Origin of the sequence: Salmonella sp. SAL03688, from assembly GCF_046551895.1 — a bacterium.
Taxonomy (GTDB): Bacteria; Pseudomonadota; Gammaproteobacteria; order Enterobacterales; family Enterobacteriaceae; genus Salmonella; species Salmonella enterica.
In genome coordinates, this window is record NZ_JBGDVI010000028.1 from 1 (window position 1) to 44,821 (window position 44,821).

The 44,821-nt window shown below is 53.4% G+C and carries 39 protein-coding genes, 1 rRNA gene and 1 pseudogene; 14 read left to right on the forward strand and 27 right to left on the reverse strand.

Annotated features, from left to right (window positions below; genetic code table 11):
- Window positions 1-120: 120 nt before the first annotated feature.
- From ACLJR2_RS21115 to ACLJR2_RS21135, 5 genes are all read right to left on the reverse strand, one after another.
- Entirely contained in the window at window positions 121-330 is a 210-nt protein-coding gene (locus tag ACLJR2_RS21115; protein WP_001030592.1) for a CsbD family protein, read from the reverse strand.
- Between the two features lie 21 nt (window positions 331-351).
- On the reverse strand, window positions 352-465 hold the full coding sequence (locus ACLJR2_RS21120) for a hypothetical protein (protein WP_001575282.1): 114 nt from the start codon (window positions 463-465) through the stop codon (window positions 352-354).
- Window positions 462-1,787, reverse strand: a complete 1,326-nt coding sequence (gene dinF, locus ACLJR2_RS21125; protein WP_001128113.1) for an MATE family efflux transporter DinF — start codon at window positions 1,785-1,787, stop codon at window positions 462-464. The genes ACLJR2_RS21120 and dinF overlap by 4 nt, the downstream gene beginning before the upstream one ends.
- Window positions 1,788-1,964: 177 nt before the next feature.
- Entirely contained in the window at window positions 1,965-2,573 is a 609-nt protein-coding gene (lexA, locus tag ACLJR2_RS21130) for a transcriptional repressor LexA (protein ID WP_000646080.1), read from the reverse strand.
- 108 nt (window positions 2,574-2,681) lie between these two features.
- Complete coding sequence (locus ACLJR2_RS21135; protein WP_000002900.1) at window positions 2,682-3,050, reverse strand: diacylglycerol kinase; 369 nt, start codon at window positions 3,048-3,050, stop codon at window positions 2,682-2,684.
- Between the two features lie 170 nt (window positions 3,051-3,220).
- Here ACLJR2_RS21135 and plsB point away from each other — a divergent pair, with 170 nt between their 5' ends.
- The gene (gene plsB, locus ACLJR2_RS21140; protein ID WP_000017360.1) at window positions 3,221-5,641 is read left to right on the forward strand and encodes a glycerol-3-phosphate 1-O-acyltransferase PlsB; all 2,421 of its coding nucleotides are present in this window, start codon (window positions 3,221-3,223) and stop codon (window positions 5,639-5,641) included.
- A gap of 98 nt (window positions 5,642-5,739) precedes the next feature.
- On the opposite strand, the gene ubiA is transcribed toward plsB, so the two are convergent.
- From ubiA to malK, 5 genes are all read right to left on the reverse strand, one after another.
- On the reverse strand, window positions 5,740-6,612 hold the full coding sequence (ubiA, locus tag ACLJR2_RS21145) for a 4-hydroxybenzoate octaprenyltransferase (RefSeq protein WP_000455246.1): 873 nt from the start codon (window positions 6,610-6,612) through the stop codon (window positions 5,740-5,742).
- A 13-nt stretch (window positions 6,613-6,625) separates the two neighbouring features.
- Entirely contained in the window at window positions 6,626-7,123 is a 498-nt protein-coding gene (ubiC, locus tag ACLJR2_RS21150) for a chorismate lyase (protein WP_000019219.1), read from the reverse strand.
- Window positions 7,124-7,304: 181 nt separating this feature from the next.
- The gene (gene malM / locus ACLJR2_RS21155) at window positions 7,305-8,222 is read right to left on the reverse strand and encodes a maltose operon protein MalM (protein ID WP_000782497.1); all 918 of its coding nucleotides are present in this window, start codon (window positions 8,220-8,222) and stop codon (window positions 7,305-7,307) included.
- A gap of 163 nt (window positions 8,223-8,385) precedes the next feature.
- The gene (locus ACLJR2_RS21160; protein WP_000973642.1) at window positions 8,386-9,744 is read right to left on the reverse strand and encodes a maltoporin; all 1,359 of its coding nucleotides are present in this window, start codon (window positions 9,742-9,744) and stop codon (window positions 8,386-8,388) included.
- An 88-nt stretch (window positions 9,745-9,832) separates the two neighbouring features.
- Window positions 9,833-10,942, reverse strand: coding sequence for a maltose/maltodextrin ABC transporter ATP-binding protein MalK (gene malK, locus ACLJR2_RS21165; RefSeq protein WP_000179175.1), 1,110 nt, complete (start codon window positions 10,940-10,942; stop codon window positions 9,833-9,835).
- 361 nt (window positions 10,943-11,303) lie between these two features.
- On the opposite strand from malK, the gene malE reads away from it, so the two are divergent.
- Window positions 11,304-12,494 carry a maltose/maltodextrin ABC transporter substrate-binding protein MalE gene (gene malE, locus ACLJR2_RS21170; protein WP_000695415.1) on the forward strand — a complete coding sequence of 397 codons (1,191 nt, stop codon included), beginning with the start codon at window positions 11,304-11,306 and terminating at the stop codon, window positions 12,492-12,494.
- Here the strand turns inward: malE and ACLJR2_RS21175 are convergent.
- Window positions 12,443-12,583, reverse strand: a pseudogene (locus tag ACLJR2_RS21175) (hypothetical protein); the annotation flags it as partial. The gene malE and the pseudogene ACLJR2_RS21175 overlap by 52 nt on opposite strands.
- A gap of 42 nt (window positions 12,584-12,625) precedes the next feature.
- Here ACLJR2_RS21175 and malF point away from each other — a divergent pair.
- Both malF and malG read left to right on the forward strand, forming a co-directional pair.
- The gene (gene malF / locus ACLJR2_RS21180) at window positions 12,626-14,170 is read left to right on the forward strand and encodes a maltose ABC transporter permease MalF (protein WP_000382570.1); all 1,545 of its coding nucleotides are present in this window, start codon (window positions 12,626-12,628) and stop codon (window positions 14,168-14,170) included.
- 14 nt (window positions 14,171-14,184) lie between these two features.
- Window positions 14,185-15,075 (forward strand): maltose ABC transporter permease MalG, encoded by an 891-nt coding sequence (gene malG / locus ACLJR2_RS21185; protein ID WP_001252085.1) that lies wholly within the window; start codon window positions 14,185-14,187, stop codon window positions 15,073-15,075.
- Between the two features lie 165 nt (window positions 15,076-15,240).
- On the opposite strand, the gene psiE is transcribed toward malG, so the two are convergent.
- The 6 genes from psiE to pgi form a co-directional block, all read right to left on the reverse strand.
- Entirely contained in the window at window positions 15,241-15,651 is a 411-nt protein-coding gene (psiE, locus tag ACLJR2_RS21190) for a phosphate-starvation-inducible protein PsiE (protein ID WP_000982752.1), read from the reverse strand.
- Between the two features lie 142 nt (window positions 15,652-15,793).
- Window positions 15,794-17,890 (reverse strand): YjbH domain-containing protein, encoded by a 2,097-nt coding sequence (locus ACLJR2_RS21195; protein ID WP_000750802.1) that lies wholly within the window; start codon window positions 17,888-17,890, stop codon window positions 15,794-15,796.
- Entirely contained in the window at window positions 17,890-18,627 is a 738-nt protein-coding gene (locus ACLJR2_RS21200) for a capsule biosynthesis GfcC family protein (protein ID WP_000977967.1), read from the reverse strand. Before ACLJR2_RS21200 ends, ACLJR2_RS21195 begins: the two co-directional genes overlap by 1 nt.
- Window positions 18,624-19,262: a YjbF family lipoprotein gene (locus ACLJR2_RS21205; RefSeq protein ID WP_000824800.1), complete on the reverse strand. Its 639-nt coding sequence runs from the start codon at window positions 19,260-19,262 to the stop codon at window positions 18,624-18,626. The genes ACLJR2_RS21200 and ACLJR2_RS21205 overlap by 4 nt, the downstream gene beginning before the upstream one ends.
- A gap of 63 nt (window positions 19,263-19,325) precedes the next feature.
- Window positions 19,326-19,568 carry an exopolysaccharide production protein YjbE gene (gene yjbE / locus ACLJR2_RS21210; protein ID WP_001541297.1) on the reverse strand — a complete coding sequence of 81 codons (243 nt, stop codon included), beginning with the start codon at window positions 19,566-19,568 and terminating at the stop codon, window positions 19,326-19,328.
- Window positions 19,569-20,011: 443 nt separating this feature from the next.
- Window positions 20,012-21,661, reverse strand: coding sequence for a glucose-6-phosphate isomerase (gene pgi, locus ACLJR2_RS21215; RefSeq protein ID WP_000790040.1), 1,650 nt, complete (start codon window positions 21,659-21,661; stop codon window positions 20,012-20,014).
- A 388-nt stretch (window positions 21,662-22,049) separates the two neighbouring features.
- Between pgi and lysC the strand changes: the two genes are divergently transcribed.
- From lysC to ACLJR2_RS21245, 6 genes are all read left to right on the forward strand, one after another.
- Entirely contained in the window at window positions 22,050-23,399 is a 1,350-nt protein-coding gene (lysC, locus tag ACLJR2_RS21220) for a lysine-sensitive aspartokinase 3 (protein WP_000136392.1), read from the forward strand.
- Window positions 23,400-23,776: 377 nt separating this feature from the next.
- Window positions 23,777-25,366: a PTS sugar transporter gene (locus tag ACLJR2_RS21225; RefSeq protein ID WP_000716848.1), complete on the forward strand. Its 1,590-nt coding sequence runs from the start codon at window positions 23,777-23,779 to the stop codon at window positions 25,364-25,366.
- Between the two features lie 23 nt (window positions 25,367-25,389).
- Window positions 25,390-26,229, forward strand: coding sequence for a hypothetical protein (locus tag ACLJR2_RS21230; RefSeq protein ID WP_000472332.1), 840 nt, complete (start codon window positions 25,390-25,392; stop codon window positions 26,227-26,229).
- A gap of 16 nt (window positions 26,230-26,245) precedes the next feature.
- Complete coding sequence (locus tag ACLJR2_RS21235) at window positions 26,246-27,109, forward strand: Cof-type HAD-IIB family hydrolase (protein WP_000924643.1); 864 nt, start codon at window positions 26,246-26,248, stop codon at window positions 27,107-27,109.
- Window positions 27,096-27,854 (forward strand): DeoR/GlpR family DNA-binding transcription regulator, encoded by a 759-nt coding sequence (locus ACLJR2_RS21240; RefSeq protein WP_001068171.1) that lies wholly within the window; start codon window positions 27,096-27,098, stop codon window positions 27,852-27,854. The genes ACLJR2_RS21235 and ACLJR2_RS21240 overlap by 14 nt, the downstream gene beginning before the upstream one ends.
- A 210-nt stretch (window positions 27,855-28,064) precedes the next feature.
- Entirely contained in the window at window positions 28,065-28,337 is a 273-nt protein-coding gene (locus ACLJR2_RS21245; protein ID WP_001534518.1) for a DUF3811 domain-containing protein, read from the forward strand.
- Here the strand turns inward: ACLJR2_RS21245 and rluF are convergent.
- The 3 genes from rluF to ACLJR2_RS21260 are packed head-to-tail and all read right to left on the reverse strand — an operon-like array spanning window position 28,334 to window position 29,925.
- Window positions 28,334-29,203, reverse strand: coding sequence for a 23S rRNA pseudouridine(2604) synthase RluF (gene rluF / locus ACLJR2_RS21250; protein ID WP_000954606.1), 870 nt, complete (start codon window positions 29,201-29,203; stop codon window positions 28,334-28,336). The genes ACLJR2_RS21245 and rluF overlap by 4 nt on opposite strands.
- 46 nt (window positions 29,204-29,249) lie before the next feature.
- On the reverse strand, window positions 29,250-29,789 hold the full coding sequence (locus ACLJR2_RS21255) for a DUF2058 domain-containing protein (RefSeq protein WP_001096724.1): 540 nt from the start codon (window positions 29,787-29,789) through the stop codon (window positions 29,250-29,252).
- A gap of 55 nt (window positions 29,790-29,844) precedes the next feature.
- Window positions 29,845-29,925, reverse strand: a complete 81-nt coding sequence (locus tag ACLJR2_RS21260; RefSeq protein ID WP_031623067.1) for a hypothetical protein — start codon at window positions 29,923-29,925, stop codon at window positions 29,845-29,847.
- A 71-nt stretch (window positions 29,926-29,996) separates the two neighbouring features.
- On the opposite strand from ACLJR2_RS21260, the gene pepE reads away from it, so the two are divergent.
- Complete coding sequence (gene pepE / locus ACLJR2_RS21265) at window positions 29,997-30,686, forward strand: dipeptidase PepE (protein ID WP_000421781.1); 690 nt, start codon at window positions 29,997-29,999, stop codon at window positions 30,684-30,686.
- Between the two features lie 75 nt (window positions 30,687-30,761).
- Here pepE and ACLJR2_RS21270 read toward each other — a convergent pair whose 3' ends face one another.
- Together ACLJR2_RS21270 and metH are read right to left on the reverse strand one after the other, a co-directional pair.
- The gene (locus ACLJR2_RS21270) at window positions 30,762-32,393 is read right to left on the reverse strand and encodes a Na/Pi cotransporter family protein (protein WP_000956811.1); all 1,632 of its coding nucleotides are present in this window, start codon (window positions 32,391-32,393) and stop codon (window positions 30,762-30,764) included.
- Between the two features lie 266 nt (window positions 32,394-32,659).
- Window positions 32,660-36,343, reverse strand: a complete 3,684-nt coding sequence (metH, locus tag ACLJR2_RS21275; protein ID WP_000095946.1) for a methionine synthase — start codon at window positions 36,341-36,343, stop codon at window positions 32,660-32,662.
- A 303-nt stretch (window positions 36,344-36,646) separates the two neighbouring features.
- Between metH and iclR the strand changes: the two genes are divergently transcribed.
- Window positions 36,647-37,471, forward strand: coding sequence for a glyoxylate bypass operon transcriptional repressor IclR (gene iclR, locus ACLJR2_RS21280; RefSeq protein ID WP_000226434.1), 825 nt, complete (start codon window positions 36,647-36,649; stop codon window positions 37,469-37,471).
- A gap of 10 nt (window positions 37,472-37,481) precedes the next feature.
- Window positions 37,482-37,889: an ASCH domain-containing protein gene (locus tag ACLJR2_RS21285; protein WP_077248407.1), complete on the forward strand. Its 408-nt coding sequence runs from the start codon at window positions 37,482-37,484 to the stop codon at window positions 37,887-37,889.
- Here ACLJR2_RS21285 and aceK read toward each other — a convergent pair.
- The 4 genes from aceK to metA all read right to left on the reverse strand — a co-directional run bounded on the left by aceK (window position 37,853) and on the right by metA (window position 43,841).
- Window positions 37,853-39,604, reverse strand: coding sequence for a bifunctional isocitrate dehydrogenase kinase/phosphatase (gene aceK / locus ACLJR2_RS21290; RefSeq protein WP_001137264.1), 1,752 nt, complete (start codon window positions 39,602-39,604; stop codon window positions 37,853-37,855). The genes ACLJR2_RS21285 and aceK overlap by 37 nt on opposite strands.
- Window positions 39,605-39,705: 101 nt before the next feature.
- Window positions 39,706-41,010: an isocitrate lyase gene (aceA, locus tag ACLJR2_RS21295; protein ID WP_000857879.1), complete on the reverse strand. Its 1,305-nt coding sequence runs from the start codon at window positions 41,008-41,010 to the stop codon at window positions 39,706-39,708.
- 31 nt (window positions 41,011-41,041) lie between these two features.
- A complete protein-coding gene (gene aceB / locus ACLJR2_RS21300; RefSeq protein ID WP_001069383.1) occupies window positions 41,042-42,643 on the reverse strand; it encodes a malate synthase A in 1,602 nt (533 codons plus the stop codon).
- Window positions 42,644-42,911: 268 nt separating this feature from the next.
- Window positions 42,912-43,841 carry a homoserine O-succinyltransferase MetA gene (metA, locus tag ACLJR2_RS21305; protein WP_001122764.1) on the reverse strand — a complete coding sequence of 310 codons (930 nt, stop codon included), beginning with the start codon at window positions 43,839-43,841 and terminating at the stop codon, window positions 42,912-42,914.
- Between the two features lie 156 nt (window positions 43,842-43,997).
- Here metA and ACLJR2_RS21310 point away from each other — a divergent pair, with 156 nt between their 5' ends.
- Window positions 43,998-44,435, forward strand: a complete 438-nt coding sequence (locus tag ACLJR2_RS21310; protein ID WP_000973248.1) for an acetyltransferase — start codon at window positions 43,998-44,000, stop codon at window positions 44,433-44,435.
- Between the two features lie 294 nt (window positions 44,436-44,729).
- Here ACLJR2_RS21310 and rrf read toward each other — a convergent pair.
- Window positions 44,730-44,821: ribosomal RNA gene (rrf, locus tag ACLJR2_RS21315) — 5S ribosomal RNA — on the reverse strand; the annotation flags it as partial.

The following is a 44,821-nucleotide window of genomic DNA, read 5'->3' on the forward strand; positions in this document are numbered from 1 at the left end:
TTTGACATTGTCGCAGTTGGCGATTTATTTTGAAGGGCGGCTGAATAATGTGATGACGCTGTAGAATTTTTAACGTGACACAGAATTCTGAACGCTCTCCTCCTGGTAGGGGAAAACATATTACCAGCGATAGTTGTTACGGGTTTCCCAGTCAACAACCTCTTTTTCCGCCTGATCTTTCTGGTAACCGTAACGCTCCTGGATTTTACCTACCAGTTGGTCGCGTTTACCTTCGATAACGGTCATATCGTCATCGGTCAGTTTGCCCCATTGTTCTTTCATTTTACCTTTAAACTGTTTCCAGTTACCGCCGGCTTCGTCTTTATTCATCATCTTGTCCTCATCATTCGGTTAAGAATAGCAGGTGTTATTCGCCCAAATGCACTGCAATTTCTGCTGGACGTGATAATAATTGTAGGCAGGAATTCGGCCTTCGGTTTTATATTCAGAATTTTTAACCGTCACGATCTGGCAAACCATGTACCCTCGCGCCAGTGACGACGCCAGATAAGGCTCAACGACAGACCGCGAAGCGCCAGGAACACGGTTAATGCCAGCCATAAACCATGATTTCCTAATACCGGCAGGGCGAAGAGCGTCAGCGCAAATCCTCCCGCGGCGACTGCCATGCTATTGCGCATTTCGGCGGCGCGCGTCGCGCCAATAAACATACCGTCGAGCAGATAGCACCATACGCCCACCAGCGGTAATACCACCTGCCAGATAAGATACCGATCCGCCAGTAGCTGTATTTGCGGCAATGAGGTCAGTAACGCGACAATATGTTCGCCTGCCAGGGCATAGACTGTAGAAAACAACAAGGCCACAATTCCTGACTGACGACACGCCGCTCGCCAGACGTCCAGTAGCTTGCTACCGTCACGCGCGCCGTAAGCCTGACCGGAGTGCGCCTCCACCGCATAAGCAAAACCGTCCAGCGCATAGGCCGTAAAGGTGAGTAAGGTCATCAGGACTGCATTTACCGCGATAATATCGCTGCCCAGCCGCGCGCCTGACACCGTGATTGCGCCAAAACAAAGCTGAAGGAGCAATGAGCGCAGCATAATATCGCGATTGAGCGCCAAAAGGCGGCGCACGTTGCCGCGCCAGGCCTGTTTTAGCATATCCAGCGACACACCGCGGAGATGGAGAACTTTACGTACCATCATGAGGCCGATCAGTAACGTGGCATATTCTGCGATGACCGTCGCCAGGGCGGCGCCCTGCACGTTCATATGAAGTCCCATCACCAGCCACAGGTCGAGCGCGATGTTGAGGATATTGCCCACGACCAACAAGATAACCGGCGCCCGCGCATACTGAACGCCTAACAGCCAACCGAGCAGCACCAGATTCGCCAGTGACGCGGGAGCGCTTAGCCAACGAATTTCAAGGAAGCGTCTCGCCTGCACCAGGACAGCGTCGTTCCCGCCGACAATATGTAAAGCCAGCTCGATAAGCGGCGTGCGAAATAGCACAATCATCACGCCAGCGCCCAGCGCCAGTAATAACGGTTGAATGAGCGCCCGGGCTAACGCCTGTGGATTTTTGGCACCAAATGCCTGCGCCGTTAGGCCGGTGGTGCTCATACGTAGAAATAGCAGCAGCATGAAAAGAAAGCTGGTGGCAGTCGCGCCCACCGCCACGCCGCCCAGGAAAACCGGGCTATCCAGATGACCAATCACCGCCGTATCGACCAGCCCCAGCAAGGGGACGGTGATGTTAGAAAAAATCATCGGCAGCGCGAGACGCCAGAGAGCTTTATCAGAGGAGGTAAAAAGCGGCATGGAGAAAAGCCTGACAAGGAGTTAAACGAAACGAGCGCATTGCCGGATGGCGGCGTAACGCCTTATCCGGCCTACAAGTTAATCATCTCAGGAACTGCATTCCCGTAGGCCTGATAAGCGCAGCGCCATCAGGCTGCACGATTGCCGGATGACGGCTTACAAGGAGATCAAAAGAGATTACAACCATTCCCCGTTGCGAATGACGCCTACCGCCAACCCTTCAATCGTAAAGCTTTGTTCGCGCAGATCCACCACTATCGGTGTAAACTCGCTGTTTTCCGGCAGCAGCTCCACTTTATTGCCCTGCTTTTTCAGGCGTTTTACTGTCACTTCATCGTCAATGCGAGCGACAACCACCTGGCCATTACGGACGTCCTGCGTTTTATGTACCGCCAGCAAATCCCCATCCATAATACCGATGTCTTTCATCGACATACCGCTCACGCGCAGCAGGAAATCGGCGCTGGGTTTGAACAGTGAAGGATCGACCTGGTAATGGCCTTCAATATGCTGCTGCACCAGAAGCGGTTCACCCGCCGCGACACGCCCGACAAGCGGTAATCCGTCCTCTTCTTCCTGTAACAGACGGATACCTCGCGATGCGCCGGAAACGATTTCAAGCACCCCTTTGCGCGCCAGCGCTTTAAGGTGTTCTTCCGCCGCATTTGGGGAACGGAACCCCAAACGCTGCGCGATTTCCGCACGCGTCGGTGGCATACCTGTCTGGCTGATGTGATCCCGGATGAGATCAAACACCTCTTGTTGCCTGGCCGTTAACGCTTTCATTCCGCCCCCTGGGTGTATATACAGTCATGCTGTGAGTATATACAGTTAAAGGTGATTTTGGAACCACAAACGGCGCAAAAAACAAGAGATTTATAAAATTTGGAACCTTTATCGAAAATGTGACCATAACAGGATGCCCCAGGTCATCAGGGCAACGAAAATAGACAGTAGCACCGCAGCCGATCCCATATCTTTCGCACGGCCGGAAAGCTCATGGTATTCAGAACCGATGCGGTCCACGACCGCTTCAATAGCGCTGTTGAGGATTTCAACAATCATGATAAGTAAAACGGAACCTATCAATAACACACGGGTAATCGCATCCACATCCAGCCAGCAGGCGATGATGACGCCCAGCAATACCGCGATACTTTCCTGGCGAAACGCCGCTTCGTGAGTCCATGCGGCGCGAAATCCTTTCCAGGAATATCCTGCCGCTTTGATAATTCTGGTGAATCCAGTGGTATTATTGGCCATCAAAAGAACCTTTTTACATTATTAACGTCAATGACATTATACGGTTGCCCTGCACGATTCGAACTGCCGTAACGCAGCGCGAAGTATGACGGGATACAACAGAAATTCGCTAAACTTTCTGATATCCTTGCACCGCATTTGCATTATTAACCAGAGGCTTTACATCGTTTATGTCCGGCTGGCCACGAATTTACTACAAATTACTGAATTTACCATTAAGCATACTGGTAAAAAGCAAGTCTATTCCGGCGGAACCCGCCCAGGAATTGGGGCTCGATACTTCTCGCCCCATTATGTATGTCTTGCCATACAACTCAAAAGCGGACTTACTGACGCTGCGGGCGCAATGTCTGGCGCACGATCTCCCGGATCCGCTGGAGCCGCTGGAGATCGACGGCGCGCTGTTGCCACGCTATGTATTTATTCACGGCGGACCGCGTGTCTTTACCTATTACACGCCAAAAGAAGAGTCGGTGAAACTTTTTCACGATTATCTCGATCTGCATCGGAGTAATCCGGCTTTGGACGTGCAGATGGTGCCCGTTTCCGTGATGTTTGGCCGCGCGCCGGGTCGTGAAAAGGGAGAAGATAACCCGCCTTTACGTATGCTGAACGGCGTACAGAAATTCTTTGCCATCTCCTGGCTGGGTCGCGATAGCTTTGTCCGATTCTCGCCGTCCGTCTCATTGCGTCGCATGGCTGATGAACACGGCACCGATAAAATCATCGCGCAGAAGCTGGCTCGCGTGGCGCGTATGCACTTTGCTCGCCAGCGCCTGGCGGCGGTTGGCCCACGCCTGCCCGCCCGTCAGGATCTGTTTAACAAACTGCTGGCCTCGAAAGCGATCGCCCGCGCGGTAGAAGACGAAGCGCGCAGTAAGAAAATCTCTCATGAAAAAGCGCAGCAAAACGCCATTGCGCTGATGGAAGAGATCGCGGCGAACTTCTCTTACGAGATGATTCGTTTGACCGACAGGATTTTGGGGTTTACCTGGAACCGACTTTACCAGGGGATTAACGTGCATAACGCCGAGCGCGTACGCCAACTGGCGCACGACGGGCATGAAATCGTCTATGTGCCCTGTCACCGCAGCCATATGGACTACTTGCTCCTTTCTTATGTGCTGTACCATCAGGGACTGGTTCCGCCGCACATTGCCGCCGGTATTAACCTTAATTTCTGGCCCGCTGGCCCGATTTTCCGTCGTCTGGGCGCGTTCTTTATTCGTCGCACCTTTAAGGGGAATAAACTCTATTCCACCGTCTTTCGCGAATACCTGGGCGAGCTGTTCAGCCGCGGTTACTCGGTTGAGTATTTTGTCGAAGGAGGACGTTCGCGTACCGGACGTTTGTTAGACCCGAAAACCGGCACCCTGTCGATGACTATCCAGGCAATGCTGCGCGGCGGTACCCGTCCAATTACGTTAGTGCCTATTTACATCGGCTATGAGCACGTCATGGAAGTGGGCACCTATGCGAAAGAGCTGCGCGGCGCGACAAAAGAGAAAGAGAGTCTGCCGCAGATGCTGAAAGGCTTGAGCAAGCTGCGCAATCTGGGTCAGGGCTACGTTAACTTTGGCGAACCGATGCCGCTCATGACGTACCTGAACCAGCACGTGCCGGAGTGGCGCGAATCTATCGACCCTATAGAGGCCATACGCCCAGCCTGGCTGACGCCGACGGTAAATAGTATCGCCGCCGATCTGATGGTGCGTATTAACAACGCTGGCGCGGCAAACGCGATGAACCTGTGTTGTACCGCGCTGTTAGCGTCGCGTCAGCGCTCGCTCACCCGCGAGCAGCTCACCGAGCAGCTTGATTGCTATCTCGATCTGATGCGCAATGTTCCTTATTCCACAGACTCAACCGTTCCTGCCGCCAGCGCTGGCGAGCTCATCGCTCACGCGCTGCAGATGAATAAGTTTGAGGTCGAGAAAGACACCATTGGCGATATCATCATCCTGCCGCGCGAGCAGGCGGTGTTGATGACCTACTATCGTAACAATATCGCGCATATGTTGATTATGCCTTCGCTGATGGCGGCGATTATCACCCAGCATCGTCGCATTTCGCGTGATGCGTTGCAGCAGCATGTTGAAGCGCTCTATCCGATGTTAAAAGCGGAGCTGTTCCTGCGCTGGGAGCGCGAGGAGTTAGCCTCGGTCATTGACGCGCTGGCCAGTGAAATGCAGCGTCAGGGGCTAATTACCCTGCAGGATGATGAACTGCATATCAACCCGACGCATTCCCGTACGCTGCAACTGCTGGCGGCAGGCGCGCGCGAAACGCTACAGCGTTATGCCATTACGTTCTGGCTGTTGAGCGCCAATCCGTCCATCAACCGCAGTACGCTGGAGAAAGAAAGCCGTACCGTGGCGCAACGTCTGTCTGTCCTGCACGGTATTAACGCGCCGGAGTTTTTCGACAAAGCGGTGTTCAGTTCACTCGTGTTGACGCTACGGGATGAGGGTTATATCAGTGATACGGGCGATGCCGAGCCGGCAGAAACGATGAAGATATATCAGATGCTTGCCGATCTGATTACCTCTGATGTCCGTCTGACGATTGAAAGCGCGACGCAGGGCGAGTAAGCCAGTGCCTGAAATGCCCGATGGCGTAAGCTTATCGGGCGACTGATATGACGTATTGAAAATTTTGGCTTTGCAGGCCGGGTTCGCCCGGCATGACATCAGAAGTGCCAGTAACTCATCGCCAGCCCTAAAAATAGCACCAGGCCAACGTAGTTATTGTTCATAAAGGCTTTAAAGCAGGCTTCACGCTCACGGTTCGCAATCAGTTTTTGCTGGTAGACAAACAGCGCGCCCGCCACCAGCACAGACCAGTAATATCCCCATCCCAGACCATTCAACCAGCCGATCAGCGCCATTAACGCCATGACGCCAAGCTGCAGAAACCCGATAATCAATGTGTCATAACGACCAAACAGGATCGCCGTCGATTTAATGCCTATCTTGATATCATCATCTCTGTCGACCATCGCATATTGCGTATCGTAAGCCACCGCCCAGAGAATATTGGCGAGGAACATCAGCCAGCAGCTCAATGGCAGGGATTCGCTCACCGCGGCGAACGCCATGGGGATTGACCAGCCGAAAGCGGCCCCCAGCACGACCTGCGGCAGGTGGGTGTAGCGTTTCATAAAGGGATAAACCCAGGCCAACGCCAGCGCCGCCACGGAAAGCAGAATCGTCATGGCGTTCAGCGTCAGCACCAACAGAAACGCCAGCAGCACCAGCACCACAAACAGGTTGCGCGCTTCTTTCTCTGTCACGGCGCCGCTGGGTAAAGGTCGGTTGACCGTACGTTTTACATGTCCGTCAAATTTACGATCGGCATAATCATTCACCACGCAGCCCGCCGCGCGCATTAACCACACGCCAGCGACAAAAACTGCCAAAATCCACAGCTGAGGCATACCCGGCGTCGCCACCCATAGCGCCCAAAGCGTCGGCCAGAGCAGCAGCAACGCGCCAATAGGCTTATCTGTACGCATCAAACGGTGAAACGCCAGCAGCTTACTCTGCGTCAGACTCCACTCCATCTTTATCTTCCTCTCAGTACAGCGGCGATGCAGGTAAAAAAAGCTCGGTAAGCAACAGCGGTTTTCCGCTCAACCGCAGTCGAGAGCGGCGCCCCCACAGCGTTGCATCGCGTCCAATTTCAATAAAATCGCGGGTCAGTGTCGATGATGTAAATAGATAACGTCCAAGCGGGGTTTTACCCAGATGTTGTAAGACCTGTTCAGGTCCGCACAGCGTGGATTCCGGTACCACGGTACGTCCGGCAAGCCAGGGCTCGCCGTCAGCGCAAAGCAGTATCTCACGTAACCAGTAGCGGGATTCGGATGGCAGTAAACCTGATGCTTCCTCGACCTCACTTTGGCCGACAAACGCTTCCCGAATCAGCGTCACGCTTACCCGCTTTCCCTGCTGCTCAAAACGTTTAGTCATAGAATCTTCCAGCAACAGCCAGTCCAGCAAATGGGGTTCAAGCGCAGGAATCGCATCAAAATAGCGCAGCGCACGCAGTTGCGTTAACGCAGGGTGTGACATGCCTTACTCTCCGATTCATAACCTAAAGTCATTGTATCTCAGAAAAGACATTACGGGGGGCGCAATCACAATTAAGTGATCTGTTGCGCAACAAAAAAATAACAAATTCGCATGAAATGATAAAAAAAGGTGCGCCAGGAGACGCACCAGTTGCTGCAAAATCAGCACTGTGGGGAAACAACTACCCCTTGCCTTTTACACTGCTGATAAAGGTGGAACGGGCAGATGTCGATCCCAGACGTTCGGCCTCATCAAGCAGTTTCAGCGCTTTATCGACGTCGCCTTTCGCTACGGCATCCTTAATCGCTTTATTAAAGTAGCTTTCCGTATCGTTCAACATCGGTTCGCTTTTCTTCGGCGCGACTGGCGCTGGCGCAGCGACCGGCGCGGCGGTATTGCCTACCGTTACCGGCCCGGTACCGGACGAGCCAAACAACGGCCCGACCAATACGCTGGAGCTGCTGTTGGTTTTCACCTTCAGTTTCACCACGCCGTCAGTGGTATGGCGAGCAACTGGATCGGGAATATCCGGGATAGAGTTACCGACGCCTTTGGCATAGGCTTTTGCCGGATCGAGCAGCGTAGTAGTTTGCTGAAGATCTTTTTCGGTCGTAAACACCAGAACATAGAGTTTCTGCTGCCCCAACGCAGGCGTCAGGCGCATCACGCCTTCCAGCCGGTCTGCGCTCATGACGCCCGGCTGCTGATAAGTAAAGTAACTGCTGGGGAAGAACGCCGAAGGTGTCATATTTTGGTCAAGAATCAACACGTTTGGCGCAAAAACGCTGGCTTGCTTATTGACCTCGCTGGTCAGAGTTAATGTCAGCTCGCCGATATTCGCCGGAACGCTATAAGCGGCGACCGGGCCGGTAATGCCGGCGACGTCAAGGCGCTGGCCGCCAGTCGCCAGTTGGGTAGACTGCGTTTTTGACTGATCTACAGGCGTCCAGGTTAATTGCTGTAGCGCAGCAGCAGGAATAGCGGGCGCGGCGCTGGTATTTTGCGGTACATAGTTCACTTCCGCCAGGCTGATACCCGGCACGCTGGCGAACAGCCCTGCGGTTAAACAGAGGGCGACGAGACTTTTCTTCATTTTCATTATTCTCACCTCAATAAGGCGGGTTCAGCGGTAGCCAGGCAATAGCGCGCCAACCCAAACATATCGCCGAATAGCGGCTGGCGCCTTATTCGGCTTACAAGCATCATCAGACCTGATGTTTCAGAGGGGCTTGCGCCCCTCGTTACGTCAGATGACCATCGTATTACCACCAGATTTCCATCTGGGCGCCGAAGGTCCACTCATCGCTATCGCCACGGCTGTTGGTGGAAATGCCGGAGTTAGTCGCTGCGGCATAACGGGAAATGTTATCGCCGTCTTTGATATAGCCCCACTTCTCATCCCATTTCGCGTAGGTGGCGAAAATACGGATAGCCGGACGCGACCAGATGCTGTCGCCCGCCTGCCACTGTTGCGCCAGGGTGATTTTATATTGATTGTTACGATCGCCGGTCTGCTGAGATTTCACGTTGTCGTAGCCGACTTCCAGCAGGGTACTCATGATTGGCGTCCACTTGTACATTGGACGTACGCCCACGGTCCACCACTCAGTACCCAGGTTATTATCCCAATCGATATTCTGGTACATACCGACGTACATCAAATCCCATTTATCACCAAGCGAGATGGCGCCATGATCCAAAATACGCCACATATCGCCATTATTATTGATGACCTTATTGGCATAATTAATTTTGGTTCCATCAGGTAATTCTTCAGTGAAAGATGAAGAACCGTCGGAACCGCGCGCCTGGCCTTTACCCTGCGTGGTCATGGCATCGGTGGCATATTGCACGACAAACTTGTTATAGCCTTTCAACATGCTTTGCGTATGTTCGGCGGTGAACATCCAGCCGTCTTTCGATGCCCCATCCGCCAGCTTATAACCATCGGTCGTATTGGCGCGACCGTAATCAACGCCCAGCTCCAGTACGCCGTCCGGGTTCGTTTGCAGACCAGCCAGACGTACGTCAAAGACGTCGTTAGCGGTATCTTTCACTTCATCATAAATATTCTGGCTGCTGAAGGTGTAAGAGCCGCCCGCTTCAGTAGAGCGGGTCGCCGCCAGTGAAAGCTTACCGAAGCCCAGATCGATATTTTCGATACCTGCGCCAGGACCTGAAATATCCCAGTAGTAGAAGTCGATCATGTGTACGTCATGACGCTGATAGAAGCGCTTACCGGCCCAGATGGTAGAGCCCGGCAGCCATTCAATCAGGTTTTTACCCTGCACGTTCGCTTCGCGGAAGGCGGGATCGGTCGATTCCCAGTCGTTCTGCTGATTAACCGAATAGGCGACGTTGGTGTCGAAATAGAAGCTCTTATCGCCCTCTTTCCACACTTCCTGGCCCAGTTTCAGTTCCGCATAGGTTTCACATTCGTTACCAAGACGGTATTTACTTTGGGCACCCGTTGCCTGGAAACACTGTTGTTCGCCGCCGCTTCCCGTCCAGCCAATACCGGAACGGGCGTAACCGTGGAAATCGACAGCCATTGCCTGAGCGGACATTACGCCCGCTGCGACAGCAACCGCCAGTGGGAGTTTGCGCAGAGTAATCATCATTCTATCTCCTGAGATCATTGCTTTTCTTTAAACGCTGCCACCTTCTAAAACTGCGAATGGTTTTGCGTTTCGTTTTTTTATGGAGGCCTTAAACACCCGGCTCTTGATGCAGACGACGACATGCGCTGCCATCCTCGCGGAACAGATGACAGCGCTCTGGCAGCAGGCCGATAGCGAATGTGGCGCCCTCTTCTACCAACACCACGTCATTCTGGCGATAAACCAGGTTTTGACGGATGGCGGGGATCTGGATATGAATTTGTGTTTCGTGCCCTAACTGCTCGACCACCTGGACTTCGCCTTCCAGGGTGACATCGGCGATATCGCTCGGCAGCAGGTGTTCCGGCCGAATGCCTAAAGACATATTGGCGCCGACCTGCACGCCGCGACTTTCGACTGGCAGCCAGATTTGCTGGCGATTCGGCAGTTCGACCTGGACTTGTTCAATCGCGGTGGCGGTCACTTTCACCGGCAGGAAGTTCATCTTCGGCGAGCCGATGAAGCCCGCGACAAAACGGTCCGCCGGATAGTGGTACAGCTCCAGCGGCTTACCGACCTGCGCGACGCGACCGGCGTCCAGCACCACGATTTTGTCGGCCAGCGTCATCGCCTCGACCTGATCGTGGGTGACGTAAATCATCGTGCGGCCCAGACGTTTATGCAGGCGAGAAATTTCAATACGCATCTGCACGCGCAGCGCGGCGTCCAGGTTAGAGAGCGGTTCATCCAGCAAAAACACACGCGGCTCCGCCACCAGCGTGCGGCCAATCGCTACGCGCTGACGCTGCCCGCCGGAAAGCGCTTTTGGCTTACGTTCCAGCAGATGCGCCAGTTGCAGCACTTCCGCCACCTGGTTGACGCGTTGATTCATTACCTCTTTTTTGGCGCCCGCCAGCTTGAGGCCGAAAGACATGTTTTCTGCAACGGAGAGATGGGGATAGAGCGCATAAGACTGGAATACCATGCCCACGCCGCGCTCGGCAGGCGGAATATCATTCATACGGGTTTCCCCGATAAACAGGTCGCCACTGGTGATGGTTTCAAGCCCGGCGATCATACGCAGCAAGGTCGATTTACCACAGCCTGACGGTCCGACAAACACCACGAACTCCCCGTCATGGATATCGAGGTTAATATCTTTCGATACCACCACGTCACCCCAGGCTTTCGTTACATTTCGTAGCTGTACGCTCGCCATGCCTTTCTCCCTTCGTTACAACCTGTCATTGACAGCAACATTCATGATGGCCTGACTATGCGCGATCCCTGACTGGGGTAAATCCTCCACCCCCCGGCTTTTTTATGGGGGAGGAGGCGGGAGGATGAGGACACAGCGCCTGAGACCACGGGCGCGGACAGAAAAGGAATTTCGTGATGCCGCCCGCAAAAATCGGCGTGTTTTTGTGTGCGCCAGCACGCATTACTCACATTTATGCAACACAGATCACATAAAGCCGGGGTGGGGCGTAGGGGTAGGGAGGATGGAAAGAGGTTGTCGTATAAAGAAACTAGAGACCGTTAAACCACCTCTGTGTACATCACCAAAAAGGATGGGAGATATGAAGATTAAAACTGGCGTAGGCATCCTCGCATTATCCGCACTTACGACGATGATGATTTCCGCCCCGGCTCTCGCCAAAATTGAAGAAGGTAAACTGGTTATCTGGATCAACGGCGACAAGGGCTATAACGGTCTGGCCGAGGTCGGTAAAAAATTTGAGCAAGACACCGGTATTAAAGTGACCGTTGAGCACCCGGATAAGCTGGAAGAGAAATTCCCGCAGGTGGCAGCCACCGGCGACGGTCCTGACATTATCTTCTGGGCGCACGACCGTTTTGGCGGCTACGCGCAGTCTGGTCTGCTGGCGGAGGTTACTCCGGATAAAGCGTTTCAGGACAAACTCTATCCGTTCACCTGGGATGCGGTACGTTATAACGGCAAGCTGATCGCCTACCCCATCGCCGTTGAAGCCCTCTCCCTGATTTATAACAAAGACCTCGTCCCGAACCCGCCGAAAACCTGGGAAGAGATCCCGGCGCTGGATAAAGAACTAAAAGCGAAAGGGAAGTCGGCGATAATGTTCAACCTGCAAGAGCCGTATTTCACCTGGCCTTTGATCGCTGCTGACGGCGGTTACGCGTTCAAATTTGAAAACGGCAAGTATGACGTGAAAGACGTTGGCGTCGACAACGCCGGCGCGAAAGCGGGCCTGACTTTCCTGATCGATATGATCAAGAACAAAAATATGAGCGCCGATACCGATTACTCCATCGCCGAAGCAGCCTTCAATAAAGGCGAAACGGCAATGACCATCAACGGCCCGTGGGCATGGTCGAACATCGACAAGAGCAAAGTCAACTACGGTGTCACCCTGCTGCCGACCTTCAAAGGTAAACCCTCGAAACCGTTCGTCGGCGTGCTGAGCGCGGGGATTAACGCTGCCAGCCCGAATAAAGAGCTGGCGAAAGAGTTCCTCGAAAACTACCTGCTGACCGATCAGGGTCTGGAGGCGGTGAACAAAGATAAACCGCTGGGCGCCGTGGCGCTGAAATCTTTCCAGGAGCAGTTAGCGAAAGACCCCCGTATCGCTGCCACCATGGATAACGCCCAGAAAGGCGAGATCATGCCTAATATTCCGCAAATGTCCGCCTTCTGGTATGCGGTACGTACGGCTGTGATCAACGCCGCCAGCGGCCGTCAAACCGTGGATGCCGCGCTGAAAGATGCACAAAGCCGTATCACTAAGTAATGCCGCGAGCCTGTGCCGGATGGCGGCATAAATGCCTTATCCGGCCTACAACACACCGTAGGCCTGATAAGCGCAGCGCCATCAGGCACATCTCCGGCCAGGAAGTTTCAACGCTGTAGAGGAAAACCCCCATGGATGTCATTAAAAAGAAACACTGGTGGCAAAGCGACCAGCTTAAATGGTCAGTAATTGGTCTGCTGGGCCTGCTGGTGGGTTACCTTGTAGTTTTAATGTACGTACAAGGGGAGTATCTGTTCGCCATCATGACGCTGATTTTAAGCTCTGCTGGCCTGTATATTTTCGCAAATCGTAAAACCTACGCCTGGCGCTACGTTTACCCTGGCCTCGCCGGCATGGGGCTGTTTGTGCTATTCCCGCTGGTGTGCACCATCGCTATCGCCTTTACTAACTACAGCAGCACCAACCAGCTCACCTTTGAACGCGCCCAGCAAGTGCTAATGGACCGTTCTTATCAGGCAGGAAAAACCTATAACTTCGGTCTTTACCCGAGCGGCGACGAGTGGCAACTGGCCCTCACCGACGGAGAAACGGGCAAACATTACCTGTCTGACGCATTTTCCTTCGGCGGCGAACAAAAATTACAGCTGAAAGAGACCGATGCCCTGCCGGGCGGCGAACGCGCCAATCTGCGGATAATCACCCAGAACCGTCTGGCGCTGAACCAGATAACCGCCGTCCTGCCGGATGAAAGTAAAGTGATTATGAGCTCGCTACGTCAGTTTTCCGGTACCCGTCCGCTGTACACACTGGCTGATGACGGCCTGCTTACCAATAACCAGAGCGGCGTAAAATACCGGCCAAATAACGATAGCGGTTATTATCAGTCGATCAACGCCGACGGAAGCTGGGGTGATGAAAAACTCAGTCCTGGTTATACCGTTACTATCGGCGCAAAAAACTTTACGCGCGTCTTTACCGACGAAGGGATCCAGAAGCCCTTTTTCGCTATCTTCGTCTGGACCGTGGTCTTTTCGGTCCTCACTGTGGTGTTAACCGTGGCGGTTGGGATGGTATTGGCCTGCCTCGTACAGTGGGAAGCGCTGAAAGGTAAAGCTATCTACCGCGTCCTGCTGATTCTGCCCTACGCCGTACCGTCGTTTATTTCAATTTTGATTTTCAAAGGGTTATTCAACCAAAGCTTTGGCGAAATCAATATGATGCTGAGCGCGCTGTTTGGCATTAAACCTGCCTGGTTCAGCGACCCCAACACCGCGCGGGCAATGGTGATTATCGTGAATACCTGGCTGGGCTATCCCTACATGATGATCCTGTGTATGGGGCTGCTGAAAGCGATTCCGGATGACCTGTACGAAGCCTCCGCAATGGACGGCGCCGGTCCGTTTCAGAATTTCTTTAAGATCACCTTACCGCTGCTGATTAAGCCGCTAACGCCGCTGATGATCGCCAGCTTCGCCTTTAACTTTAATAACTTTGTCCTGATTCAACTGTTGACCAACGGCGGGCCAGACCGTCTCGGCACCACCACGCCTGCCGGTTATACCGATCTGCTCGTCAGCTACACCTACCGTATCGCCTTTGAAGGCGGCGGCGGTCAGGACTTCGGTCTGGCGGCGGCCATTGCCACGCTGATCTTCCTGCTGGTAGGCGCGCTGGCAATAGTGAACCTGAAAGCCACGCGTATGAAGTTTGATTAAGGGAGATAATAACAATGGCTATGGTCCAACCCAAATCTCAGAAACTGCGTCTCCTCATCACGCACCTGGGGCTGCTGATTTTCATCGCAGCGATTATGTTCCCGCTGCTGATGGTCATCGCTATCTCGCTACGTGAAGGGAACTTCGCCACCGGAAGCCTGATCCCGGACAAAATCTCCTGGGAACACTGGCGGCTGGCGCTGGGTTTCAGCGTGGAACATGCGGATGGTCGGGTAACGCCGCCGCCCTTCCCGGTACTGCTGTGGCTGTGGAACTCGGTGAAAATCGCCGGTATTACCGCCATCGGCATCGTAGCGCTCTCCACCACCTGCGCCTACGCTTTCGCACGAATGCGTTTTCCAGGTAAAGCAACACTGCTCAAAGGGATGCTGATTTTCCAGATGTTTCCGGCGGTTTTGTCTCTGGTGGCGCTGTATGCGTTATTTGACCGCCTGGGACAATACATTCCATTTATCGGTCTGAATACGCATGGCGGCGTGATCTTCGCCTATCTTGGCGGCATTGCGCTGCATGTCTGGACGATTAAAGGCTACTTCGAAACTATCGACAGCTCGCTGGAAGAGGCCGCCGCGCTGGATGGCGCAACCCCGTGGCAGGCATTTCGCCTGGTGCTGCTGCCGCTTTCCGTACCGATTCTGGCGGTGGTGTTTATTCTGTCGTTCATCGCGGCGATTACCGAAGTTCCGGTCGCCTCGTTGTTACTGCGCGATGTGGACAGCTATACGCTGGCCGTGGGTATGCAGCAATATCTCAACCCGCAAAACTATTTGTGGGGCGACTTTGCCGCCGCCGCCGTCCTTTCCGCTATTCCTATCACCCTGGTGTTCCTGTTGGCGCAACGTTGGCTGGTCAACGGCCTGACGGCAGGGGGTGTGAAAGGTTAAGTTTTATCGAAGTACCTGCCCGGCAACGGGCAATGCCACTGCCCTCAACTTATGTTATCCCCACTTATGGTCGTATTTTGGCGCTCTTCGGAGCGCTTTTTTTATGCGTTATAGACAGCGGCTAATTTATTGACACGCCGTACGTCCGTTACGGTGTGGCGACGCCTATTCTCGCCGTAGTCGGTTCGAATTACATAACCACAACGTGATAACCAACAGGAGGATCGCCGCCGAATAGAGTAATACATCCATTGGCGTTTTATGATCGACAATGATCAGGCGCACAATCGCCGTGATCCCAATGTACACGAAATAGCGCAGCGGAAAGTGAAGGCCAGACTTAAAGTACTTCACAATCAGCGCAATAAATTCGAAATAAAGAAAGTAGATCACCAGCCCTTCCACCAGTTCATATTTGCTGGCTTGCTCAGGCACGAATAATGCATCCGCCAGATGCACCGTCTCTTTACCGAGAAAAACGACCAGGATCAGACCGAGGGTAAGCAGCCCCAAATTTAGTACGTTTTGTAAAATCGTGGCGATAAACTCAAGACGTGAGCGCGATAATGGCATCATAACAGCCCCCTCTTTCTCTGCGGCGAGGTTTCTGTATAACGCACAAATGTGACGGGCATCTATATTTTTTATTTATGTTTATATTTTGTTCAATAAGGTAATTTGCCGGATAGCGCCGTGAACGCCTTATCCGGCCAGAGTATTAACGGAAATTTACGCTCCTGTCACTGGTCATATCATACAGGCCAAACTTACGGCCAAGCTGTTGACCACCGTCACGCGTCAGCGGCGTCCAGCCAATTGCCGCACGACTTCGGGTTGGGCCGGACGAGAAGAGATCCAGCGGCACGGAAACATATACGCCTTTGGTAAAATCCCCTTCCCCATATTCATCCGGCGACGCATCGGTAATCGTCGCGTAACCGCCGACAACGACGCCGCTATCGAAGCGTTTGGCGATCTCCAGCGTACCGCCTTTATCGCCCGCCAGATACTGACCAACGCTGGCTTTCACCAGCACATCCTGGGCGAACGACGGCGTCCAGTATGCGGTCAAATGTCCGGTCTTCACGCTGTAATCGGTAAACTTCATCATATCCTGCGCGCTACGCCAGTCACGCTGTTTCACGTAGTTGGCATCCAGGCCAAACGCCCAATTGCTGTCTACCGGGCGATACAGGACTTCCGCCCCGGCACCGCCAAACATGGTCTCCAGATAACCGCCATAGGCCTGCCCATAGAAACCATTGCCAAAATACTGGAAGTAGTTGGCCTGTAGGTTATTCACATAAACATCGTTCTGCACATACTCACGGACATGCGTACGCACCCGCGGCAGATGCGAGTCCTTCGGCGGATTGGTGTAGTTAAATTTGTCGTAGTTGTTGGCGATATTGGCAAACACGCTGCCCGTGGTGAGCAGATGATCCGTGACCCACAGATCCGCAGTTCCCATTACGCCCAACTGATACATATAGAAGTTTTCCGGGCCGCCTACCGACTGATTCAGCACGGGATCAAGATGAAAATCAACGCGCGACTTGTCGATATACCAGCCCTGTTCAGTACTCTCTGGCACGATCGGCTCTACGCGTTTTTGCGCCAGCGGGGTTTCATGTCCCAGCGGTTCGCCTTCCAGATGGCGTTTCAGGCTGGCGACATCGGTTTCAGTGGTGACCTGCGGCAGATTAAGGCGGTTTTCCGTCACGCGGATCGTGCGGATCCCCTCCGGCAGATCGTTCATGACGATCCGGTTAGCGCGCACGATCCCTTCACGGGAGTCGCGGTACTTCACCTGTTCACCGGTAACGTACAGCGTATCGCCTTTGACCTGGATTTTCGGGTCCGCCAGACCGGCATTATATTTCAATAACGTTAATTGATTAGCCACTACCGAATGTTGCAGGATGGCATCCTGCGGCTGTGGTCGGTATTGCGGGCGTGAATTGTCATGATACGCGGGACGTAAATCGTTGAAATTGGTGCGCAGCGTGACGCCAAACATAAAGGTGTTGCCGCGCTCGTAGCTGAGGTTAACGTCGGCCCAATCGGTGACGCGGTAAATGGCGCCGACGTTAAACTTGCTCTTCTGTTCCAGTTTACCCGCAAAATCCTGCTGATAGTTATTGCCTTCATACTCCAGCTTCAGGCGTAGCGGTTGCCACGGGGTCTGGTATTCCACGCCGCCAAACAGCGAGGCCGGGCCGTGAAACATATCGCTACCGTCGACGGAACCTGCCTCTTTATAGCTGTTATCACGCGAACAGAATTTATCACTATACGAACAGAAAGGATTAGACACATTGCCGCTGGTGCCAAGATAGCCCCAGCCGAGACCTAATGAAAAATCAAACGGCCCCCAGGCCTTACTCGCTACAATATATTCCGCATCAAACAGCCCCGTCCCGCCGATATCGCGCGCGCCAACCGCCACCTGCGGCATCCAGTAACTCTCTTCCCACAACCGCAGTTTCACATCAAACGCTTTATCTTTGTAAGTCTGGTCGCCGGAGAATGATTCCACGCTGCTGTACTTTTTCGTACGGACATCGGTATAGCGCAACGTGGTTTCCAGCCACGGGAAAAGCTGAACCGAAGCCGAGTAGTAGCGGTACTGATCGTTATCGCGATAGTTCAGGCTCATCTCCCCTTCACGCGCCATACGCGCTGTCGGCGTTTGCAGCAGGCCCACGCCGCCAAAGTCAGATTGTGAAGGCCCGACAGGGGCTGGATATGTTTCGGCATGGCAGGCCGCGCTAATACCCAGCGCCAGCACGCTGAGCAGATGTGTTTTTTTCATTATTCCGGTATCCGCTGCGTCAGGGTATGAAGAATGTCGGCATTTATCGCCTCCGGCGTGCCGCGCCAAAGGGAATCGGCAAAACCGACAAAAATAATGCTGCCGGGCATCGGCTCGATATGACGTTTATTCCAGTAAGCCACCGGCGCTTTTTGGCTGCGTCCATCAGGGTAAACCACCCAGGCATAGCTACGATCCGCGCCGCTGAGTAAGCGCTGCCCCTCAAGATAACTGGCGACGTCCCGCCCAGGGACGAACGGCTGGCTGCCCAGCTGGCTAATCAAGCCAAAGAGCGTCACCTGCGTGGGTTGCGGCCCGACCCAGAGCGTGTAGTGACCTTGCAGCGGCGGGTTACCTCGTTCGCTCACCCGCACCACGTCAGGATCAAGATTCACGAATTGTCTGCCCGTCACCTTCACCGCCTGAATCTGTCGGCGCAGTGTGTTTATCGCCGCCGCCGCATCGCCGTCTTCCTCAGCGCCGAGCGCCGCCAGTCGCCCGAGAAGTTCCTGCTGCTGCTGACGCGCCGTCACGGTCGCCTGTTCTTCGCCTATCACCGCCGCAGGCCACCAGCTCGTTGCCAGGCGCGGCTGTCCGACTAAATCGAGCAGACGCTCAGCGTCTGTCAGCGTTTTAGGCTCGCTATTACCCTGGGTAAAAACGGTAACAGTGCCGCTGGCAAAGGCGGATGACGCGACAAAGGCCAGCGCCAGCGCGCTTATCGTCCTTTTCATCATGATTTTGCCGCCTTAATCAGCGTGGTTTTCACCGGAAAGTAATTCGCGCCCAGATACTGTTCCGTCTGGCGAATTTGGCCTTCGCTATCAACCCAGTAGCGATTACGCCAGCGCGTTTGATCGGTCGTCACTTCTTCATCTAACACCCGCACGGCGGTTTCCTCACTGCCGACGTTCACTCTATCGGTCCCTCGCCATGTAAAAACGGAACGGGCGGTGGCGTAACGCACCTGGCGATGTTCGGTCCAGCCCAGGGTGCGAGTCCAGGTCGCGCCATCGATAATCTGTCCTGGTTTCGCCAGCGGGTCGGTCGCCAGATTATTCACATCGATCAGGTTGTCGCCGCCGAGCAGAGTTTTGACCAGACGGCCATGCTGCGTCACGATCGTCGCGCCATCCTGCGTCACCCATTTCTGCTGCCCGTTTTCCGAGAAAGCGAGCACCACAAACAGTTGAGGACCGCCGTTAAGCTGCATGTACTGGCTGGCATACGGCATGTTTTGAATATCGTCATCCGTTAGCTGTACGCCTGGCGTACCGAACAAACTGTCCCACAGTGAATCGCCCAGGCCTTTAGTGGTGGCCGAACACGCCTGTAATAGCAGGCAAATCAGGATAAGTGCGAGTCGCTTCACGACGCTTCTCCAGAGGGGCAAAATAACCACACCGGAGTGTGGTTATGGTTAAACGTACCGATACTACTGGGTACTGGTGGTCGTGGTGGTCGTGGTCCCGGTATTGGAACCATCGCCGCCGCCGGTTGCCGCTAACGCGACGCCCACCGCCGAACTTACGGTGCTAACGCTGGTAGCGGAGGAGCTTCCCGCCGATACCGACGTCGCTGCCGACCCTGCCGCTTCACCCACCTGAACGGGGGCTGCCGAGACAGATGTCGCCGCAAGCGCGGTTATGGCAAAAATGCCATACAGTACTTTTTTCATCATAATTTCCCTTCATTGAATGAATGGAGATTTACCCAAAAGAATTTCGGGCGCTACCGAGTATACACAACCAAAGCAGGCGGATTATGCCCGGGAGAAATAACATCGAAGTTTTAGGATAATTAAACTTTAAAGAAGTAACGCCTACATTATTTAATTAACAAACAAATAAAATCAATAAGTTAAAATTAAACTAAAAGACATCAGCATCCGTATAATCTGAAAATAACGCAGAGTGATTTTCTGGTTATTGCTTATTTTAGGATTAAGCTCAATATAAAATTGTGGGGATAAAGACGGACAAGCGGAATTATCTTATAAAAAAAGCCGATGTGAATATCGGCCTTTTTATTATCTTATTCTCTTTTTGCCGGATGGCGGCGAAACGCTTTATCCGGCCTACAGACGCTATGCATTACGTAGACCGGATAAGCGCAGCGCCATCAGGCGCGCCAGGCTTTATAACGGTTAATCAGACCGTTGGTAGAGCTATCATGGGACGAAATAGCTTTATCATCGCCCAGCTCCGGCAGAATACGGTTAGCCAACTGTTTACCCAACTCAACGCCCCACTGGTCGAAAGTAAAGATGTTCAGGATGACGCCCTGCGTAAAGATTTTATGCTCATACAACGCAATCAGCGCGCCCAGGCTGAACGGCGTAATTTCGCGCAGCAGTATAGAGTTGGTCGGGCGGTTGCCTTCAAACACTTTGAATGGCACAACGTGTTCAAGCTGCGCCGGATCTTTACCCTGATCGCGATATTCCTGCTCAACCACCTCGCGGGATTTACCAAACGCCAGCGCTTCGGTCTGCGCGAAGAAGTTAGACAGCAGCTTCTGATGATGATCGGATAGCGGGTTATGGGTGATAGCCGGGGCGATAAAGTCACACGGCACCATTTTAGTACCCTGGTGAATCAATTGATAAAACGCGTGCTGACCGTTGGTGCCTGGTTCGCCCCAGATAATTGGGCCTGTCTGGTAATCCACGGCGTTGCCGTTACGGTCAATGTATTTACCGTTGGATTCCATGTTGCCCTGCTGGAAGTAGGCGGCGAAACGGTGCATATACTGGTCGTACGGCAGAATGGCTTCGGTTTCCGCGCCGAAGAAATTGTTGTACCAGATGCCAATCAACGCCAGCAGAATGGGTAGGTTTTTCTCCGCCGGAGTGGTGGAGAAATGCTTGTCCATCGCGTGCGCACCGGAAAGCAGCTCGACAAAGTTGTCGAAACCGACGGACAGAATAATGGACAGCCCGATGGCAGACCACAGCGAGTAACGACCACCGACCCAGTCCCAGAACTCGAACATATTGGCCGTGTCGATACCAAATTCGCCGACCGCTTTGGCGTTGGTGGAGAGCGCAGCAAAGTGTTTCGCCACGTGTTTTTCATCGCCTGCAGTATTCAGGAACCAGTCGCGCGCGCTGTGGGCGTTGGTCATGGTTTCCTGGGTAGTGAAAGTTTTAGAAGCGACCAGGAACAGCGTGGTTTCCGGGTTCACTTTTTTCAGCACTTCAGCGATGTGGGTGCCATCAACGTTAGAGACGAAGTGCATAGTCAGATGATTTTTATACGGACGCAGCGCTTCGGTCACCATGAACGGGCCGAGGTCGGAACCGCCGATACCGATGTTCACCACGTCGGTGATGGCCTTACCGGTGTAGCCTTTCCACTGACCGGAGATAATCGCTTGCGAGAAAGTTTTCATTTTCTCAAGCACGGCGTTCACTTCCGGCATCACATCTTTGCCGTCCACAATGATCGGCGTATTGCTACGGTTACGCAGCGCCACGTGCAGCACGGCGCGGTCTTCGGTGCGGTTGATCTTCTCGCCGGAGAACATGGATTTAATCGCGCCGGCCAGATCGGTCTCTTTCGCCAGATCCTGTAATTTTGCCAGCGTCTCTTCGGTGATGCGGTTTTTGGAGAAATCCACCAGCATCAGATCGTCAAACGTCGCGGAAAATTTAGCGAAACGGTCGCTATCGTTCGCGAAAAGCTCAGCGATCGTAACGTCTTTCATTTCATCGTAGTGTTTCTGGAGCGCCTGCCAGGCAGAAGTCTGCGTTGGATTGATGTTTTTCATTAGCAATACTCTTCTGATTTGAGAATTGTGACTGGGATCGATTGTAACGCCAGTCACAGAAAAGTGTGATTGTTTTAGTGCCGTTGCCCCAGGCACTGTCGAATGAGGATAAAAAGTATATACCCTAAATAATTCGAGGTGCAGAAAGGCGGCAAGTGGGTGAGTCGCCGGGCGCATAGATAAGCCAACATTCCTACAAACGGGTATCGGGGTTATAAGCGCTGTTACTGAGCCTAAACTCAGCATAAAAAATCCGCATAATCCCAACGTTGACAGTCCAGGCCACAACTTTTATTTATAAATACGTTACTTGCATTTGCGCCTGCACCGGTTTCTGTTCTGCCCTTGTGCCATGGTCGCGTTTTTCATTTCCTGACACGAGGTTGATATGACAGAGATCGTTGTTTCCAAATTTGGCGGTACCAGCGTCGCTGATTTTGACGCCATGAACCGTAGCGCGGATATCGTACTTTCCGACGCCAATGTTCGTTTAGTCGTGCTTTCCGCGTCTGCCGGCATCACTAATCTGCTGGTGGCGCTGGCCGAAGGGATGGAGCCTGGCGAACGTTTCGCTACGCTCGACGCCATCCGTAAAATCCAGTTCGATATCCTTGATCGTCTGCGTCATCCGAATGTCATTCGCGAAGAGATTGAACGCCTGCTGGAAAACATCACTATTCTGGCGGAGGCGGCATCGCTGGCGACATCGGCAGCCCTGACCGATGAACTGGTCAGCCACGGCGAGCTGATGTCTACCCTGCTATTTGTTGAGATCCTGCGTGAACGCGACGTACAGGCCCACTGGTTCGACGTGCGCAAAGTGATGCGTACCAGCGATCGCTTTGGTCGTGCGGAACCGGACGTCGCAGCGCTTGCGGAACTGGCCGCGCAGCAGTTGCTCCCGCGCCTGAACGAAACGTTGGTCATTACTCAGGGCTTTATCGGCAGTGAAAGCAAAGGCCGCACCACGACATTAGGCCGCGGCGGCAGCGACTATACGGCAGCGTTGCTGGCTGAAGCGCTCCATGCCGCGCGGGTTGATATCTGGACAGATGTGCCCGGTATTTACACCACCGACCCGCGCGTAGTGCCCGTCGCGCAGCGAATTGATGAAATCGACTTTGAAGAAGCGGCGGAGATGGCAACCTTCGGCGCAAAAGTACTGCATCCAGCCACCTTGCTCCCGGCCGTGCGTAGCGATATCCCGGTCTTCGTTGGATCCAGTAAAGATCCGCAAGCGGGCGGTACGCTGGTGTGCAATAAAACCCAAAACCCGCCGCTGTTCCGCGCGCTGGCGCTGCGCCGCAATCAAACGCTATTGACGCTGCACAGCCTGAATATGCTGCACTCACGAGGTTTCCTGGCAGAGGTGTTCGGCATTCTGGCGCGGCATAATATTTCGGTAGATCTGATTACCACTTCGGAGGTGAGCGTCGCGCTGACGCTGGATACTACCGGCTCCACCTCCACGGGCGATACGTTACTGACCCAATCCTTATTGATGGAGCTTTCCGCGCTGTGTCGGGTCGAAGTTGAAGAAGGACTGGCGCTGGTCGCGCTGATTGGCAACAACCTGTCAAAAGCCTGCGGTGTTGGTAAAGAAGTGTTTGGCGTCCTGGAACCGTTCAACATTCGCATGATTTGTTACGGCGCCTCCAGCCACAATCTGTGCTTCCTCGTGCCGGGAGACGATGCCGAGAAAGTGGTGCAAAAGCTACATCAGAACTTATTTGAATAATCGCCCTGACACGACAGCGGGTGAGCGCTATCAGCGCAATACGCTGCCGGATGGCGACGCAAGCACGTCATCCGGCGGTTCCCGCGCCAGGCGCTGCCGGCGGAATACTGCTCAGGAATCCGCAACACCCTACTCGTCCCATCAACATGGGCAGCTTTCCCCTATTTATGCACTCCTCATTTTGAACCTCGTCACAAAACCACACGAAACAACATAAAGCAAAAACACAAATTAATCATTATATTTTAGTTAGTTACATTTGAAAATTGAGATCATTTGGTATAAAACCACCTTTTCATTGTTGCTTTATTTTGTTTTAGTTGGAATTATGATTGCACTACAACACAGATAACCCCCTTACCCTATTTGAGGCCGCTATGAAAAAAATTGCGATTATTGGAAGCAGTGGAGGCAACCTCTACAACCTGGGTGGCGCCGAGCCAGAGAAGTTACTCCAGGAAATTTATCAGCAGTGTGAGGCTGCGGGCGTGAATGTGGCCGCCGTACAGTTTATCGCGGCAGAAGCCTCGATGGACGTCGCCAAACCGGATACCCCGGCATCGGTTTATGCATTAACCACAGAAAACCAACAAAAACCACAGCGCATATTTCAGGGCAAACTTTCGGAGGTAAACACCTCGGTAGTAGAAAGCGATCGCCAAATCGCTGAGATGATCCGCCGCGGTGAGATCGATGGGATCGTGGTAATGAGCGCTGATCCGGTAAAGGCGAACCAGGCCGTTTTTGCCGCCGCCGTTGAGATGAAAACACCGATTGTCGGCACCGGGGGAACCTCCATGGCGCTGGTGGCGGCAAAGGGGGCGAATGTGGTCGCGACCTCCGGAACAACTGGCACCACCAGCCGTACCCGCGCCGTCTCCTTCGTGGCGTCGCTGTGTAAACATTGGGGTATCAAGTACAAACCACAGTTGGGTAGCGCTTCGCCCTCGCAGAGCGGTTCCGGAAAAAGCCTGCTCAAACGTTTTAACATTCGTAGCATCATGATCCCTGCTCTACCAGGCTTTATCGCCATGGCGATTGTACTCGCCCTGAGCCACATACCAGGACTGGAAAAACTTAACGATATCTTTGAAATCTTATTAAAAGGTCTGCCAGTGTTAGTCGCGGTACTGGCGGCAAAACAGATTTCCGAACTGGATGAAGTTTCAATTGTGGCCGGGGTCGTCGCTGGCGTGCTTTCCGTAGAGGGCGGACTGATCGGCGGCATTATCGGTGGTGTAATGGCGGGGATTTTCGTCCGTTGGCTGTTCGAGCTGTGCCTGAACTGGCGCTTCCCAATGACTACCGTCAACATCGTCGCCGGTGGGATATCGGGCCTTGCCGCTGGGTTAATCATGCACTATCTGCTGAGTCCGCTGGCGCTATCTGCGGGTAATTACATCAAACTGGCTATCGAAAGCACGCTGGCATTCAGCCCAATTCTTGCCGGGCTGCTGGCTGGTCTGGTTATCTGGCCTGCCATTCTCGGCGGCGTCTATCACGCGGTGATCCTGCCGTTGGTGCTGCTGGAGATGGAAAAATCCGGCGTCAGCTTCCTCGGCGCGGTCGATATGGTCGGTCTGGTGATGGTGGCCGCAGGTATTAACCTTGCCAATGTGATCGCCCCGCGTGAAAAAAGCGAAGCTGCCGTTGCTACGCCGGGCCTGCTCATTAACCTGGGTTTTGGCACCTTTGTTGAATCCGCCTATCCCTTCATGTTCGCCAACAAAATTGTTTTTGGCTCCGCCATTTTTTGGGCCGGAATGGGCGGCATGATGCTGGGCTTTTTTAACGTCAAAGGCGTGGCCTATGTTCCGGCTTTCGCCTCACCGTTCTTATCCAGCAATGCGTTCCAGATGGCCATCGTAATGATTGCCACAATGGCGATGACCTGCCTTACCACCATTATTGCTAACCGTTTCAAACCTGTCGTACAGAGCGAATCAACAACGACAGCCGTTAATTAATGCACCAACACCAGAGGTACACCATGTTTAAAGGCGATATGAATAAAAAACGCGCCAAAGCGTTACAGAAAGTGAAAGAAGCCATCACGCTTCACGGTGGGCAGACTATCCTCAGCACAGGAATAACTGGCGACGATGCGCGCCTGGCGAAAGCCGTGTGTGAGGCTGGCGTTAAGCTTCTGGAGCCGAACCACCCTGCGTTGGCGCTGGCGCGTGGACACAAAGGCGTGAGCAACATGCACGCGGCGGAGCAGATTCGTCACGAAATCACCAATAGCCAGATGGCTGAGGCCGTACACGGTGTGCGTAATGTGGTCCCGGACGATATTTTTATCACCGTTGGTATCGCCGGCGGTTTTACCGAAACCTTACCGGTGCCGCTCAGCGAAACGGAAATTCTGGAGATTGCCCGCGCTGGAGCCGACGGTTTACATACGCATAAATCCGACTGGGACGATCTGCAGGACATCGTTAATCTCGCCCATCAATATGGTCTGACCGTCGATGCCTATATTGGTCATCCTGACGATCTGCATACTTTCGGTATTCCTGCACGCACGCCGGAAGAGGTCGCCAGCGTGGCGAAGCGAATGCAGGATATCGGCGTGGATATGATTGGTCTGATGACAGGCATGAGCTATGAAGGCGTAGCGGCAGGCGATATCCCGCAGATGATTAAAGATCGCCTGCGGGCGTTGGTCGGCGCGGTGGATGTTCCGACGCTGGCGGAAGGCGGGATTAACCTCGCCAACGCGAAAGCGTTTAAAGATACCGGGGTCAATATTCTGGTGGTCGGTACGGCTATCGACAACATGGTGTGCAACGCCGCCAAAGAAGCCGTTACGCCGTTTATTGTTCATTGATATCAGGGAACGAGAGATGTTGTTAATCACCGATCTGGATGGAACATTACTCACCTCGCAGAAAACAATCAGCCCGCGCACGCGTCAGGCGCTGATTGCGTTCCGCCAGGACGGTGGTCTGCTGGCGGCATGTTCCGCCAGACCGGTCTCCTCAATGGTACGCCTGCTACGCCAGCAACAGGTTGATACGTTGTTTAGCTGGTGCGCCGGTTTTAACTGCGGACGCCTGCTGGAGATGGCGGGGCCGCGCATTATTCATGCTGCCCCGCTGACCGCCACAGATCTATGGAATATTGACCAACATATTTCTCTTTCCCGCTATCACCACCACTTTTTTAGCGCCGAAGCAATTCACCATCGTGACGATAGACTAATTGCACCCTGGACAACATATGAAGCCCGCTTATTTGAGTTACCGCTTATAACTGAAACTGCAGAAAATATCTTTAATCGTCGCAATATATATAAAATTACACTTGTTGCCGCATCTTCGGAGATAGATACTCTGTGTACAGAAGTGAATAATCACCTGCCTTGTGGATATTATGCGGTTGTCACGGGAGAAAATTATATTGATATTCAAAGAGCCGATATAAATAAAGGGTTCATAATCGATAAATTAATTCATTATTTAAATATATCTTCTGACAAGGTAGTCGCGATTGGCGATCAGCAGAATGATGTCAGCATGTTTGCCGCTGCCGGAATCAGTATCGCAATGGGCAATGCGCCGGATGCAGTAAAGCGGCAGGCCGGCTATGTGACTGCCACGAATGATGAGGAGGGTATCGTCCATGCATTGGAGTGGTTGCGTTGCCTGACGCATCCAGTTACCATGCGCCAAAGGTTGACGGCGGCGAAAGATAATGAATCCAATTAAAAGACGAAAACATATTCTTGATGAATTAAACAAATTCGGTGAAGTCACCGTTATTAAATTATCGGAAATGCTCAACGTCACCTCGGAAACCATTCGTCGCGATCTCTCCTTACTGGAATCTGAAGGCAAAATCACTAAGATTCATGGGGGCGCAGTCAAAAAGCAGGTTGTCCAGGAGGATGCGTTTAGCGCAAGAATAGAGGCGCATCGCGAAGAGAAAATAGCGATTGGCAAACTTGCCGCCGAAATGGTCAGTGAACGGGATACATTGTTTATTGATTCCTGTACAACTAACCTTATTCTGGCCGAGCAATTACCGCCTCTCGCTTTTTCCGTGATTACCAATTCAGCCCTGATTGCCGATAAAATTAAAGAGCATAACCTGCAGGCCCGCGTGTATGTATTAGGCGGCGAATATGATTACCATTTTCGCGCCAACCTCGGCGTCTCGGTTTGTCAGCAGATTAACGCGATTCACGCGGATATCTGTTTTATTGGCGCTGGCGGCATTTCTCCCCAGCATGGCGTGTTGGTGAAGAGCTTTGAAGAAGCCTACGTTGCCAAAGCCATGATTGCGATGAGCAAAAAATCAGTGATTCTCGCCGACCATACCAAATTTGGTCAGGACGGTGTGATGTGCATCGCAAGCGTAAAAGAAATCGATAACATCATCACGGATAAAGGATTTACGTCAACGGGTTATACGCCACAGGATTTCGCCGGAAAGCTGCGGATTGCTGACTGAGCGCTATCCGCCCGTTGCGTATTGCCGTAGACTAAGAGCCTATCCCACCAGGCGTTATTGGCGCAGCCAGTTTGGACACGGACAGCGCGCAAAAACCGGAGCGTACACGTAGTACGTGAGGATTTTGAGCACTGCCCAGGTCTAAAATGGCAAGTAAAATAGCCCTAATGGGATAGGCTCTAAATGCATCGGCTAACTGAGGGCACCCGTATGGCACTCCCCCGCATTACCCAAAAAGAGATGACCGAGCGCGAACAGCGCGAACTGAAAACGTTGCTGGACCGCGCCCGTATTGCGCACGGACGTCCGCTGACCAATTCTGAGACCAACAGCGTAAAAAAAGAGTACATCGATAAGCTGATGGCGCTGCGTGAGGCTGAAGCGAAAAAAGCCCGCCAGTTGAAGAAAAAGCAGGCGTATAAACCCGATACGGAAGCGTCATTCTCCTGGTCGGCGAATACGCCGACGCGCGGCAAACGTTAACGTCCTTTCTTCTTTCGTCCCGGCGAGGTAAAGCGCTTACCGCTTGATGCCGGGCGCGCTTTCTCATTGCTTTTTTCGATCGCCACGACCGGTCGCTTAATACCCGTGGTCTTCGGCTTCGCTTTGGCCTTTGGTTTGGCTTCGGAAGAGGAACGCTCAATCAACTTAAACAGATCGATCAGCTCATCGTCCGTCAGATCGCGCCACTCGCCCAGCGGAATCCCGCTCAGGCTGACGTTCATAATGCGCGTACGCTCCAGTTTCGTCACTTCATAACCAAAGTATTCACACATACGACGGATCTGACGGTTTAATCCCTGCACCAGGGTGATGCGAAAGACAAACGGCGCCTCTTTTTTCACCTTACATTTTTTGGTGACGGTACCCAGAATCGGCACGCCAGCGCCCATACCGCGAATAAACTCGTCGGTAATCGGTTTATCCACCGTCACCAGATACTCTTTTTCGTGATCGTTACCGGCACGCAGAATCTTATTGACCAGATCGCCGTGGTTAGTCAGAAATATCAGCCCCTGCGAGTCTTTATCCAGACGACCAATCGGGAAGATACGTTTGCTGTGGTTCACAAAATCGACAATATTGTCGCGTTCGCCGTCTTCAGTGGTACTGACAATGCCAACCGGTTTATTCAGCGCAATCAGCACTAAATCATCCGCTTCTCGCGGCTCAATCAACCGACCATTTACTTTAACAACATCCCCGGCGACTACCTGATCGCCAATGGCGGCGCGTTTGCCGTTGATAAAGACATTGCCCTGTTCGATAAAACGGTCCGCCTCGCGACGCGAACAGATGCCGCTTTCACTGATATATTTATTAAGCCGGATAGATGTGTCGGTCAGCATATTTACTCTCTGAGAAATTTTTCTACATAAACGTCGGGAATGTGACTTACCACATCAAATCGTCGGGAACTTTAAAATCGGCATACGGATCATCTTCGTCCTGCTCTTCCTGACTCAGCGCACTGTTTACGACAATACTGTCCGCATCTCGTTGTGCGATTTTATCGGCGACGCTCGCGGGAATAATCGCATATTCACATTCACCGCTGTTATTGATAACCAAACGCGCAATCGCGAGACGCCCATTAATCAGTTGCGTCTGAGTGAGCTTATCCACGTCTATTTTTTTGATGACGTTATTATCGGTGAAGTTAAAACCAATATCGCCTTTAGATACATTGATTCTATTCATTTCAATAAGTTGCTTAACCTGAGCTTTAAACTCTTTCGCTAAAACCGCTTGTTTTTGCTGTTCACTGAGTTGTTTATCACGCTCAAGTTGCGCCTTTTTATTTTCTTCCACCGCCTCTCTGGCCTCACGAGCCTGAACGCGTGATTTTTTAGCCGTGCGTTGGACTTTGGCCATTTTTTTGCTGGTCACCAATCCCGCTTGTAGCAGTTGCTCTTGTAAGGTCAGTTTTGCCATTTTCGTCTCTAAACGTGTTAAATAATTTTGCGGATTATACCTGTAATTTTTCAGGCTATACCAGATGGCAGATCTGGCCTGTCGTCACTTTTAGCGACCGCGCTTTGCCTGTGACACGCATAACATCATGAGCCATATCAGTAAGACATTAAATGGATAATGGTAGCATTATTACGTTTTGACATTTCCTGATGAGGTGGAGAAGTAATGGAACTGCTTTTATTAAGTAACTCGACGCTGCCGGGTAAAGCCTGGCTGGAACACGCTCTGCCGCTGATAGCGAATCAATTGAACGGTCGACGCTCAGCCGTGTTTATTCCGTTTGCCGGCGTCACGCAAACATGGGACGAGTACACGGATAAAACCGCAGAGGTGCTTGCGCCATTAGGGATAAACGTCACAGGGATTCATCGTGTCGCCGATCCGCTTGCAGCGATTGAGAAAGCGGAAATCATTATTGTCGGTGGCGGAAATACCTTCCAGCTACTGAAAGAATCGCGTGAACGCGGGCTGCTGGCGCCGATGGCGGACAGGGTAAAACGCGGCGCGCTGTATATCGGCTGGAGCGCGGGCGCCAACCTTGCCTGCCCGACTATCCGCACGACCAATGATATGCCGATCGTCGATCCAAACGGTTTCGACTCGCTGGATCTGTTCCCGCTGCAAATTAATCCTCACTTTACTAACGCCTTGCCGGAAGGTCATAAGGGCGAGACCCGCGAGCAGCGTATTCGCGAACTGCTGGTGGTCGCGCCGGAACTGACAGTGATTGGTTTGCCGGAAGGTAACTGGATTCAGGTGAGCAACGGCCAGGCGGTTCTCGGCGGCCCGAATACCACCTGGGTGTTTAAAGCGGGCGAAGAGGCCGTGGCGCTGGAAGCGGGTCATCGCTTTTAATCCCAAGCCACATTGAATGCCGAATGGCGGGCCTACGCGCATGTTCTCCGTAGGCCCCGCCATCCGGCATTTCACTTAATACTCGCCGCGTTCCTCGTCCTGATCCGGCTGTTCCAGTACGCTATAGGCGACCGAACAGAACAGTGAGTTAAGACGCTTCATATCGCCCAGCAGCCCTAAATGGAGCGAGCTGGTTTCAATGCTTTGCACGTTCTGCTGGTGCAGGCGGTCGACATGCGCATGTGAGTATCGGCGATTAAGTATACGGAAGCGATGTTTACTGCGGCGCAACCGACGGGCGCTGGTGACATCGCCGGAGAAAAAGACCGACATCGCCAGTTGCAGATTACTGAGCAGTTGATCGTAAAGCGCATCCAGCTCTTTCAATCCTTCTTCTGAAAATGCCCGACGCGCCGCCAGCGACTTGTCGGCAATCTCGCTGCCCATTCGCTCGATAATATCCGACGCCTGTTCGAGGTTCAGGGCCATCTCAATAATCTCCGCCCACCGACGGGACTCCTCCGCCGCCAGCTCGTCTTTCGGCATTCGCGCCAGATAAAGCTTAATCGCGGTGTAGAGCACGTTAACGTCATCCGCCAGCTTGCGCAGCGCTTTCTCTTCACGCGGTTCGCCGTGCATGACCTTTTTTAGCCCTTCCATCATCTGTTCCATCGCATCGCCAATGCGCAACACCTCGCGGGCAGCATTGGCCAGCGCCAGCGTTGGCGTATCCAGCGCGCTGACATCCAGATGTTTCGGCTTCAGATGGGTATCCAGTTCAGGCTCATCACGAATAATTCGTTTACAAAAACGCGCCATCAGCTCGGCAAATGGCACCATCGCCAGGCAGCGCACCAGGTTATAGAAAACGTGGAAATAGATCACCAGCTCTGACTTCGGTAGCGATAGCTCATCCATCAGATTCGCCAGCGGATGGACAAACGGCAGGATGACCAGGCTGCCGATCAATTTGAACAATAGGCTGCCGAGCGCTACGCGACGCGCGGCAGCATTGGCGGCGCTGTTATTGAGCATCGCCAGCAGCCCCGATCCCAGATTGGCGCCGATGACCAGGCACAACGCCACCGGGAACGATATAATCCCCGCCGCCGTCAGGGTCGCCGTCAGCAACACCGCCGCCAGGCTGGAATAACTGATAATAGCGAACATCGCGCCAATCAGCGCATCCAGCATAATGTCGCCCGTCAGCGACGCGAAAATGACCTGCACGCCATTAGCCTGAGTGATCGGCGTCACTGCCTGCACAATCAGCTCCAGCGCCAGTAGAATCAGGCCAAGCCCGATACCGACGCGACCCAGCTGCCCGGCGCGGGACTGCTTACGTCCTAAAAAGAAAATCACGCCGATAAAAATCAGCAGCGGCGACAGCCACGACAAATCAAAGGTGAGAATACGCGCCATTAGCGCAGTACCCACATCAGCGCCCAGCACAATCACCAGAGCTGGCGTCAGGGCGACAAGATCCTGGGCGACAAACGACGTTACCAATAAAGTGGTGGCGTTACTGCTTTGTACCAGCGCGGTAACACCGATACCCGCACAAAAGGCGAGCGGTTTCTTTTCCACGCTGCGGCTGAGGACAGTGCGTAGACGCGCGCCAAACACGCGCATTACGCCAGTACGAACGATATGTGTTCCCCATACCAACAGCGCAACGGCAGAAAGTAGATGGAGCAAAGTTAACACGGCGTCAGGTTCTCCTTATCGTTATACGTTTTCCTGAAGCTCACTTGCGATAAATTGCCTGATGGCGCACAGCGTTAAGGCCTGCTGGCGTTGCACGCCACCGGGCTTACCATACGTAATACGGTATGCTGGATAAGGCGTTTACGCCGCCATCCGGCAAATTCAGCGTAGAGCCTTCCTTCAGTATAAGGGTTTAATTGTAAGAAAGAGACAAGGCACCCAATGAGTGCCTTGTATGTTGTAAGGAAAAGTGACGATTTTATGAATCAGTCCGCATCGTAACCCAGGTTCGGCGCCAGCCACCGCTCAACGTCCTCAACGCTCATTCCTTTACGGAAAGCATAATCTGTCACCTGATCGCGTTGGATCTGCGCTACCGCGAAGTATTTGCTCTCAGGATGGCTGAAGTACCAGCCGGAGACCGACGCGCCAGGCCACATGGCGAAAGATTCGGTGAGCTTCATCCCGGTGTGTTTTTCGACATCCAGTAGCTGCCAGATAGTGCCTTTTTCGGTATGTTCCGGGCAGGCAGGATAACCCGGCGCCGGGCGAATCCCCTGGTAGTTTTCGCGGATTAATTCGTCGTTACTCAGGCTCTCGTTCGGCGCATATCCCCAGTAAACCTTACGTACACGCTCATGCAGATACTCGGCAAACGCTTCCGCCAGACGGTCGGCAATCGCCTTCACCATGATCTTGTTGTAGTCGTCGTGTTGCGCTTCGAAGGCGTCCGCCAGCGCATCCTCCTCCAGACCGCCGGTCACCGCGAAAGCACCGATGTAATCCGCTTTGCCGCTCAGTTTCGGCGCGACAAAATCCGCCAGACAGTAGTTGGCAAAACCGACTTTCTCGGTCTGCTGGCGCAGGTGGTGGCTGACCGTCAGAACATGAGTACGGGTTTCGTCGCGATAAATTTCGATGTCGTCACCCACACGGTTCGCCGGGAACAGGCCCACCACGCCACGCGGATTCAACAGTTTCTCGGCGCTCAGTTTATCCAGCATATCATTGGCGTCTTTAAACAGACGCTGCGCCTCAACGCCCACCACCTCATCTTCCAGAATGCGCGGGTATTTGCCGGCCAGCGACCAGGTCATAAAGAACGGCGTCCAGTCGATGTAGTTGCGCAGAGTTTCGATGCTGGCTTCCACCTCCTGCACGCCCAGACGGTGGGCTACCGGCGGGGTGTAGCGTTCCCAATCGAATGCCAGATCGTTATCGCGCGCCGCTTCCAGCGTGACCGGCGGCGTACGCGGTTTTTTGCGGGCGTGCTGAATACGCACGGTTTCGTACTCTTTGCGGGTACGGGCGACAAAGTCATCGCGCTGGTTGTCGGAGAGTAGCGCCGCCACCACGCCCACGGTACGCGAAGCATTCTGCACGTAGACCGTCGGACCGCTGTAGTTCTGCTCGATTTTCACCGCCGTATGCGCTTTCGAAGTGGTTGCGCCGCCGATCAGTAGCGGGATAGTAAAGCCCTGACGCTCCATCTCTTTCGCCACGTTGACCATTTCGTCCAGCGACGGGGTAATCAGCCCGGAAAGGCCAATCAGATCGGCATTCACTTCACGCGCCGTTCTGAGGATTTTCTCCGCTGGCACCATCACGCCAAGATCGACGATTTCGTAGTTGTTGCATTGCAGCACCACGCCAACAATGTTCTTGCCAATGTCGTGCACATCGCCCTTCACGGTGGCGATGACCATCTTGCCGTTGCTGGAGCCTTTTTCTTTGCTGGCTTCAATAAACGGCTCCAGGTAGGCCACCGCTTGTTTCATCACGCGGGCGGATTTCACCACCTGCGGCAGGAACATTTTCCCTTCGCCGAACAGGTCGCCGACCACGTTCATGCCATCCATCAGCGGGCCTTCAATCACCTCAATCGGACGGGAGGCCTGCTGGCGGGCTTCTTCGGTATCCTGTTCGATAAATTCGGTAATGCCTTTCACCAGCGAGTATTCGAGACGCTTTTTCACGTCCCAGCTACGCCATTCCGCCTGCTGGGCGTTGGCAGCTTCGTCGGTTTTGCTGCCGCGGTATTTCTCCGCCAAATCCAGCAAACGCTCGGTGCCGTCATCGCGACGGTTAAGAATGACATCTTCAACCGCATCGCGCAGCTCGGCGGGCAGGTCGTCGTAGATAGCCAGCTGTCCGGCGTTGACGATGCCCATGTCCATGCCGTTGCGGATGGCGTAGTAGAGGAATACCGCGTGGATAGCTTCACGTACCGGGTCGTTGCCGCGGAACGAGAAGGACACGTTAGACACACCGCCGGAGATCAGCGCGTGCGGCAGCTCGCGTTTGATGTCTTCACAAGCGCCGATAAAGTCCTGCGCGTAGTTGTTGTGCTCTTCAATACCGGTCGCCACGGCGAAGATATTCGGGTCGAAGATGATGTCTTCCGGCGGGAAACCCACCTCTTCGGTGAGAATTTTGTAGGCTCGGCGGCAAATTTCGATTTTACGCTCACGGGTATCGGCCTGCCCCTGCTCATCAAAAGCCATCACCACCACCGCGGCGCCGTAGCGACGTAGCAACTTCGCATGATGAATAAAGGCTTCCACGCCCTCTTTCATCGAAATAGAGTTGACGATGCCTTTACCCTGAATGCACTTCAGCCCTTTTTCGATAACCTCCCATTTGGAGGAGTCGATCATGATTGGTACACGGGCAATATCCGGCTCACCGGCAATCAGGCTGAGGAAACGCACCATCGCCGCTTCGGCGTCGAGCATCCCCTCATCCATATTGATATCAATAATCTGCGCGCCGCTTTCTACCTGCTGACGGGCGACATCCAGCGCTTCGCTGTATTTCTCTTCTTTGATCAGGCGCTTAAATTTGGCCGAGCCGGTGACGTTAGTACGTTCGCCGACGTTGACAAACAGGCTATCGTCGCCAATGTTCAGCGGCTCCAGGCCGGAAAGGCGGCAGGCGACCGGGATATCCGGCAGCTGGCGCGGCGGCAAACCGGCAACGGCGCGGCTCATGGCGGCGATATGCTCCGGCGTAGTGCCACAGCAGCCGCCAACGATATTCAGGAAGCCCGCTTCCGCCCATTCGCGAATCTGTTTCGCCATGGTGTCGGCGTCGAGGTCGTACTCGCCGAAAGCGTTCGGCAGGCCGGCGTTCGGGTGCGCGGTGACGTAGCATTCGGCAATCCGCGACAGTTCCTGGACGTACTGGCGCAGTTCATCTGGCCCCAGCGCGCAGTTAAGGCCAAAAGTGAGCGCCTCGGCGTGGCGCAGCGAGTTATAAAAGGCTTCGGTCGTCTGGCCGGAAAGCGTACGGCCAGAGGCGTCGGTGATGGTGCCGGAAATCATGATCGGCAGATCAACGCCCAGCGCTTCAAACTCTTCTTTCACCGCAAACACCGCCGCTTTGGCGTTGAGGGTGTCGAAGACGGTTTCAATCAGGATCAGATCTACGCCACCTTCCACCAGCGCTTTGGTGGATTCGCGGTAGGCGGCCACCAGCTGATCGAAGGTGATATTACGAAACGCCGGGTCGTTGACGTCCGGCGAAATGGAGGCCGTGCGGTTAGTTGGACCAAGCACGCCCGCAACAAAGCGTGGTTTTTCTGGTGTTCGCGCCGTCCATTCATCGGCGCAGGCGCGCGCCAGTTTGGCCGCCGCATAGTTAATTTCCGCCGACAGGGATTCCATCCGGTAATCTGCCATCGCTATGGTTGTCGAGTTAAAGGTGTTGGTTTCGATGATATCCGCGCCCGCCTCAAAGTAGGCGTTGTGGATAGCGGCGATCACCTCCGGCTTGCTGAGGACCAGCAGGTCATTGTTGCCTTTCAGGTCGCAGGGCCAGTCGGCAAAGCGCTCCCCGCGGAAATCGTCTTCATGTAGACGATAGCTCTGGATCATGGTGCCCATACCGCCGTCCAGCACCAGAATACGTTCATTTAACTGCGCACGCAGTTGTTCAACTTTGCTGCTCACACTCGCTCCCGACAACGCTCCACGTAACGAGCCATACTGGCACAAAGCGTGCTGGCGGAAAAGAGAACAACGGGCAACATGAGACATGTTCAGCTTGCCACCCACTTCTGTCGCTTTGCCGGATGGCGGCGCAAGCGCCTTATCAGTCTACAAATTACTTTGGCGGCTCCCAAAGCGTAGGCCTGATAAGCGCAGCGCCATCGGGCATCCTGTGATGTCACTCATCCGATCAGTTCAGGAACTCTTGCATTATAATTGAATAAAACGAAAATGATTTCCACGATACAGAAAAAGGAGTCTGCCATGGTTGCCCCTGTTCCCGCGAAACGCGGGAGAAAACCTGCCGCTACCACTGCACCCGTAACCGGGCAGGTTCAGTCTTTAACTCGCGGTCTGAAGCTACTGGAGTGGATTGCCGAGTCTAACGGCAGCGTCGCGCTGACCGAACTGGCGCAACAGGCGGGTTTGCCTAATTCCACGACTCACCGTCTACTCACCACCATGCAGCAACAGGGTTTTGTCCGCCAGGTTGGTGAGCTGGGCCACTGGGCCGTAGGCGCACACGCGTTTATCGTCGGTAGCAGCTTCTTACAGAGCCGTAATCTGCTGGCGATTGTCCATCCGATTTTGCGCAAGCTGATGGAGGACTCCGGCGAAACGGTAAACCTTGCCGTACTCGACCAGAGCGACCATCAGGCCATTATTATCGACCAGGTGCAGTGCACACAATTGATGCGCATGTCCGCCCCTATTGGCGGCAAGCTGCCCATGCACGCCTCTGGCGCGGGCAAGGCGTTTTTATCACAGCTCAGTGAGGAACAGGTTACCAGTCTGCTGCACCGCAAGGGGTTGCACGCTTATACCCATGCGACGCTGGTGTCGCCGCTGCATCTGAAAGATGACCTCGCCCAAACACGCAAGCGCGGCTATTCCTTTGACGACGAAGAACATGCGCTCGGTCTGCGCTGCGTGGCCTCGTGTATTTATGACGAACACCGCGAACCGTTTGCGGCCCTCTCTATTTCCGGCCCCTGCTCACGCATTACCGACGATCGCGTCACCGAACTTGGCGCCATGGTGATTAAAGCGGCGAAAGAGGTGACGCTGGCCTATGGTGGAACTCGCTGAAATGAGCAGCCTGAAATTATACTGGCAGGAGAAGTACCCACAGGCCTTCTGTTGGTCTTTCGGTGATTCGCCGGCGCTGGCCGACGAGCTGGCGGCGCTAGTGGTCGCCGGTAAAAAGCGTGGCACCTGTAGCTCGCTGGTTAGCTATCAGAAAGAGCAGCCCCCTGTCACGCCCGGGTCATATCACATTGTGCTCAACGGCACAGGCGACGCCGTGTGCGTCATACGCACGCTGGCGCTCAGGCTGATCCGTTTTAACGAGATGAGCGCCAATCTCGCCGCACTGGAAGGCGAAGGCGATCTTAGCCTGGCGTACTGGCAAGCGGCACACCGGGCCTTTTTTGAGCGCGAGGGTAATTGGTCGCCGGAGATGGAACTGGTTTACGAAGAGTTCGCCGTACTTGAGATCGCGCCGTAACGCACGCTAAAGCGCTGGCGACGTCGATAGGCATACACATCTTCTACATGCCCTTCTTTAATACGCGTCTGTAGCGCGCGCCAGTAATCGGCGCGAAACAGGTCGGCATGCATCTCTTCAAACAATGGTCCGATACGCGGATCGGCACACAGCCAGTGGCGAAACTCCTCCGGGAAAACATCACCTGGCGAGACGCTATACCAGGGTTCGCTGGCCAGTTCGTCTTCCGGATAACGCGCTGGCGGAATATCGCGGAAATTCACTTCCGTCATGTAGCAAATTTCATCGTAGTCGTAGAACACCACGCGACCATGACGGGTAACGCCAAAGTTTTTAAACAACATATCGCCGGGGAAAATATTAGCGGCGGCAAGCTGGCGAATCGCATTACCATATTCTTCTATCGCATCGCGCAACTGCTGGCCTTCTACCTGTTCCAGCCAGATATTGAGTGGCACCATGCGACGTTCAATATAGAGATGGCGAATGACGATATGTTCCTCAAGATCGGTAATCTTCTCTGGCGCTTCTTGTCGTAACAGCGCCATCAGCGCCGGATCGATTTGCCGTTTATCCAGTACGAAATTCTCAAACTCCTGGGTATCCGCCATACGACCGACGCGATCATGCTCTTTTACCAGTTGATAACAGGCACGCACATGGGCGGCAGACATCTCTTTCTGCGGGGCGAATTTGTCTTTAATGATTTTAAATACCCGGTCGAAACCTGGCAGGGTAAACACCAGCATCACCATGCCGCGGATACCAGGCGCCTCAATGAATTTCTCATCGCTTTCAGCCAGATAACATAAATATTCGCGGTAGCTTTCGGTTTTCGCATGTTTCTGGCAGCCAATCGCCATATACAGTTCGGCAGTGGTTTTACCCGGCAGGATTTCACGCAACCACTCAACCAGCGCGGCAGGCAGCGGCGCATACACCATAAAATAAGAGCGGGCAAAACCAAACACAATGCTCGCTTCTGCCGTGGTGGTCAGGCAGGTATCGACAAACAGTTCCCCCTCATCAGTACGATGAATCGGCAATAAAAACGGCAGCGTACCGTCAGGTGTGGTTAATTTACCTACCAGCCAGGCCGCTTTATTACGGTAAAACAACTCATTCGCCACCTGGACATGGCAGCGAGGTAGCGCGTCCTCGCCCAGTGTTTCAGTCAGGTGCGCGATAATATAGCGGATATCCCGGCTTTTATTCTGCCAGGGCAGACGCAGCGGTAAGTCACTAAGTATGCGCATCAACAGCGGCTCCCAACCGTGATCGGGAAAGAAGTCTTTGGCCAGTGGGCGCGGGATAGTACGGAAGCGACGCTCCGGTTGCGAACTGAAAATAAACAACCGCTCGGGTGTTAACGAGCGGTGGTCAAATAACCGGCAATAAACGGAGTTGAAAAAGCTCTCCGCAATCTCGAAGCGCGGGTAATCCGGCAACAGCCGGGTGTAATGCTCTTTAACGCGTAAAAGGAAATCCGCGTCGGTACTTTTGCCATCGGTAATACAGCGCAATTGCTCCACCACCAGACCCACATGATGATCATAGAGGTGGATACGGCTTTTCATCGCCTGTTGGACGGCGTGCCAGTCGGCCTGTTCAAAACGCTGCTGCGCGCCGGAAGTCACTTCCAGAAATCGACCATACTGCGCGTCAAAGCCTTGCAGGATGGTTTGAGCAATCAGTAATTCCAGGCCACGCGGCATTTTTTTCCCTCATCCGGCACCACGTCATGCCGGATGGCGCGTTCGCTTATCCGGCCTACGCTATCTGTAGGCCCGGTAAGCGCAGCGCCACCGGGCATCAATCAAAACTGCGATTCTTCGGTGGAACCCGTTAACGCGGTAACGGATGACGCGCCGCCCTGAATAATGGTGGTGACTTTGTCGAAGTAACCAGTACCCACTTCCTGCTGGTGGGAAACAAAGGTGTAGCCATCTTTCGCCGCGGCGAACTCGGGTTGTTGAACCTTCTCAACATAGTGTTTCATGCCCTCGCCCTGAGCGTATGCATGCGCCAGGTCGAACATGTTGAACCACATGCTGTGGATGCCCGCCAGGGTAATAAACTGGTATTTGTAACCCATGTCCGACAACTGCTGCTGGAAGCTGGCAATGGTCTTGTCGTCCAGATTCTTCTGCCAGTTGAAGGATGGCGAACAGTTATAGGCCAGCAGTTTGCCCGGATACTTCGCGTGGATAGCATCGGCAAAACGACGCGCCAGTTCGAGATCCGGTGTAGAGGTTTCGCACCATACCAGATCGGCATACGGGGCATACGCCAGACCGCGGCTGATCGCCTGCTCAATGCCCGCATGGGTGCGGTAGAAACCTTCGCTGGTGCGTTCGCCGGTAATGAAACCGCTGTCATAGGGATCGCAGTCGGAGGTAATCAGATCTGCCGCATCCGCATCGGTACGCGCAATCAGCAGGGTCGGTACGCCCATCACATCAGCGGCCAGACGCGCAGCAACCAGTTTCTGAATCGCTTCCTGCGTGGGGACCAGCACCTTGCCGCCCATATGGCCGCATTTCTTCACCGACGCCAGCTGATCTTCGAAGTGAACGGCCGCTGCACCGGCTTCAATCATCGATTTCATCAGTTCGAAGGCATTCAGAACGCCGCCAAAACCGGCTTCCGCATCAGCAACGATCGGCAGGAAGTAATCCACATAGCGCGGATCGTTGGGTTCAATACCGGATGCCCACTGGATCTGATCTGCACGACGAAAAGTGTTGTTGATCCGATCCACTACCGCCGGAACAGAGTTTGCCGGGTACAACGATTGATCCGGATACATGCTGGATGCCAGGTTGGCATCTGCCGCCACCTGCCAGCCTGAAAGATAAATCGCCTCAATACCGGCTTTCGCCTGCTGCAACGCCTGACCGCCGGTCAGCGCGCCAAGGCTGTTGATATAGCCTTTTTTCGCTTCACCGTGCAACAGCCGCCACATTTTCGCTGCGCCGAGCTGCGCCAGCGTGCATTCCGGGTTAACCGAGCCGCGTAATTTCACCACCTCCTCCGCGCTGTACGGGCGGGTGATGCCTTCCCAGCGCGGTTGTGTCCACTCTTTCTGTAATTCTTCGATTTGTTGAGTACGGGTTTTCATGTGCAGATGCTCCATATTGTTATGTGGTGAATTAAGCCAGTAAGCGATAGCCCGGCAGGGTGAGGAAGTCGATTAAGTCATCTGAGGTGGTGATTTGCTCCATCAGACGTGCGGCATCGTCGAAGCGCCCGCTGCTGTAGCGGTGCTCGCCCAGTTCGTCCTGGATTACCCGCATCTCTTCCGCCAACATTTCGCGGAAAAGCGCTTTCGTTACGGGTTTTCCATTGCTCAGTGTTTTCTCATGGTGAATCCACTGCCAGATAGAGGTTCGTGAGATTTCCGCCGTCGCGGCATCCTCCATCAGACCGTAAATCGGTACACAGCCATTGCCGGAGATCCACGCTTCAATGTACTGCACTGCCACGCGAATATTGGCGCGCATTCCCGCTTCTGTGCGTTCGCCTTCACATGGCTCCAGTAACTGTTCAGCGGTAATCGGCGCATCTTCATCACGGGTAATGAACAGCTGATTTTTGTGCTCGCCCAGTACCTCGTTAAAGACGGCCATTGCGGTATCCGCCAACCCAGGATGCGCAATCCACGTGCCGTCGTGGCCGTTGTTCGCTTCCAGCGCTTTATCCGCTTTCACTTTGGCAAGGACCTGATTGTTGCGTTCAACGTCTTTGCTCGGGATAAACGCCGCCATACCGCCCATCGCGAACGCGCCGCGCTTGTGACAGGTTTTGATCAGCAGGCGCGAGTAGGCGCTCAGAAACGGTTTGTCCATCGTTACCACCTGCCTGTCCGGCAGGACGCGATCCGGGTGATTTTTCAACGTTTTGATATAGCTGAAAATATAATCCCAGCGACCACAGTTGAGACCGACGATATGATCACGCAACGCATGAAGAATCTCATCCATCTGGAAAACAGCAGGCAGCGTTTCAATCAACAGGGTCGCTTTGATCGTACCGCGCGGCAGATTGAAGCGGTCTTCGGCGTAGCTGAAAACTTCACTCCACCAGGCTGCCTCCTGCCAGGCTTGCGTTTTCGGCAGGTAAAAATACGGGCCGCTACCTTTAGCGAGCAGCGCTTTATAGTTGTGGAAAAAGTACAGAGCAAAATCAAACAGGCTGCCGGGAATGGCTTCCCCCCGCCAGGTAACATGTTTTTCTGGCAGATGTAGACCACGTACACGACAAATCAATACGGCCGGATCGGGCTTGAGCTGATAGATTTTTCCGGCTTCGTTGGTATAGCTAATGGTGCCGTTCACCGCATCACGCAGGTTGATTTGACCATCAATAACTTTATTCCAGTCCGGCGCCAGCGAGTCTTCAAAATCCGCCATAAACACTTTCACGTTTGCGTTCAGGGCATTAATCACCATTTTACGTTCAACTGGCCCGGTAATTTCTACTCGGCGATCCTGTAAATCCGCCGGAATACCACGAATCTGCCAATTACTTTCTCTAATGGAAGTGGTTTCCGAAATAAAATAAGGCAACTTACCGTTATCAATATCCTGCTGTTGCTGGATACGTGCAGCCAGGAGTTTATTGCGTTTTGGCGTAAAACGGGTGACTAACTCCGTCAAAAACTCGACTGCCTCAGCGGTCAGGACTTGCTTTTCCAGCTCGCCTTGCGGCCTGGTAAAGGTTAATTCATCAGTTGTGGTTGCCTGTGGATTCATCATGCAGCTCCTCGTTGTTGATCCAGATACATCCCCAATGCGAACGAAGGATCACTGTGCGCTTTTCGTTCAACACAACTAAGACTACTCAATTAAATTTCAAAATCAAAAACAATTTCCATTTTTAATTTAATTATGAATTAACCTATTGATAACAATATAAATTAAATTTAATTACATGATGAGGTGCGTTTCGGAAATAAAAAAGGCACCCGAAGGTGCCTGATTCAACATGCTGAAACGCTTTAGGATCGTCAGAAGCAGAAGATTAATCCAGGGTTGGATTCATGTGACGCAGATCATATGGCGTAATCTGGTAGACATAATAGTTGAGCCAGTTAGTAAACAGTAAATTACCGTGGCTGCGCCAGGTTGCGCGCGGTATGTTTTGCGGATCGTTTTTTGGGAAATAGTTGTACGGAATCTCCGGATTTAACCCGGCCTCAACGTCACGAAAATATTCACCCGCTAACGTATGAGCGTCATATTCAGGATGACCAGTGACAAACGCAATACGTTTATCTTTGCTGGCAAACAGGTACGCATCCCCCTCTTCTGTTTCGGCCAGAATTTCAAGATCCGTATAATCCCGTATTAGCGCCGCCGGGAAATCGGCATAGCGTGAGTGTGGCGCCAGAAACGAATCATCAAAACCACGCGTCAACAGAGCATGTGGATGAAGGATGTGATGTTCATAGACGCCGGAAAGTTTATCTGTACGGGTCTGCTTAGGGATACCATACAGAATATTGAGTGCGGCCTGAACGGCCCAACAGACAAATAGCGTCGAAGTAACGTGATCTTTCGCCCATTCAAGCACCTGCCTAATCTGCGGCCAGTAAGCCACGTCATTAAATTCCACCAGACCCAGCGGCGCTCCGGTCACGATAAGCCCATCAAAGTTCTGATCGCAGATATCGTCGAAGTTACAGTAAAAGTTGTTCAGATGCTCGGCTGGCGTGTTCCTCGACTCGCGGGCATCTATCCGCAGTAGTTGAATATCGACCTGCAATGGCGAGTTCGATAGCAAACGCAGAAACTGATTTTCCGTTTCAATCTTCTTCGGCATCAGGTTAAGGATAAGTACCTTTAGCGGGCGAATTTCCTGACCTGATGCGCGAGAAGTCGTCATGACGAAGACATTCTCCTCACGTAAAAAATTGACGGCGGGTAGCTCGTCCAGCACGCGAATCGGCATAACCTGATAACCTCACGACATACGTTTAAACGTTTAGACATCCAGATAGCTGAAGATACTCAGAAATCAGGCGAATGTCGAGTCTGCAAGTTCAAGGTGAGAAAGTTTCACGACAGCATTTGCATTAGAATAGAAGTAAGCAAAAAAGGAGTGAAGATGATGATTAACATTCGCCGTTCAAGGCATGAGGAAGGGGAAAAACTGATTGCGATCTGGCGTCGCTCAGTCGATGCCACGCACGATTTTCTGTCAAACGCTTATCGGGCCGAACTGGAAGAGCTGGTGAGCGATTTTCTGCCAGAAGCGCCACTATGGGTTGCCGTGACCGATCAGGATGAGCCGGTAGGATTTATGCTGCTTACCGGCGAACATATGGATGCGCTGTTTGTCGATCCGGACGTGCGTGGTCAGGGTATCGGTAAGAGATTAGTTGAACATGCGTTAACACTGGCGCCGGGGTTGACAACCAATGTTAACGAGCAAAATACACAAGCTGTTGGATTTTATAAGAAAATGGGATTTAAGGTGACGGGACGTTCGGAGGTTGACGATCTTGGGAAACCGTATCCATTGTTGAATTTAATTTATCCGTGAGTAGCGGTGCTGCCTGATAAGTGCATACAGGCCGGATAAGGCGAAACTGCCATCCGGCGGTGCCGGTTGCCTGATGGCGCTGCGCTTATCAGGCCTACATTTTTACAGTTACCACACACGCAAAAAAGCCCGTCCAGACGGATGGGCTTCTTCACTAAATTGATGCCTGGCAGTTTATGGCGGGCATCCTGCCCGGCACCCTACGGGCCGTTGCTGCGCAACGAGTGCTCACCGACAGACTACAGATAAAACAAAAGGCCCAGTCTTTCGACAGGGCCCTTCGTTTTATTTGATGCCTGGCAGTTCCCTACTCTCGCATGGGGAGACCCCACACTACCATCGGCGCTACGGCGTTTCACTTCTGAGTTCGGCATGGGGTCAGGTGG

Bases quoted from the DNA above. Each gene is read 5' to 3' on its own strand.
- ACLJR2_RS21195 (WP_000750802.1), bottom strand. From the start codon at position 17,890: ATGAAAAAAACACATCTGCTCAGCGTGCTGGCGCTGGGTATTAGCGCG.
- ACLJR2_RS21245 (WP_001534518.1), top strand. From the start codon at position 28,065: ATGGCACTCCCCCGCATTACCCAAAAAGAGATGACCGAGCGCGAACAG.
- pepE (WP_000421781.1), top strand. From the start codon at position 29,997: ATGGAACTGCTTTTATTAAGTAACTCGACGCTGCCGGGTAAAGCCTGG.
- aceA (WP_000857879.1), bottom strand. From the start codon at position 41,010: ATGAAAACCCGTACTCAACAAATCGAAGAATTACAGAAAGAGTGGACA.
- lexA (WP_000646080.1), bottom strand. From the start codon at position 2,573: ATGAAAGCGTTAACGGCCAGGCAACAAGAGGTGTTTGATCTCATCCGG.
- ACLJR2_RS21225 (WP_000716848.1), top strand. From the start codon at position 23,777: ATGAAAAAAATTGCGATTATTGGAAGCAGTGGAGGCAACCTCTACAAC.
- ACLJR2_RS21255 (WP_001096724.1), bottom strand. From the start codon at position 29,789: ATGGCAAAACTGACCTTACAAGAGCAACTGCTACAAGCGGGATTGGTG.
- yjbE (WP_001541297.1), bottom strand. From the start codon at position 19,568: ATGAAAAAAGTACTGTATGGCATTTTTGCCATAACCGCGCTTGCGGCG.
- ACLJR2_RS21200 (WP_000977967.1), bottom strand. From the start codon at position 18,627: ATGATGAAAAGGACGATAAGCGCGCTGGCGCTGGCCTTTGTCGCGTCA.
- ACLJR2_RS21240 (WP_001068171.1), top strand. From the start codon at position 27,096: ATGAATCCAATTAAAAGACGAAAACATATTCTTGATGAATTAAACAAA.
- lysC (WP_000136392.1), top strand. From the start codon at position 22,050: ATGACAGAGATCGTTGTTTCCAAATTTGGCGGTACCAGCGTCGCTGAT.
- ACLJR2_RS21160 (WP_000973642.1), bottom strand. From the start codon at position 9,744: ATGATGATTACTCTGCGCAAACTCCCACTGGCGGTTGCTGTCGCAGCG.
- rluF (WP_000954606.1), bottom strand. From the start codon at position 29,203: ATGCTGACCGACACATCTATCCGGCTTAATAAATATATCAGTGAAAGC.
- psiE (WP_000982752.1), bottom strand. From the start codon at position 15,651: ATGATGCCATTATCGCGCTCACGTCTTGAGTTTATCGCCACGATTTTA.
- pgi (WP_000790040.1), bottom strand. From the start codon at position 21,661: ATGAAAAACATCAATCCAACGCAGACTTCTGCCTGGCAGGCGCTCCAG.
- iclR (WP_000226434.1), top strand. From the start codon at position 36,647: ATGGTTGCCCCTGTTCCCGCGAAACGCGGGAGAAAACCTGCCGCTACC.
- aceK (WP_001137264.1), bottom strand. From the start codon at position 39,604: ATGCCGCGTGGCCTGGAATTACTGATTGCTCAAACCATCCTGCAAGGC.
- malK (WP_000179175.1), bottom strand. From the start codon at position 10,942: ATGGCGAGCGTACAGCTACGAAATGTAACGAAAGCCTGGGGTGACGTG.
- malE (WP_000695415.1), top strand. From the start codon at position 11,304: ATGAAGATTAAAACTGGCGTAGGCATCCTCGCATTATCCGCACTTACG.
- dinF (WP_001128113.1), bottom strand. From the start codon at position 1,787: ATGCCGCTTTTTACCTCCTCTGATAAAGCTCTCTGGCGTCTCGCGCTG.
- ACLJR2_RS21260 (WP_031623067.1), bottom strand. From the start codon at position 29,925: ATGGCTCATGATGTTATGCGTGTCACAGGCAAAGCGCGGTCGCTAAAA.
- ACLJR2_RS21230 (WP_000472332.1), top strand. From the start codon at position 25,390: ATGTTTAAAGGCGATATGAATAAAAAACGCGCCAAAGCGTTACAGAAA.
- malG (WP_001252085.1), top strand. From the start codon at position 14,185: ATGGCTATGGTCCAACCCAAATCTCAGAAACTGCGTCTCCTCATCACG.
- ACLJR2_RS21310 (WP_000973248.1), top strand. From the start codon at position 43,998: ATGATGATTAACATTCGCCGTTCAAGGCATGAGGAAGGGGAAAAACTG.
- malM (WP_000782497.1), bottom strand. From the start codon at position 8,222: ATGAAAATGAAGAAAAGTCTCGTCGCCCTCTGTTTAACCGCAGGGCTG.
- ubiC (WP_000019219.1), bottom strand. From the start codon at position 7,123: ATGTCACACCCTGCGTTAACGCAACTGCGTGCGCTGCGCTATTTTGAT.
- plsB (WP_000017360.1), top strand. From the start codon at position 3,221: ATGTCCGGCTGGCCACGAATTTACTACAAATTACTGAATTTACCATTA.
- malF (WP_000382570.1), top strand. From the start codon at position 12,626: ATGGATGTCATTAAAAAGAAACACTGGTGGCAAAGCGACCAGCTTAAA.
- ubiA (WP_000455246.1), bottom strand. From the start codon at position 6,612: ATGGAGTGGAGTCTGACGCAGAGTAAGCTGCTGGCGTTTCACCGTTTG.
- metA (WP_001122764.1), bottom strand. From the start codon at position 43,841: ATGCCGATTCGCGTGCTGGACGAGCTACCCGCCGTCAATTTTTTACGT.
- ACLJR2_RS21135 (WP_000002900.1), bottom strand. From the start codon at position 3,050: ATGGCCAATAATACCACTGGATTCACCAGAATTATCAAAGCGGCAGGA.
- ACLJR2_RS21235 (WP_000924643.1), top strand. From the start codon at position 26,246: ATGTTGTTAATCACCGATCTGGATGGAACATTACTCACCTCGCAGAAA.
- ACLJR2_RS21115 (WP_001030592.1), bottom strand. From the start codon at position 330: ATGAATAAAGACGAAGCCGGCGGTAACTGGAAACAGTTTAAAGGTAAA.
- aceB (WP_001069383.1), bottom strand. From the start codon at position 42,643: ATGAATCCACAGGCAACCACAACTGATGAATTAACCTTTACCAGGCCG.